This window comes from Nonomuraea sp. AD125B (assembly GCF_041402765.1).
In the GTDB taxonomy this organism is placed as follows: Bacteria; Actinomycetota; Actinomycetes; order Streptosporangiales; family Streptosporangiaceae; genus Nonomuraea; species Nonomuraea bangladeshensis.
This window is the reverse complement of record NZ_JBGLOU010000010.1, coordinates 54686-110082: the sequence shown is the minus strand read 5'-3', so window position 1 is coordinate 110082 and position 55397 is coordinate 54686. Positions and strand designations below refer to the sequence as shown.

53 protein-coding genes (2 of these 53 running past the window's edge) are annotated in these 55397 nt (G+C 73.5%); 19 read left to right on the top strand and 34 right to left on the bottom strand.

Translation table 11 applies throughout. The features are described from left to right. A protein-coding gene (locus tag ACBR40_RS26140; RefSeq protein WP_344206407.1) for an MFS transporter crosses the window boundary here: on the top strand, window positions 1-708 show its 3' end. 735 nt of this gene lie to the left of the window's left edge; the window shows 708 of its 1443 coding nt (coding positions 736-1443); its start codon lies off the left edge, out of view; its stop codon occupies window positions 706-708. Between the two features lie 151 nt (window positions 709-859). After that, window positions 860-1477, top strand: coding sequence for a TetR/AcrR family transcriptional regulator (locus tag ACBR40_RS26135; RefSeq protein ID WP_344206406.1), 618 nt, complete (start codon window positions 860-862; stop codon window positions 1475-1477). Between the two features lie 7 nt (window positions 1478-1484). Here ACBR40_RS26135 and ACBR40_RS26130 read toward each other — a convergent pair whose 3' ends face one another. From ACBR40_RS26130 to ACBR40_RS26105, 6 genes are all read right to left on the bottom strand, one after another. After that, window positions 1485-3128 (bottom strand): potassium/proton antiporter, encoded by a 1644-nt coding sequence (locus ACBR40_RS26130; protein ID WP_371250441.1) that lies wholly within the window; start codon window positions 3126-3128, stop codon window positions 1485-1487. Window positions 3129-3224: 96 nt separating this feature from the next. Then, complete coding sequence (locus tag ACBR40_RS26125; RefSeq protein ID WP_371250440.1) at window positions 3225-4601, bottom strand: sensor histidine kinase; 1377 nt, start codon at window positions 4599-4601, stop codon at window positions 3225-3227. 98 nt (window positions 4602-4699) lie between these two features. Further along, the gene (locus ACBR40_RS26120; RefSeq protein ID WP_371250439.1) at window positions 4700-6289 is read right to left on the bottom strand and encodes a sigma-70 family RNA polymerase sigma factor; all 1590 of its coding nucleotides are present in this window, start codon (window positions 6287-6289) and stop codon (window positions 4700-4702) included. Further along, the gene (locus tag ACBR40_RS26115) at window positions 6286-7986 is read right to left on the bottom strand and encodes a ricin-type beta-trefoil lectin domain protein (RefSeq protein WP_371250622.1); all 1701 of its coding nucleotides are present in this window, start codon (window positions 7984-7986) and stop codon (window positions 6286-6288) included. Before ACBR40_RS26115 ends, ACBR40_RS26120 begins: the two co-directional genes overlap by 4 nt. Before the next feature lie 98 nt (window positions 7987-8084). Then, window positions 8085-8960: a MurR/RpiR family transcriptional regulator gene (locus ACBR40_RS26110; protein ID WP_344206402.1), complete on the bottom strand. Its 876-nt coding sequence runs from the start codon at window positions 8958-8960 to the stop codon at window positions 8085-8087. A gap of 27 nt (window positions 8961-8987) precedes the next feature. Continuing rightward, window positions 8988-9740 (bottom strand): sugar isomerase domain-containing protein, encoded by a 753-nt coding sequence (locus tag ACBR40_RS26105; RefSeq protein ID WP_371250438.1) that lies wholly within the window; start codon window positions 9738-9740, stop codon window positions 8988-8990. A 108-nt stretch (window positions 9741-9848) separates the two neighbouring features. Between ACBR40_RS26105 and ACBR40_RS26100 the strand changes: the two genes are divergently transcribed. Further along, on the top strand, window positions 9849-10793 hold the full coding sequence (locus tag ACBR40_RS26100; RefSeq protein WP_371250437.1) for an N-acetylglucosamine kinase: 945 nt from the start codon (window positions 9849-9851) through the stop codon (window positions 10791-10793). 45 nt (window positions 10794-10838) lie between these two features. On the opposite strand, the gene ACBR40_RS26095 is transcribed toward ACBR40_RS26100, so the two are convergent. Next, window positions 10839-11366: a hypothetical protein gene (locus ACBR40_RS26095; RefSeq protein ID WP_371250436.1), complete on the bottom strand. Its 528-nt coding sequence runs from the start codon at window positions 11364-11366 to the stop codon at window positions 10839-10841. Window positions 11367-11532: 166 nt separating this feature from the next. Between ACBR40_RS26095 and ACBR40_RS26090 the strand changes: the two genes are divergently transcribed. The 3 genes from ACBR40_RS26090 (at window position 11533) to ACBR40_RS26080 (ending at window position 15536) form a co-directional block, all read left to right on the top strand. After that, window positions 11533-12042: a SigE family RNA polymerase sigma factor gene (locus ACBR40_RS26090; protein ID WP_344206397.1), complete on the top strand. Its 510-nt coding sequence runs from the start codon at window positions 11533-11535 to the stop codon at window positions 12040-12042. Continuing rightward, on the top strand, window positions 12039-13142 hold the full coding sequence (locus tag ACBR40_RS26085) for a hypothetical protein (protein ID WP_371250435.1): 1104 nt from the start codon (window positions 12039-12041) through the stop codon (window positions 13140-13142). Before ACBR40_RS26090 ends, ACBR40_RS26085 begins: the two co-directional genes overlap by 4 nt. 180 nt (window positions 13143-13322) lie before the next feature. After that, on the top strand, window positions 13323-15536 hold the full coding sequence (locus tag ACBR40_RS26080) for a polysaccharide lyase 8 family protein (RefSeq protein ID WP_371250434.1): 2214 nt from the start codon (window positions 13323-13325) through the stop codon (window positions 15534-15536). Window positions 15537-15547: 11 nt separating this feature from the next. Here ACBR40_RS26080 and ACBR40_RS26075 read toward each other — a convergent pair whose 3' ends face one another. From ACBR40_RS26075 to ACBR40_RS26055, 5 genes are all read right to left on the bottom strand, one after another. Continuing rightward, window positions 15548-16579 carry an ABC transporter ATP-binding protein gene (locus ACBR40_RS26075; RefSeq protein ID WP_344206394.1) on the bottom strand — a complete coding sequence of 344 codons (1032 nt, stop codon included), beginning with the start codon at window positions 16577-16579 and terminating at the stop codon, window positions 15548-15550. Next, complete coding sequence (locus tag ACBR40_RS26070; RefSeq protein ID WP_344206448.1) at window positions 16576-17337, bottom strand: ABC transporter permease; 762 nt, start codon at window positions 17335-17337, stop codon at window positions 16576-16578. Before ACBR40_RS26070 ends, ACBR40_RS26075 begins: the two co-directional genes overlap by 4 nt. 96 nt (window positions 17338-17433) lie before the next feature. After that, the gene (gene modA / locus ACBR40_RS26065) at window positions 17434-18237 is read right to left on the bottom strand and encodes a molybdate ABC transporter substrate-binding protein (RefSeq protein ID WP_371250433.1); all 804 of its coding nucleotides are present in this window, start codon (window positions 18235-18237) and stop codon (window positions 17434-17436) included. Window positions 18238-18250: 13 nt separating this feature from the next. Then, window positions 18251-18661: a helix-turn-helix transcriptional regulator gene (locus ACBR40_RS26060; protein ID WP_344206392.1), complete on the bottom strand. Its 411-nt coding sequence runs from the start codon at window positions 18659-18661 to the stop codon at window positions 18251-18253. 153 nt (window positions 18662-18814) lie between these two features. Next, window positions 18815-19384 (bottom strand): TetR/AcrR family transcriptional regulator, encoded by a 570-nt coding sequence (locus tag ACBR40_RS26055; protein ID WP_344206391.1) that lies wholly within the window; start codon window positions 19382-19384, stop codon window positions 18815-18817. A gap of 79 nt (window positions 19385-19463) precedes the next feature. Between ACBR40_RS26055 and ACBR40_RS26050 the strand changes: the two genes are divergently transcribed. Further along, complete coding sequence (locus tag ACBR40_RS26050; protein WP_371250432.1) at window positions 19464-20879, top strand: MFS transporter; 1416 nt, start codon at window positions 19464-19466, stop codon at window positions 20877-20879. A gap of 12 nt (window positions 20880-20891) precedes the next feature. Here the strand turns inward: ACBR40_RS26050 and ACBR40_RS26045 are convergent, their stop codons facing one another. From ACBR40_RS26045 to ACBR40_RS26015, 7 genes are all read right to left on the bottom strand, one after another. Continuing rightward, entirely contained in the window at window positions 20892-21596 is a 705-nt protein-coding gene (locus ACBR40_RS26045; RefSeq protein ID WP_371250431.1) for an N-acetylmannosamine-6-phosphate 2-epimerase, read from the bottom strand. 327 nt (window positions 21597-21923) lie between these two features. Next, a complete protein-coding gene (locus tag ACBR40_RS26040) occupies window positions 21924-22850 on the bottom strand; it encodes an ROK family protein (protein WP_371250430.1) in 927 nt (308 codons plus the stop codon). Then, entirely contained in the window at window positions 22847-23776 is a 930-nt protein-coding gene (locus ACBR40_RS26035; protein ID WP_371250429.1) for a dihydrodipicolinate synthase family protein, read from the bottom strand. The genes ACBR40_RS26040 and ACBR40_RS26035 overlap by 4 nt, the downstream gene beginning before the upstream one ends. Then, window positions 23773-24762 carry an ABC transporter ATP-binding protein gene (locus tag ACBR40_RS26030; protein WP_344206386.1) on the bottom strand — a complete coding sequence of 330 codons (990 nt, stop codon included), beginning with the start codon at window positions 24760-24762 and terminating at the stop codon, window positions 23773-23775. The genes ACBR40_RS26035 and ACBR40_RS26030 overlap by 4 nt, the downstream gene beginning before the upstream one ends. Then, entirely contained in the window at window positions 24759-26702 is a 1944-nt protein-coding gene (locus ACBR40_RS26025) for a dipeptide/oligopeptide/nickel ABC transporter permease/ATP-binding protein (protein ID WP_371250428.1), read from the bottom strand. Before ACBR40_RS26025 ends, ACBR40_RS26030 begins: the two co-directional genes overlap by 4 nt. Before the next feature lie 3 nt (window positions 26703-26705). Continuing rightward, window positions 26706-27656, bottom strand: coding sequence for an ABC transporter permease (locus tag ACBR40_RS26020; protein ID WP_364455867.1), 951 nt, complete (start codon window positions 27654-27656; stop codon window positions 26706-26708). A 24-nt stretch (window positions 27657-27680) separates the two neighbouring features. After that, window positions 27681-29270: an ABC transporter substrate-binding protein gene (locus ACBR40_RS26015; protein WP_371250427.1), complete on the bottom strand. Its 1590-nt coding sequence runs from the start codon at window positions 29268-29270 to the stop codon at window positions 27681-27683. 131 nt (window positions 29271-29401) lie between these two features. On the opposite strand from ACBR40_RS26015, the gene ACBR40_RS26010 reads away from it, so the two are divergent. Both ACBR40_RS26010 and ACBR40_RS26005 read left to right on the top strand, forming a co-directional pair. After that, complete coding sequence (locus ACBR40_RS26010; RefSeq protein WP_344206382.1) at window positions 29402-30124, top strand: FadR/GntR family transcriptional regulator; 723 nt, start codon at window positions 29402-29404, stop codon at window positions 30122-30124. Between the two features lie 110 nt (window positions 30125-30234). Further along, complete coding sequence (locus ACBR40_RS26005) at window positions 30235-31710, top strand: exo-alpha-sialidase (protein ID WP_371250426.1); 1476 nt, start codon at window positions 30235-30237, stop codon at window positions 31708-31710. Between the two features lie 5 nt (window positions 31711-31715). Here the strand turns inward: ACBR40_RS26005 and ACBR40_RS26000 are convergent, their stop codons facing one another. Beyond that, window positions 31716-33557 carry a SpoIIE family protein phosphatase gene (locus ACBR40_RS26000; protein WP_371250425.1) on the bottom strand — a complete coding sequence of 614 codons (1842 nt, stop codon included), beginning with the start codon at window positions 33555-33557 and terminating at the stop codon, window positions 31716-31718. A 282-nt stretch (window positions 33558-33839) separates the two neighbouring features. Between ACBR40_RS26000 and ACBR40_RS25995 the strand changes: the two genes are divergently transcribed. From ACBR40_RS25995 to ACBR40_RS25980, 4 genes are all read left to right on the top strand, one after another. Further along, window positions 33840-34976: an SRPBCC family protein gene (locus ACBR40_RS25995; RefSeq protein WP_371250424.1), complete on the top strand. Its 1137-nt coding sequence runs from the start codon at window positions 33840-33842 to the stop codon at window positions 34974-34976. Between the two features lie 188 nt (window positions 34977-35164). Next, a complete protein-coding gene (locus ACBR40_RS25990; protein ID WP_091085183.1) occupies window positions 35165-35371 on the top strand; it encodes a cold-shock protein in 207 nt (68 codons plus the stop codon). Window positions 35372-35521: 150 nt separating this feature from the next. Beyond that, a complete protein-coding gene (locus ACBR40_RS25985; protein WP_344206378.1) occupies window positions 35522-35752 on the top strand; it encodes a hypothetical protein in 231 nt (76 codons plus the stop codon). Window positions 35753-35924: 172 nt separating this feature from the next. Further along, window positions 35925-36218 carry a hypothetical protein gene (locus tag ACBR40_RS25980; RefSeq protein ID WP_344206377.1) on the top strand — a complete coding sequence of 98 codons (294 nt, stop codon included), beginning with the start codon at window positions 35925-35927 and terminating at the stop codon, window positions 36216-36218. Window positions 36219-36229: 11 nt separating this feature from the next. Here the strand turns inward: ACBR40_RS25980 and ACBR40_RS25975 are convergent, their stop codons facing one another. Beyond that, a complete protein-coding gene (locus ACBR40_RS25975; RefSeq protein WP_344206376.1) occupies window positions 36230-37162 on the bottom strand; it encodes an alpha/beta hydrolase in 933 nt (310 codons plus the stop codon). A 72-nt stretch (window positions 37163-37234) separates the two neighbouring features. On the opposite strand from ACBR40_RS25975, the gene ACBR40_RS25970 reads away from it, so the two are divergent. Next, window positions 37235-37798 carry a TetR/AcrR family transcriptional regulator gene (locus ACBR40_RS25970; RefSeq protein WP_371250423.1) on the top strand — a complete coding sequence of 188 codons (564 nt, stop codon included), beginning with the start codon at window positions 37235-37237 and terminating at the stop codon, window positions 37796-37798. Window positions 37799-37923: 125 nt separating this feature from the next. Next, window positions 37924-38448: a hypothetical protein gene (locus ACBR40_RS25965; RefSeq protein WP_371250422.1), complete on the top strand. Its 525-nt coding sequence runs from the start codon at window positions 37924-37926 to the stop codon at window positions 38446-38448. A 12-nt stretch (window positions 38449-38460) separates the two neighbouring features. Here the strand turns inward: ACBR40_RS25965 and ACBR40_RS25960 are convergent, their stop codons facing one another. Beyond that, window positions 38461-38664, bottom strand: a complete 204-nt coding sequence (locus ACBR40_RS25960) for a hypothetical protein (RefSeq protein WP_344206373.1) — start codon at window positions 38662-38664, stop codon at window positions 38461-38463. A 69-nt stretch (window positions 38665-38733) separates the two neighbouring features. Beyond that, entirely contained in the window at window positions 38734-39168 is a 435-nt protein-coding gene (locus ACBR40_RS25955; protein ID WP_371250421.1) for a MarR family winged helix-turn-helix transcriptional regulator, read from the bottom strand. A 97-nt stretch (window positions 39169-39265) separates the two neighbouring features. Between ACBR40_RS25955 and ACBR40_RS25950 the strand changes: the two genes are divergently transcribed. Further along, window positions 39266-40150, top strand: coding sequence for an alpha/beta hydrolase (locus ACBR40_RS25950; protein ID WP_344206371.1), 885 nt, complete (start codon window positions 39266-39268; stop codon window positions 40148-40150). Between the two features lie 7 nt (window positions 40151-40157). Here the strand turns inward: ACBR40_RS25950 and ACBR40_RS25945 are convergent, their stop codons facing one another. After that, on the bottom strand, window positions 40158-41015 hold the full coding sequence (locus ACBR40_RS25945; RefSeq protein WP_371250420.1) for a helix-turn-helix transcriptional regulator: 858 nt from the start codon (window positions 41013-41015) through the stop codon (window positions 40158-40160). A gap of 141 nt (window positions 41016-41156) precedes the next feature. On the opposite strand from ACBR40_RS25945, the gene ACBR40_RS25940 reads away from it, so the two are divergent. Further along, window positions 41157-41984, top strand: a complete 828-nt coding sequence (locus tag ACBR40_RS25940) for an NAD(P)H-dependent oxidoreductase (RefSeq protein WP_371250419.1) — start codon at window positions 41157-41159, stop codon at window positions 41982-41984. Between the two features lie 32 nt (window positions 41985-42016). On the opposite strand, the gene ACBR40_RS25935 is transcribed toward ACBR40_RS25940, so the two are convergent. The 10 genes from ACBR40_RS25935 to ACBR40_RS25890 form a co-directional block, all read right to left on the bottom strand. Next, window positions 42017-43603, bottom strand: coding sequence for a dipeptide ABC transporter ATP-binding protein (locus ACBR40_RS25935; protein WP_371250418.1), 1587 nt, complete (start codon window positions 43601-43603; stop codon window positions 42017-42019). After that, window positions 43600-44442 carry an ABC transporter permease gene (locus ACBR40_RS25930; RefSeq protein WP_371250417.1) on the bottom strand — a complete coding sequence of 281 codons (843 nt, stop codon included), beginning with the start codon at window positions 44440-44442 and terminating at the stop codon, window positions 43600-43602. Before ACBR40_RS25930 ends, ACBR40_RS25935 begins: the two co-directional genes overlap by 4 nt. A 64-nt stretch (window positions 44443-44506) precedes the next feature. After that, on the bottom strand, window positions 44507-45412 hold the full coding sequence (locus ACBR40_RS25925; RefSeq protein WP_371250416.1) for an ABC transporter permease: 906 nt from the start codon (window positions 45410-45412) through the stop codon (window positions 44507-44509). Continuing rightward, complete coding sequence (locus ACBR40_RS25920) at window positions 45409-47019, bottom strand: ABC transporter substrate-binding protein (RefSeq protein WP_371250415.1); 1611 nt, start codon at window positions 47017-47019, stop codon at window positions 45409-45411. Before ACBR40_RS25920 ends, ACBR40_RS25925 begins: the two co-directional genes overlap by 4 nt. Further along, window positions 47016-48227, bottom strand: coding sequence for an MsnO8 family LLM class oxidoreductase (locus ACBR40_RS25915; RefSeq protein ID WP_371250414.1), 1212 nt, complete (start codon window positions 48225-48227; stop codon window positions 47016-47018). Before ACBR40_RS25915 ends, ACBR40_RS25920 begins: the two co-directional genes overlap by 4 nt. Next, on the bottom strand, window positions 48224-49351 hold the full coding sequence (locus tag ACBR40_RS25910) for an LLM class flavin-dependent oxidoreductase (RefSeq protein ID WP_371250413.1): 1128 nt from the start codon (window positions 49349-49351) through the stop codon (window positions 48224-48226). The genes ACBR40_RS25915 and ACBR40_RS25910 overlap by 4 nt, the downstream gene beginning before the upstream one ends. Continuing rightward, window positions 49348-50529, bottom strand: coding sequence for an LLM class flavin-dependent oxidoreductase (locus tag ACBR40_RS25905; RefSeq protein WP_371250412.1), 1182 nt, complete (start codon window positions 50527-50529; stop codon window positions 49348-49350). The genes ACBR40_RS25910 and ACBR40_RS25905 overlap by 4 nt, the downstream gene beginning before the upstream one ends. Next, window positions 50526-51848 (bottom strand): NtaA/DmoA family FMN-dependent monooxygenase, encoded by a 1323-nt coding sequence (locus tag ACBR40_RS25900; RefSeq protein WP_371250411.1) that lies wholly within the window; start codon window positions 51846-51848, stop codon window positions 50526-50528. Before ACBR40_RS25900 ends, ACBR40_RS25905 begins: the two co-directional genes overlap by 4 nt. Continuing rightward, window positions 51845-52759 (bottom strand): glutathione S-transferase C-terminal domain-containing protein, encoded by a 915-nt coding sequence (locus tag ACBR40_RS25895; RefSeq protein WP_371250410.1) that lies wholly within the window; start codon window positions 52757-52759, stop codon window positions 51845-51847. The genes ACBR40_RS25900 and ACBR40_RS25895 overlap by 4 nt, the downstream gene beginning before the upstream one ends. Window positions 52760-52773: 14 nt before the next feature. Continuing rightward, window positions 52774-53286, bottom strand: coding sequence for a flavin reductase family protein (locus ACBR40_RS25890; RefSeq protein WP_344206356.1), 513 nt, complete (start codon window positions 53284-53286; stop codon window positions 52774-52776). A 411-nt stretch (window positions 53287-53697) separates the two neighbouring features. On the opposite strand from ACBR40_RS25890, the gene ACBR40_RS25885 reads away from it, so the two are divergent. Next, the gene (locus ACBR40_RS25885) at window positions 53698-54705 is read left to right on the top strand and encodes an ABC transporter permease (protein ID WP_344206355.1); all 1008 of its coding nucleotides are present in this window, start codon (window positions 53698-53700) and stop codon (window positions 54703-54705) included. Between the two features lie 463 nt (window positions 54706-55168). Continuing rightward, window positions 55169-55397, top strand: the 5' portion of a protein-coding gene (locus ACBR40_RS25880) for an Lsr2 family protein (protein ID WP_344206354.1). The gene runs 110 nt beyond the window's last position; 229 of the gene's 339 nt are visible here — the first part of the coding sequence; its start codon is at window positions 55169-55171; its stop codon lies off the right edge, out of view.

Below are 55397 nucleotides of genomic sequence, written 5' to 3'. Positions count from 1 at the left end.
TCGCCCGAAGACCCGACGGCGGGCACCAAGGCCCCGCTCCGCTCGATCCTGCTGACCGGCACCTTCCTCGGCTACCTCGCGCTGTTCTCCTCGGTCGGCATGCTCGTGATGATCGTCCTCACCTGGCTGCCGTCGTACTTCGAGGCGGGCCTCGGCTTCTCGGCCGTGACCGCGGGGTCGCTGTTCGGGGTGCCGAGCATCACCTCGGTGATCTTCCTGTTCGCCTACGGCGCGTGGGGCGACCGGGCGCTCAAGCGGGGCGTCCCCGCCCGCCTGGTGCGCACCCTCATCGGCGGCGGGCTGGCGATGGGCGGCGGCCTGTCCCTGATGGCCCTCCCCCTCGTGGACGGCGTGGCGCTGCCCATGGCGCTGCTGATGCTCGGCTACGGCCTGAGCACCAGCATCTACGCGATCGCCAACCCGACGCTCGCCCAGATCACCCCGCCCGCGCAGCGCACCGGCGTCCTGTCGCTCGGCTTGGCGCTGAGCGGATTGATCGGCGTGCCCGGCCCGGTGCTCGCGGGCATGGTCCTCGACGCCGCCAAGGCCTCCAGCGACTCCCCTGCCGACGGCTACACCGGGGTGTTCCTGCTGGCCGGCGTCATCGTGCTGATCGGCGGCGCGCTGTTCGCCCTGCTGGCCAACCCCGAGCGCGACGCGCTCAAGGTGGAGGCGGCCCGCGCCGCCCGCGCGGCCCGTACCTCCTGAGCCGGAGGACGACGACCGTGCGCGCCTCCCGCCGGGCCCCGACCGGCGGGAGGCGTCCGCCCGGGCGGCCCCCCATAAAAGGGACGATCATTGTCCGCAACCTTGACGAAGATCGCTGACGCTGATGCCCTCTCCTGGCAAACTGGTCCTCATGACGAGCGCTGCCGCGCCACGGCCGGGACGGCCGCCGGACCCCGACATCGAGCCGCGCGTGCTCGACGCGACGCTGCACATCTACGCCGAGGTGGGCTGGGCCGGTTTCACCATGGACGCCGTGGCGCGCCGGGCCCGCGTGGGCAAGGCCGCGCTCTACCGCCGCTGGCAGAGCAAGGAGAAGCTGATCGTGGCGGCGCTCGCCTCGCTCACCACCCCGGTGATGGCCGAGTCCACCGGCTCGCTGCGCGAGGACCTGCTGGCCATGGCCATCCGGACCCTGCGGGCGCAGCAGAGCCGCGACGGGCTGGTCGGCATCCGGGCGCAGATCGAGGCCAAGTTCTATCCCGAGCTGTTCGGCCAGGCCATGGAGGACCTGGGCAGGCAGTGGCGGACCATCTTCCGCAGCCTCGTCCTGCTCGCCATCGAGCGCGGCGAGATCCCCAAGGGCACCTCACCCGCCCTGGTCCTCGACGCGGTCAACGGCATCCTCGTCAACCACGTCCTGTCCACGCCGCTGGACAAGATGCCCGCCCTGGTGGAGGACGCCCCGCGCTACGCCGAGACCGTCGTGGACTTCGTCCTGTCCTCCATCGGCTACCGCGAGCCCGCCTGACCCCGGGCTACGGCTCGTCGCGCTGCAGGCCCTTGGGGGTGACCCCGGCCCACCAGGAGGCGACGGCCTCACGCGCCCGTACGAGGGCCGGGACGGCGGCGCGGCTCGCGTCGGACAGCGGCAGCGGCTCCCGCCCGACCCGCCTGGGCGCCGGTCCGGCCTCGCCGCGCCCGTCGTGCCACTGGGCCAGCCGCCCGCCGCGGCCCACGGCGCGCAGCCGGTTCTCGACCTCGGCGCGGGTGGCGGGCGTGGTGACGATGAGCACCTCGTCGCCCTCGCGGAGCGGGGTGTCGGGCTCGGGGACGAGGGTGTCGCCGTCCCGGATGATCAGCGTGACGATGGACGGCTTCGGCAGCCGCAGCTCGAAGATCTCCACGCCGTTCATCCGCGAGCCGGACGGGATGGTGAGCGTGAGCAGGTCGGCGGCCAGCACGTTCAGCGGCGCCGCCTCGATCTCCACCTCCCGGGCCTGGTGCGGCTGGGTGATGCGCAGCAGCCGGGCGATCAGCGGCAGGGTCGGACCCTGGATCAGGGTGAAAATGACGACCAGGACGAAGACGATGTTCAGCAGCTGATGGCTGCCGGGGACCGCGGCGACGATGGGATAGGTGGCCAGCACGATCGGGACCGCGCCGCGCAGCCCCGCCCACGCGATGAAGGCCTGGTGCCGCCACCCCATGCGGAACGGGGTGAGGCAGGCGGCCACCGAGACGGGCCGCGCCACGAGCAGCAGCACCAGGCCGATGATGACCGCGGGCAGCAGCGCGGCGGGCAGCTCGCTCGGCGTGACCAGCAGGCCGAGCATGACGAACAGACCGATCTGCGCCAGCCAGCCGATCCCCTCGGCGAAGGACCGGGTCGCGGCGCGGTGCGGCAGCACGGCGTTGCCCAGCAGGAGCCCGGTCAGGTAGGCGGCCAGGAACCCGGAGGCGTGCACGGCCCCGGCGGCGGCGAAGGCGATGACGCCCAGGCCGACGGTGGCCAGCGGGTACAGGCCGCTGGCGGGCAGCGCCACGAACCGCAGCGCCGCCGTGCCCGCCCAGCCGATCGCCAGCCCGATCGCGGCTCCCGCCACCAGCTCGAAGCCGATCTGGCCGGCGATGGACAGCGGGTCAGGCAGGTCGGTGACGCCGGTGGAGAACACGATCACCAGGATGACGGTGGGCGCGTCGTTGAAGCCGGACTCGGCCTCCACCAGCCCCGCGACGCGGCGCGGCAGGGGCAGCGCGCGCAGGACCGAGAAGACGGCCGCGGCGTCGGTCGAGGAGACGATCGCGCCCAGCAGCAGCGAGAGCTGCCAGTCCAGGCCGAGCAGCAGGTGCGCCCCCGACGCGGTGATCGCCACGCTGACCGCGACGCCGAGCACCGACAGCAGCGCCGAGGGCAGCATCAGCCGCCTGATGTCGCTCCAGCGGGTGCTCAGGCCGCCCTCGACCAGGATGATCGCCAGCGCCGTGGTCCCGAGGAGCTGGGCCAGCTGGGCGTCGTCGAAGTCGATGCCGAGCACGTCCTCGCCGAGCAGCACGCCGAGCGCCAGGAACAGCAGCAGGCCGGGCAGGCCGAGCTTGGTGGCCGTGCGGGCGGCGGCGATGCTGGCGAGTAACACCAGGCCGCCGGCCAGCAGGACTGCGTACAACTGGTGCAAACTCATCCTGAATCCTCACATCACATCGACGCTCAACCCGGGCCCGGCATTCGGTTGCTACGGGTCCGATTCCTACCAGTTAGCTCCCTATCGGGGCGATCTCTAACGGTCCGGACCCCCCACATCCGGATCATCCCCGGGCGGGTCCCCCGCGCCGGGGTCGCTCTGGTCGCGCAGCAGGCGCAGGATCAGCCGGCCGCCCGGCCCCTCGCCCACCAGCAGTGTCCCTCCGTGCGCGTGCGCGATGTCGCGGGCGATCGGCAGGCCCAGACCGCTGCCTCCGGTGTCGCGCGAGCGGGTCGCGTCCAGGCGGGTGAACCGCTCGAAGACCTGCTCGCGCTTGTCCGGCGGGATGCCGGGCCCGTCGTCCAGCACCTCGACCTCGGCCAGCTCGCCGGCCGCCCGTACGGTGACGTGCACGCGGGTGTCGCCGTAGCGGTCGGCGTTCGACAGCAGGTTGGTCAGCACCCGGGCCAGCCGCAGCCGGTGCCCCCGGACGATCACGCCGGGCTGGATCGAGGTCGTCACCGGCAGCCGGGTCTCGCCGCGGCGGCTGATCTCCTCACTGACCAGCGCCCCGAGGTCGATGCGCTCGTTGCGCACCGGGGGCGCGGCGTCCAGGCGGGCCAGCATCAGCAGGTCCTGCACGATGGCAGACAGCCGGTACGCGTCCGCCAGCGCCGCCGCCCAGTCCTCGTCCCGCCGCTCGGCCATCCCCGCCTCCAGCCGCAGCGTCATGGCCGTGATCGGGCTGCGCAGCTCGTGCGAGGCGTCGGAGACGAACCTGCGGTGCCGGTCCACCGCGTTCCGCAGCCGCTCCAGCGTGTCGTTGACGGTGACGGCCAGCTCGGCGACCTCGTCGTCGGTGGCGGGCACCTCGATGCGCCGGCTCAGGTCCTCGGCGCTGATCCGCTCCAGGCCGCGGCGGATGCGCTCGACGGGGGCGAGGACGCGGCCGACGCCGTACCAGGTGCCCCAGGCCATCAGGGCCAGCAGCAGCGCCGCGGACCCGTACAGCAGGACGAACAGGAACGGCGAGCGCAGCTCGTACGGCTCCCGGACCGCGGCGTAGGCCATGACCGGGCCGTACGCGCTGACCCCGTCGTACAGCCCCGCGACGACCAGGCAGGTGCCGGGCGGTACGGCGTCCGTGGGCGTGTCCTCGCCGCACACCCGGTCGTTCACGAGCGACTCCCCCGGTCGGGGGCGGGCACGGGTGAGCGGCGGCGCGCCGGCGAGCTCGGCGTCGGACGCCACCACCCGGCCCGCGCTGTCCACGACCTGCAGGAACCTCACGTCGTCCAGCTTCGGGATCGGGCCCGTGAAGCGGGACCGGTCGATGAGCACGGTCAGGCGGCGGGCCGCGGCCCCTGCCCGCTCCTGCAGGTCGTCACGCGCCCGCGCAAGGAAGAGCGACGAGATCACGAAGACGCCCGCGAACAGGATCACCCCGAACAGCGTCACCGTCGCGACCGTCATCCGCGCTCTGATGGACCGGCCCCACATCATGAATCGACTGTTTCACCCGCGATGACAACGATCGGCAAAAGACCTGCCATGACGGCTCGCCGGGCGCGTCAGCCGTTCGCGAAGGTGATGCTCTGGTCGGCCGAGCCGGTGTAGGGGCCGTACAGGATGAACGCCGTCGGCGGGCGTTTGCCGACGAACTCCTTGCCGATGGACAGGGCCTTGCCGGAGGGGACGCTCACCAGGCGGCGCACGCCGTCGCTGAAGGTGGGGCGGTGCCAGCGCTGGGCCGGGACGGAGGCGCAGGGCCGCAGGCGGACGGCGAGCATGCCGCCGCCGTTGAAGGCGGTGGTGTCGTACTGCTCGCCGGCGGCCAGGCAGCGGCCGGTGACCACGTTGACGAGCTGGAACTGCTGGGCGGAGCCCCTGGTGCGCCAGGCCGTGCGGGGGTCGGCGCACGCCAGCGCCGCCACCTCCGCGCCCGCCGCGCCGACGCACCGGCCCGCGTGCACGAGCCGGGCACCCGCCTGCGGGGTGGCGGACGGGGCGGGGGTGCCGGTGCTTTTTCGGGCTGCCGGGGTCCGCGTCCGGCCGGTCGTCGGCGAGCCGGTCGCTCCGGGGGTGGCGGTGGCCGTCGGCCCCGCCGTGGATCTGGCCGTGGAGCTGGCCGGCCGCGTCGGCCTCCGCGTCCGCGCCGGTTCCGTGGCCCGGGCGGACGGCGGGTCCGCGGTCGGCGACGGGCTCGCCGCGGGCGCGGCGACCGGCGGCGCCGGGTCAGGGGCGGGCCCCAGCGTCACGCCGACCACGGCCGCCACGACGACCACCGCCGCCCCCACCACCGGAACCGCCCACCCCGGCACCCCTGGGAAAAGAGCACCCCCCTTCCCGGCGACGGCGCCTTCTCCGGCGATGGACGCGTTTCCGGTCGCGGCGAAAGGTGCCGTGGCGGTCCACTCGCCCGCCTTCAGCGCGAGAGGGAGCAGCGCGACGGGGACCGCCGCGCGGAGCGTGGCGTTGAGGTCGAGCAGCTCCGCGTGCGCCCTCGCGCAGCTCGCGCAGTCGCTCAGGTGCGTACGCAGCCCGCGCGGCAGCCGGTCGCTGCGCTTGCGTACGACCGCCGCCAGCGGCTCGGCGTACTGCAGGCAGCGCGGCGACGCGCCCGCCACGTGCGCCGCCAGGTACGCCTTGCGCAGCCCCTCCCGGGCCCGGAAGGCGAGCACCCCCACGTTGCCCGGCGTGACGCCGAGGATCTGCGCGACCCGCTCCGGCTCCTCCCCCTCGATGAGCGTGTGCCACAGCACGGTCTGCCAGCGCGGCGGCAGCGACCGGTAGGCCCGCGTCACGAGATCGTCGGGCGGCTCGGGCGGCGCCGTGGTCAGCTCGTCCTCGCGGAACTCCTCCGTCAGCACGATCCGCTGCTGGGAGCGGGCCCACTCGATCGCCGTGTTGCGGGCCACCGCGTACAGGTAGGGCCGCCACGCGCCGCTCGGGCCGCCCGAGCCGTGGCGCACGGTGCGCAGGGTCCGGGCGAAGGACTCGCTGGCGAGGTCCTCGGCGGTGTGCGGGTCCTGGCACAGGCGGCGGGCGAAGGCGAGGACGGCGGGATAGTGCCGCTCGTACAGCTCGGAGACGGCACGCTCGTCCCCGGCCCTGACCAGTCGGGTCAGGGCCGAGTCCTCGCCTTTCTGGTCGTCGGTCACTTGAGCAGGAATTTGACCGAGTTCTTGGGGTAAGCGGCCTTGGCGTAGACGGCGGCGGACCTGCCCGCGCCGGCGACGATCCGGGTGGCCCTGGTGGTCGCGCTCTTCAGCGTGACCGAGCCGCGGGTCCGCTCCAGCAGCCAGCGCTGCCCCTTGGCGGCGCCGCTGCACTCGGTCATGACGACCGCGCGCTTGCCGCCGCTGACCCTGCCGAGCGCCAGGCAGCGGTTCTGCCGGCGCAGCTGCACGTGCTTGCCGACGTTGACGACGTCCCACGTGGCCCCGCAGGAGCCGAGGCGCACCCTGGTGCCGGACACGGTCAGGCAGGTGCCGTACGAGCTCCTGAACCGGACCTTGCCCGGCGCGGCGACGTCCGGCTCAGAGGTAGGCCCAGCGGTCGGATCGGTGGTCGGCCCAGCGGTCGGAGCTGCGGTCGGCCGGGACGTCGAGCTCGACGTGGGTGTGGGCTTGGGCGTGGCCGTGGGGGCCGGAGTGCCCGGCCGGGCGGGCGCGGGGTCGAGGCCGTCGAGCAGCTCGGCCACGAACTCGCCCTTGCCGTCGGCCACCACCGCGCCGCCGTCCCGATTGTCCTTAATGGAGAGCTTCTTACCGCCCGCCCGGTTGGCGAAGTTGGTCTTGTCCTGGCCGGCCTGCGGCAGCCACTGCTGGGACTTGTCCTTCTTCACGCACGCGGCGGTCACCACCGTGTCGGCCATGGCGAGGCAGCGGCCGGTGGCCGCGTTGCGGATCGTGAGGTAGCCGTCGCCGTCGATGGCGCGCTGCCAGGTCTGCGCGGCGCCGTTCGTACAGGTGCGCTGCACGACCTGGGCCGCGCTCCCGTCGAGGCACCTGCCGCCGTCCACCGCCTTGACGCGGAACTGCCACACCGGGCTCGGCTGGTCCTGGACGAGGTACGGGCTGAACGCCACATTCCTGATCTTCTCCAGGGCCGGCTGCTTGACCGGGGTCGGCTCGAAGTAGCGGAACTCGTCGATCCGGCAGGAGTCGAGGTGGTAGTTGGCCGCGAGGTCGCTCGTGCACTCCTTGCGGGTGCCCATGTCGCGGCAGACCGGGTCGTTGCCGTTCACCCCGCCGCCGTCGCAGTGGGAGAGCCCGAAGCTGTGGATCAGCTCGTGGGTGAGCCCGGCCTCGCTCCAGCACCAGCGCGGCAGGATGACGTTGCCGCCGCTCATCCCGGCGTTCGCGCCGCCGCCCGTGCAGGAGTCGGTGATGTCGTTGTCCCTGACGAAGTACAGCGGCTTGACCCGGCCGGCCTTCCAGAGGGTGCGCACCTGGGCGGGCTGCGCGTCGAGGTTCTCCTCCATCGCCTTGCCCATCTCGGCCCGGTTGCGGCCCTTGGTGAACGGCAGCTTCGCCACCACCGGGCGGCAGCCGGCGTCCTGCACAACCCGCAGCCGCCGGGAGATCCCGAACCGCTCGGCGCTGGAGTCCACCGTCTGGTCGGTCTCCCAGAGGGTGTTGAGCAGCGCGGCGCTGTCGGCCGCCCAGGCGTCCTGCCCCGGCTGGTGGACATAGATCGGCAGCACCCAGCCCTTGTCGGCGGCGTCCGCGCCGTCACAGGCGAACGGCGACTTCGACGCCGGCGCCTCGGCCGTCTCGGCGACGGCGGGCGGGGGAACCACCAGAGCCGCCGCCGCCATCGAGGGCAGCAGCAGCGTCATGAAGATCGATCTCATCGTGCTCAAGCAGAGCTCCTTTCCTTTCACCAGGGAGGAGTCCGGCTGCTCGCCTTGATTACGCGACTTCGCGAGATTTTTCGGAAGTCCGCGCGGGGTCAGAGTTTGTGCGGCTCGACGGCCTGCACCGTGAGGTCGAACGCCTCGGTGGTGCGGCCGAAGGTGCGCTGCGCGATCAGCACGTACACCAGGTCGAGCACCACGAGCTGGGAGTGCTTGGCCGCCAGCGACTCCGGCCTGAACGTCGTCTCGCGGGCCGAGGTGGTCAGCACCAGGTCGGCGGCGTCGGCCAGCGGCGAGCGGGGGAAGCTGGTGAGCGCGACCGCCACCGCGCCGGCCGCCCGCGCCCGGGCCAGCACCTCGACCGTCTGCCGGGTGGTGCCCGAGTGGGAGACGCCGATCGCGACGTCGTCGCCGGTGAGCAGGGCGGCGCTGGTCAGCCCGCTGTGCACCTCGCAGCGGGCCCAGGAGGCGATGCCGATGCGCTCCAGGCGATACTGCATCTCCAGCGCCGACAGCCAGCTGCCGCCCACGCCGAACATGTCGACCCGGCGGGCGCCCGCCACGAGGTCGGCGACCCGCTCGGCGACGCGCAGGTCGATCTGGGCGGCGGTCTCCTGGATGGTGCGCGCGTCGGCGCCGGCGATCACTTCGAGCACCCGCTCGGGCGGGTCCTGCGGGCCGATCTCGCGGCCGAGGTCGATCTCCCAGCGGGCCTGCTCGGCCCGGCCGGTCTCGGCGGCGATCGCGATACGCAGCGCCCGGTAGTGCTCGTAGCCGATGGTCCGGCAGAACCGGGTGACGGTGGCCGGGGCCACGCGGGCCCGGTCGGCCAGCTCGACCAGGGCGAGCGTGGTCATCTCGGCGGGGTCCGCGAGCACCTGCTCGGCGACCCGTACGAGGGCGTCGGGCAGCGTCGGGAGGAGGGTGTGGATGCGGTTGAGCACCGGGGTCACGTCAGACAGCTGCGCCACGTGCGCCATCCTTCCACGGTGACCGCCTCAGGCGCCGCGCCGGATGCGGCCGGCGTAGCGGGCCTCCAGCGCCTGGTTGTGCGCGTCGCCCTCGGGGATGTTGGCCGACAGGTAGACCGGCGGGGCCTGGCCGGCCGCCAGCAGCCGGGACACCGTCTCGGCCACCATGAGCTGCGCGAGCAGCGCCGAGGTGATCGTCGAGACCGCGCCGAACGAGCCGCCGCCGGGCAGCTCCAGCACCGAGTCGCCGCGCGGCGCGCCGTTGTCGAGCACGACGTCGGCCAGCTCGAACAGCTTGCGTCCCGACGGGTGCCGGGCCGGCACCGCCCGGCTGTGCCGCAGCGAGGTCAGCGCGATCAGGCCGTGGCCGCGCTCCTTGACCAGGCCGGCCAGCTCGACCACGCAGCCGTTCACGCCGGAGCTGGAGATGATCACGAAGACGTCCTGGGGCGCGACCGGGGCCAGCTCGTAGACGCGCCGCGCGATGCGCGGGTCGCGCTCCAGCTCGGGGTCCTGCAGCACGCTCGGCGGCTCACCGCCGAAGATGACCAGGTCGCGCAGGGTCAGGCGGTTCGTGGGGACCAGCCCGCCCGCGCGACCGGCGATCTCCATCGCGATCGCCTCGGAATGCCCGGAGCCGAAGGCGTTCACCACGCCGCCGGCGTTCAGCGCGGCGGCCAGCAGGTCGGCCGCCGCGGCGATCTCCTTCTCCTGCTGGGCGGGCAGTTGCGCGAGCAGCTCCGTGACGACGGCCACGTAGTCGGCGCCTGTCGATGACATGGACACTTCCCCCGGATCGTAGGTTTTTTTATGATTCGCCAGACAAGGCGAAACTTGTATCACAGCCGTTCCGGCGCCCGCCATCCCGCCCCTCGGAGGAAGTGATCCATGGAACTGTTCCTCGGCATCGACGCCGGCGGCACCTCCACCCGCGCCCTGCTCGCCACGCCCACCGGCGAACGCGCCGGTCAGGGCCTCGCCGGCGGCGGGAACCCGGCCGCGCACGGCGTCGAGGCCGCGCTCGCCGAGATCACCGCCGCCGTACGGCAGGCGCTCGGCGACGAGGACCCGCGCCGGGTCGCGGACGGGGTCATCGGGCTGGCCGGGCTCGGGGCGCTGGAGGACCCGGCCGTCCACGTCGCGTTCGGGCGCGCGTGGGCCGCGTGCGGCTTACGTTTTCCGGTGCGCGCGGTCGAGGACCCCCTGCTCGCCTTCGTCGCGGGCACCCCGGAGCCGTCCGGGCACGTCCTGCTCGCCGGCACGGGCGCGGGCGCGCTGCGCGTCGAGGTCCGGCGGGTGACCCGCGTCGGCGACGCGCTCGGCTGGCTGCTCGGCGACGAGGGCTCCGGGTTCTGGCTCGGCCGGGCGGCGGCGCGGGTCGCGGTCCGCCAGCTCACGGCGGGAACCCCGGGCGAGCTGGCCCGGCTGGTCGCCGAGGCGGTCGCCGGGCCGGGCGCGGCCCTGACCCCGCGAACCGCGGAGACCGTCATCATCCGGGCGCAGGCCGCGCCCGTGCCCACGCTCGCCCCGCTCGCCCCGCTCGTCGCGCGGGCCGCCCAGGCGGGCGACCCGGCCGCCGCCGGGATCGTGGAAGCCGCCGCCGACCGGCTGCTCGCCACGCTGGCCGGGGTGCGCGGGCCCGGTGAGACGACGCCGATCGTCCTCGCCGGCGGCGTCCTGTCGGCGGACGGCCCGGTCCGGGAGCACGTCCTGCGGCGGTGCGCGGCCCGCTGGGCCGCGCCGATCTCCGTCGCCGGCGACACCGCCGCAGCGGCCGCCTGGCTGGCCGCCGGAGCGGAGGCGCCGCACACCGCCTGGTTCCCACGGCCCTGACCAGGATCGGACTCAGCGCCTCCACCTGGCCGGGTGACGACCGGCTCAGCGCGGCGGGCCGGCCGGCCCCCGGCACCGGCATCCGGAAATGGTCCGGCCGGAGCGGCCGGCGGGCGGGCGCGCCACCGGCCCGCTGGGACACCAGCCCACCGGCGCGTAGCGGCGGGGAGGGACGCGCCGCAGCGCCGGCCGGGCCGGCGGTGGCTGGGGGGCGTCGCGCCGCCGGGCCTCGCGCTTCCCGCCGGGGCGGGCGTGGCGGCGCATGATGCCGTAGAGGCCGCCGGACAGGCACATGGCCACGACCGCGACGAACCGGAGCACGTCGGGGACGCCGGTCACGATGAGCTCACCGGCCGGCTGGATGAGGAAACCGGTGGCGAGGGTCCAGACGACGAGGCCCATGACGGCGGCGGCCCGCAGGTCGGCCGCGAACGCCGCGTAGCAGCACCCGGCCAGCCCCATGACGGCGAAGCGCACCTCGAGCTGGCCGATGGGCACCAGCAGAGCGGTGATCGCGCAGGCCGCCACCGCCGCGAAGAACCCCACCCCGATGCTGAGCTCGATGGAGGGCACGCGGCGGACCCTGGCGCTGCAAGAGATCACAGCTCCCATTCAACGGCCAGGAACGACGGCCGGGCAACATGATTGACCGCGTGATGGCTTTTCTCGCACCGCCCACCCCACGACTGCAACCTTTCGCCCGCCCGGCCGCGTTGGCAACGGGCGAGAGGAGATCACATTGGATCGTCACGAGGGCTTCCGCGAGTTCGTGCTCGCCCGGCAACAGGCGTTGATGCGGACCGCGTACCTGCTCGTGGGCGACCGTCACCTCGCTGAGGACCTGTTGCAGAGCACGTTGACGAACGTCGCCGGGCACTGGCACAAGCTGGCGGCGGGCGGGAACGCGGAGGCGTACACCCGCAGGGCGCTGGTGAACCAGTACATCTCGTGGCGGCGCAGACCGCGCTTCGAGGTGCCGAGCGCGGAGCCGCCCGAGCAGGGCGTCTCCTACGACGACGCGGCGCTCGACCGCGTCGTGCTGCGCCGGGCGCTGGCCAAGCTGACGCGCAAGCAGCGCGCGGTGATCGTGCTGCGGTTCTGGGAGGACCTGACGGAGGCCCAGACCGCGGAGGCGCTGGGCTGCTCGCTCGGCAACGTCAAGAGCCAGACCCATCACGCGCTGGCGCGGTTACGCGCGCTGGCGCCGGAGCTGAGCGAGGACTTCACGGCCGAGGAGGTGTCCAGATGAGCAGGCTGCGCGCGGCACTCGGCGAGCTGGCCCAGGAGGCGCCGGACGTGGCGCCCACGACGGACCTGGCGGCGCTCGCGGTGGCGAACCACCAACGACACAGGAGAAACATCACCATGGCAACGGCCTTTTTCGCGACAGTGGCGCTGGTGGGGGCGGTGACGGCGGGCGTGACGCTGAACGGGTCCGGCCAGGCCGCCCCCGCCACGTCGTCGGTGCCCGCCGACCTGCCCGCGGGCAAGGTGGGCGCCCTCAGCCACGCTTACCTCACGCAGTGCGAGATCGACGAGTCGCAGGCGCCGCCGTCTTTCGACTGTTCGCAGGTCGAGTGGCGGGTCGTCACCCGCACGGGCAGGACGTACCGGGTGCCGCAGGCGCTCGCCACCAGCGTCACCGATTCGCGGTCGCCGGTCGCGCTCAGCAGGGACGGGCGGATGTTCGCCTACTACAGCAGGAAGGAGGGGACGTACGTGGTCCGCGACCTGGTGGCCGGCACCCAGGTCGTCTCGCGGGCGAAGGTCAAGGAGTCGAAGATCGACCGCGGCGCGATGCTGGTCGTCTCCGAGGACGGGCGCCACCTCGCCTTCGACCCGCGCGAGGGGAGCAAGTATCCAGGGCTGCTGATCGACGTGCGCACCGGCGAAACGACCACGCTGAACGGCAAGTACGAGGCGATCGGCATCAAGGACGGGCTGGTCGAGCTGATCCGCTACCTCAAGACCGACCTGTGGCTGATGCCGGTCACCGGCGGCGGCAAGCCGGTGCGCTTCCCCGGCACGTACATCATGTTCAGCGAGCTCGCCCCGGACGGCCGCACGGTGGCCGCGATCGAGTTCGACGAGATGCGGAAGAGGAAGGTGACGCTGCTCGACACCAAGACCGGCCGGGTGGTGCGGAAGGTGACGGTCAAGGGCGCGCCGGGCGTGAAGTCGCCTGGCTCCGTGCGGATCTGGGCGAGCGCGTCCGAGGTGATGGTCGACTACCAGGTGGGCAAGGAACTGCGCAGCTACGCGGTGAACGTCGACACCGGGAAGGCCCGGCTGGTGCAGAAGGTGTCCCTCACCACCGCACAGGAGGTCATACTGCCGGCGGATTGGTGACGGCGATGGCGCGATGAGTGGTCCTTCTGCCGACATAGGATCTTCTTATCTGCCATCAGACCGCATGCCCGAAAGGCCGCCATGATTCACCCCCTCAGCCGGCGGTCCGCCTTGCTGGGCGCCTCGGCCGTGGCCGGTGCCGCCCTGTGGGAAAGGCCGGCTGAGGCGGTGAGCACCGCCGTGAGCACCGCCGTGAGCACCGCCGCGTTCGACGCCGCTCGGGAGCGCTGGGTGAGCCTGCTGGCCGGCGGCGCCTACGACCCCGGCCACACCGACAAGATCCAGGCCATCGAGGGCTCGGCGAACGCGGTGCTGCGCAAGCTGAAGCCGGACCCGCGCCGCCCGAGCCTGTGGCCCGACCTGCCGCTGGCCAACCCGCGTACGGGCGACTTCAACCGCTCCTACAACCGCATGCGCACGCTCGCCCTCGGCTGGGCCACGCCGGGCACCGCCATGCACGGCAACCCGCAGGTCGCGGAGACCGCGGTCAGGGCGCTCGACTTCCTGTACGAGCACGCCTACCACGAGCACCTCGACCGGCGGGGCAGCAACTGGTACTGGTGGGAGATCGGCGTGCCGCGCGCGCTGACAGACACCTGCGCGCTGCTCTACGACGGCCTGCCGAAGGACCACCTCGGCCGCTGGCTGCGCCCGCTGCGCCGCTGGTGCCCCGACCCGGAGCGGCGGATCAGCCATCCCGGCGTGATCGAGACCGGCGCGAACCGGGCGGGCAAGGCCATGGCCGTGGCGATGCGCGGGCTGCTCACCCACGACGCGCGCCTGGTCAAGCGGGCCAGGGACGCCGTCTCCGACCTGTTACGGCGCACGAAGGGGCCCGGCGACGGCTTCTACCGCGACGGGTCGTTCATCCAGCACGACGTCTACCCCTACACCGGCAGCTACGGCGTGGACTACCTGGAGAGCGTCGCCAAGCTGATCGCCATGCTCGCGCGCTCGCCGTGGGAGATCCCCCGGATCGGCAACGTGTACGAGATCGTGGACCGCTCGTTCGTGCCGTTCGTCTTCGACGGGCTGATGATGGACTGCGTCCGCGGCCGGCAGATCTCGGTGCAGGGCCACCGCGACCACCATTCGGGGCAGAAGACCGTCGAGGCCGTCCTCACCCTGCTGGACAGCGCACCCGAACGGCACGCCCGGCGCTGGCGGCCGCTGGTGAAGGGCTGGCTCACCCGCAACCAGGCGATCCCCTTCGGCACGCACGCGCCGCTGGCGAGCCTCGCGCGGGCCGAGGCGCTGCTGGCCGACGACTCGGTGCCGGTCGGGCCGCGGACGACGGGCACGTACATCTTCGCCGACATGGACCGGGTCGTGCACCGCCGCCCCGGCTGGGCCTTCGCCATCGCGATGAGCTCGCAGCGCATCGGCGCGGCCGAGGCCATGAACCAGGAGAACCTGCACGGCTGGTACACCGGCGACGGCATGACGTACCTCTACACCGACGACCTCACCCACTGGAACGACGACCTCTGGCCGACGATCGACCCGTACCGGCTGCCGGGCACGACGGTCGACACCCGCAGGCGCGCCGACCTCACGCACGGCACGCGCCGCCTGCCCCCCACCCCGTGGGCGGGCGGGGTGGCGCTGGACGGCGAGTACGGCGTCGCCGCCATGAAGCTGGTCGCGGGCGGCTCGTCGCTGCGCGCCAAGAAGGCGTGGTTTCTCCTCGACGACGCGGTGATCGCGCTCGGCGCCGGCATCTCCGCCTCCGACGGCCGCCGGATCGAGACGATCGTGGAGAACCGCAACACCCACGCCGAGCACCCGCCGCTGACCAGGGGCGAGCGGTGGCTCCACCTGTCCGGCGTGGCCGGGTACGCGCTGCTGGACGGCGCCGAGGTCAAGGTCATCCGCGAGCAGCGCACCGGCCGCTGGCGCGACATCGACAAGGGCGCCACGACCGGCGGCGACACGACCCCCGTCACCAGGCACTACACGACGATCGTGATCGACCACGGCGCCGACCCGCGTAAGGCCCGCTACGCCTACGCGGTGCTGCCCGGGGCCTGCGCCGAGCGGACCGCCGCCTACCGGCGGGGGGTCGAGGTCCTGGCCAACAACTCCACGGCCCAGGCCGTCGCCCGCGGCGACCTGATCGCCGCGGTGTTCTGGCGGGCGGGCAGCGTCGAGACCCCGCACGGGAAGCTCTCCGCCGACGGCCCGTGCACGCTGGTGCTGCGCCGCGACCGCGGTCGGGTGCGGGTCGCCGTCTCGGACCCGTCCAGGACCGCCGACGAGGTGCGGATCAGGCTGCCGTGGGCAGTGCGCTCGGTCGTGAAGCGCGGCCGCAGCGTGCACAGGTCCAAGAAGTCGATCAGGGTGGAGGTCGGCGGCAGCCGCGGCGCCACCCACACCGCCGTCGTACGCGTCTGAGCCGCGCTCGCTCACGCCGGGTAGGCGTGGGTCTCGGTCGCTTTGACCGACGCCCAGATGCGCTGGCCCGGGGTCAGGTCGAGGTCGGCGACGGCGGCCGGGGTGATGTCGGCGAAGGCGGTGACGGGGCCGTCGAGGTGCACCCGTACGTTGTCGCCGTGCCGTTCGATGCCGCCGATCGTGGCCTGCCACAGGTTGCGCGGGCTGCCGTCGGGGCGGCTGCGGTAGAGCGCGACGGCGGCCGGCGGGAAGGCGACGAACGCCGGCCCGTCCAGGTGCTCGGAGGTGTGCAGCGGCAGCTCCCCCACCTTGACCAGGGCCCCTTCGGCCACGCCCCGATAGAGGTTGAGCCCGACCAGGCGGGCCACGTAGTCGGTGCGCGGGCGGCGGGCGACCTCGGCCGGCGGGCCCTGCTGGACGATCGCGCCGTCTTCGATGACGATCAGCCGATCGGCCAGCACCATCGCGTCGAGAGGGTCGTGGGTGACCAGCACGGTGGCCCCGTCGAAGTCCGCCAGGTGGCGGCGGAGCTGGGAGCGGATCTCCAGCCGGGTGTGGGCGTCCAGCGCGGCGAGCGGCTCGTCCAGCAGCAGCAGCTCCGGGCGTACGGCCAGCGCGCGGGCGAGCGCGACCCGCTGGGCCTGCCCGCCGGACAGCTGCCGGGGCCTGGCGGCGGCCCGGTCGGCCAGCCCGACCCGCTCCAGCAGGGCGGCGGCGGCGCGGCGGGCCTCGGCCTTCGGCACGCCCTGGCAGCGCGGCCCGAAGGCGACGTTGTCCAGGGCCGACAGGTGGGGGAAGAGCAGGTAGTCCTGGAACACCATGCCGATCGGGCGCTGCTCCGCGGGCAGGGTGTGCAGCGGGCGGCCGTCGAGGACGATCTCGCCCTCCGACAGCCCGGTCAGCCCGGCCAGGGCGCGCAGCGCGGTGGTCTTGCCCGCGCCGTTGGGCCCGAGCAGCGCGACCACCTCGCCGGCGGCGACGCGCAGGTCGAGATCGAGGGTGAAGGCGGCCCGGGTGACCACCAGGCGGGCGTCGAGGGTCATGCGGCGCTCACCCACCGGTCGCGCAGGCTGGCCAGGATGATCACCGAGACGGCCAGCAGCACGAGGCTGAGCACGATGGCGGCCTCCGGCTCGGTCTCCAGCGCGAGGTAGACGGCCAGCGGCATGGTGCGGGTGGTGCCGGGGAAGTTGCCGGCGAAGGTGATGGTCGCGCCGAACTCGCCGAGCGCCCGCGCCCAGCACAGCACCGCCCCCGCCACCACGCCCGGCATGACCATCGGCAGCGTCACCCGGCGGAAGACGGTCCAGCGGGAGGCGCCGAGCGTCGCGGCGGCCTCCTCGAAGCGCTGGTCGGCGCCGCGCAGCGCGCCCTCCACACTGATCACCAGGAACGGCATCGCCACGAACGCCTCGGCCACGATCACCCCGGCGGTGGTGAACGGCAGCGTGACGCCGAAGCTCGACTCCAGCCACTGCCCCACGAGCCCGCGCCGGCCGAGCACCAGCAGCAGCGCGACGCCGCCCACGACCGGCGGCAGCACCAGCGGCACGGTGACCAGCGCCCGCACCAGCCGCCGCCCGGGGAACTCCACCCGGGCCAGCAGCCAGGCGAGCGGCACTCCGAGCAGCAGGCAGAAGGCGGTGGCGACGGTGGCGCACACCAGCGACAGCCGCAGCGCCTCCAGCACGTGCGGCTCGGCCAGCCGCTCCAGCAGCGTCGGCCAGGGGGCCCGGATCAGCAGCCCGGCCAGCGGCAGCACCAGGAAGACCAGGCCCGCGACGGCGGGCAGCACCAGCATCCACGGCAGCCGCCCGGCGATCTCACGGCCCGCGGCCCGCCGGCCGCCGGACCCTGGCAGGTCGGCATGCTCCTGTGGGGAGAGGTTCATGGGCGGTCAGGGAGCCTCGAAGCCGGCCTTGGTCAGCACGTCCTTGCCCTGCTGCGACAGCACGAGGTCCACGAACTGCCCGGCCAGGTCACCGGCGGGGGCCTTGGCCAGCGTGGCGATCGGGTAGTCGTTGATCGCCTGGTCCGCCTCGGGGAACTCGATGCCGGTCACCTTGCCCGCCGAGGCGATCACGTCCGTCCTGTAGACCAGCGCCGCGTCCACCTCGCCCAGCTCGACCTTGGTGAGGGTGGCCTTGACGTCCTGTTCCAGGGTGACGGGGGTGACCTTCAGCCCGGCCGCGTCCAGCGCCTTGACCGCCGCCGCGCCGCACGGCACCTGCTCGGCGCAGAGCGCCACCTTCACCTTGGCGTCGGTGAGGTCCTTCAGCTCGTCCACCTTGGCCGGGTTGTCCTTCGGCACGGCGATCTGCAGCTTGTTGCGGACGAACGTGACCGGCGAGGCCGCCAGGGACGCGTCGGTGACGGTCTTCATCGTGGCCGGGCTCGCCGCGGCGAACACGTCGGCGGGCGCCCCCTGGACGATCTGCTGGGCCAGCGTCGCGCTGGAGCCGAAGTTGAACTTCACCGTCGTGCCCGGATGCGCGGCCTCGAAGGTCTTGCCGAGCTCGGTGAACGTCCCGGTCAGCGACGCCGCCGCGAACACCGTCACCTCCTTCGCCCCGCCACCTGCGGCCGGGGCCGAGCTCGAAGCGGAGGTCGCGGCCGGCTCGCCCGAGCCGCAACCGGACAGGCCCGCGAGCGTGAGCGCGACGGGCAGGGCGATCGCCCATCGGGAAAGACGCCTGGACACCAAGGGGGGCTCCTCACACGTGACCGGCCACGCGCTCGTGACCGGGGATCTCCACGACGACGTTGGTGGACTTGATCACGGCGACCGCCACCACCCCCGGCTCCAGACCCAGCTCGTCGGCGGCCTGACGGCTCATCAGCGACACCACGCGGAACGGGCCCGCGGCGATCTCCACCTGCGCCATCACCGCGTCGCGGATCACGTCGGTGACGATCCCGCGAAAACGGTTGCGCGCCGACGAACGGCCGCCGTCCACCTCCTCGACCTGGGCGCGGGCGAAGGCGGCCAGGTCGACGCCGTTCACCTGCCGGTGGCCGTGCTCGTCCCGCTCGGCGGTCAGCCGGCCCGCGTCCACCCACCGGCGTACGGTGTCGGAGCTGACCCCGAGCAGCGCCGCGGCCTCGCTGATCCGGAACGTCGTCACAAGCCCTCACCCTACCTTCCGCACATACAAGCCTGAATACCCGCTTTCCACCGCAGCAGCGGCCGGATCATCCAGCCAGCCCTGGCATCCACGAGGCGGCGGATCCGCCGCCGCGGCGGCCGCCGATCCATCCTCCACCCGCCGGACACCGGATCAGGCGAGCAACCGGTCGACCAGCCGGTCGAGGTAGTCGGGGGTGAGCGGGCCCGCGCCGAACAGGACGCGTATGTAGATCGGCGCCAGGAGATGGTCCAGCACCTCCAGCGCGTCGGGCGGGTCCTCGCCGCGGTCGCGGGCGCGGTCGAGCAGGACCTGCATCTGCCTGGCTCGGTCGGCCAGGAGCTCGTCGCGCGCCTGAAGACCCTGCTGCCCCTCCCCCGACAGCGCGACGGCGAGCCGCACCAGCGCCAGCCCGTCGGGCCCGGTGACCTCGCGGACCACTTGGGCGGCGTAGGTGCGCAGGTCGTCGGCCAGGTTGCCGGTGTCGGGCATCGGCGCCTGCGTGTTGAGCCGGGCCAGCAGCACATCGCCGAGCAGGGCTTGGAGGTTGCCCCACCGGCGGTAGAGGCTGGTGTCGGCCACACCCGCGCGGGCCGCGATGTCGCCGATGGTGAAGTTTCCGTAGCCGCGCTCGCTGACCAGCTCGGTCACGGCCTGGTGCACCGCCGCGCGGACCCGCGCGCTGCGCCCGCCGGGCCGTCTGGCCCGCTTCTGCTCGTCCATACCCCACCTTAACGCAGTCGAGAACTGTGTTAAGGTCCCTTCTAAACGCAGTCACTGACTGCTTTTAGAAGGGATGTGCGTGAAAGCGTTGCTCACGCTGACCTGCGCAGGTCAGTTCATGGTGCTGCTCGACAACACGATCGTCGGCGCCGCCCTGCCCGACATGGAGCAGCGGCTCCACACCGGGCTGACCGGCCTGCAGTGGATCGTCGACGCCTACGTGCTGCTGGTGGCCATGCTGCTGCTGCCGGGCGGCGTCTTCGCCGACCGGTTCGGCCGCAGGCGGGTGTTCCTGGCCGGGCTGGTGGTGTTCACGGCCGCGTCGGTGGTGTGCTCGCTCGCGCCCTCGATCGGCTGGCTCATCGCCGGGCGGGTGCTGCAGGGGGTCGGCGCCGCGGCGCTGAGCCCCGCCTCGCTGGCGCTGCTCGTCGCCGCGTACCCCGCCCCGAAGGAGCGCGTCAGGGCGATCGGGTTGTGGGCCGGGTTCAGCGGCATCGGCCTGGCCGCCGGGCCGCTGGCGGGCGGGATCCTGGTGGAGTCCTTCGGCTGGCCCGCCATCTTCCTGGTCAACGTGCCCATCGGAGCGGTCCTGCTGGTGGCCGGGCTGCGCGTGCTGAGCGAGTCCCGTAACCCGAGCGCGCCGCCGATCGACGTCCCCGGCACGGTCCTGTCCGTCGCCGGCGTGGGCGCCGTGACCTACGGCCTGATCGAGGGCGGTTCCCGAGGGTGGACCTCGCCGGTGATCCTCGGCAGCTTCGCCGCCGGGCTGGCGCTCCTGGCCGCGTTCGTCGTGGTCGAGGGCCGGGTGCCGACGCCGATGCTGCCGCTGCGGCTGTTTCGTGAGCGGCTGTTCACGGCGTCCAACACGGCGATGGTCGTGGTCGGGTTCGCGCTGATGGGCTCGTCGTTCTTCTTCTCCCAGTTCTTCGTCCACGTCCAGGGCACGTCGATCCTGGTCGCCGGGCTGCGGACCCTGCCCGCCACGCTGGCCATGGTGATCGTCAGCCCGTTCGCGGGCCGGTTCGCGGCCAGGTACGGCTTCCGCGTCGTCGTCAGCATCGGCCTGGCGCTGGCCGGGCTGGGGCTGCTGGCGCTGGGCCTCGTCCACGCCGGCACCGGCTACGGGAACGTGTGGTGGCGGCTGGCGGTCGTCGGCATCGGGTTCGCACTCGCCATGTCGCCGCTGACCGGGGCCGCCGTCCAGGCGGTCAGCCCGCAGGAGGGCGGCCTCGCCTCGGGCGTCAGCAGCACCACCCGGCAGATCGGCGCGGTGCTCGGCGTGGCGGTGCTCGGGGCGATCGTCCACACGCGGGAGTCCGGCGGCGCCTCCTTCGAGTCGGCACTCAACAGCGCCTTCCTCGCGGCGGGCGCCGTGACCCTGGCCTGCGCCGTGTTCACCGGTTTGTGGCTGACCGCGGCACGGACGCCGAGGGGCGGCGTCCGTGCGGTGAGTGAGCCGCCGCCGACGGCCTCTCCCAGCCGGCTCACGTCCTGAGCCGCACGGCGTTCAAGGGCGGGGCGTGGTGCTCGTGACGCGCTCGGCGAACCAGCGGGTGATCGTCGTGGGGTGGGTGATGGCGGTGCCGACGACGACGGCGTACGCGCCCGCCTCCATCGCCGCCCCGGCATGCTCCACCGTGTGGATGCGGCCCTCGGCGACCACCGGGACGGGCAGGTCGGCGGCGAGCCTGGCGAGCAGGTCGAGATCGGGGCCGTCGGTCTTGCGGGAGTAGGGCGTGTAGCCGGCCAGGGTGGTCCCGACGACGTCCGCGCCGGCCTCGGCGGCGGCGACGCCCTCCTCGTACGTGGACACGTCGGCCATGACGAGCCGGCCGGTCCGCTCGTGGACGGCCGTCACGGTGTCGGCGAGGCTGCGGCCGTCGGGCCGCTGGCGGCCGGTGCCGTCCACGGCCACGACGTCGGCGCCCGCCTCGGCGACGGCCAGGGCGTGCTCCAGGGTCGGGGTGATGTAGACGTCGCCGTCGCCGTCCTTCCACAGGCCGATGAGCGGCAGGTCCAGGGCGGCCCGGATGCGCCGGAGGTCCTCGACGCCCTGAGCGCGGATCCCGGCGGCGCCGCCCGCCGCGACGGCCTCGGCGACGCGGCGCATGGTGTCGGGATCGCGCATCGGCTCCCCCGGGTAGGCCTGGCACGAGACCACGAGCCGGCCCCGGATCGCCTCCAGCACGGGATGAGCGGCAGTGGGAGTCATCGGTCCTTCCTGATAGGTCATTCGGCCCCCGACCCGCCACCGCCCGCAGGCAGGCCCAGACGGGCAGCCCCGCGGAGGGCGGCGATGGGGGTCATCGGTCTCTCCTGAGAGGTCATTCTGGCCCTCCCGCCACCGCCCGTGGTCAGGGCCAGGTGGGCAGCCCCGTAGGGCGGCGGTAGGGGTCATTCTGGCCCTGGCCCCCCACCGCCCGTGGTCAGGGCCAGGCGGGCAGCCCCGGGAGGGCGGCGGTGGGGGTCATTCTGGCCCTGGCCCGCCACCGCCCGTGATCAGGCTCAGGCGGGCAGCCCCGGGAGGGAGGCGGTGGGGTCATTCTGGCGCCGGCCCGCCGAAGTCCGTGGTCAGGGCCAGGCGGGCGGCGCCGAGGAGGGCGGCGGTTGCGGAGAGGGCGGCGGGCCGGACCGGGACGTCCCGGAGGGCGGGCAGCGTCTCGGCGGCGACTGCCGCACGCAACGGCCCCCACCAGGGTTCGCCGCATCCGGCGACGCCCCCGCCGACGATCACGATCTCGGGGTCGAGGACGTTCATCAGCCCGCCGATCGCCTGGCCGAGCGCGGTCGCGCCGGTGGCCAGGACCTCGGCCGCCACCGGATCGCCCGCAGCGGCCAGCCGGGCGACCTCGGCGAGGCCGCCGGGGGTCTCCGTCCCGGCCCGGCGGCGGTACGCGCCGAGCAGCGCGGGCCCGGACGCGACCGCCTCCACGTGCCCCTGGCCGCCGCACGGGCACGGCAGCCCGGCCGCCGCCGCCACGGGGACGTGCCCCGCGTGGCCGGCCACCGCGTGCGCCCCGTGCCGGACCCGCCCGCCGAGGACGAGCGAGGCCCCGACGCCGGTGCCGACGGCGACGAGCAGGACGTCGGCGTGGCCGGCGGCGGCGCCGCGCCACAGCTCGCCGAGGGCGTGCGCGTGCACGTCGTTGTCCACGGCCACCGGCAGGCCGAGCCTTCGCGACAGCTCGCCGCGCAGGTCGGTGCCGGCCCAGCCGGCGAGCGCGCTGGTGGCGGAGACGACCACCCCGCGTACGGGGTCGATGACGCCCGCGCTGCCGACGCCGACGGCGGTCACGCCCTCCCGAAGGAGGGAGCGGACGAGGCCGGCGGCCGTGGCGAGGATCGCCTCGCGGCCCTCCGCGCCGGGGGTGGGCCTGGTCGCGGTCTCCAGCAGCTCGCCGGAGGGATCGACCAGGCCGGCGGCGGTCTTCGTCCCGCCGATGTCGAGGCCGACGACGAGACTCACAGCAGCCCGGCCTCCTCCAGCCGGGCGGCCACGGTCCGGGTCTCCTCGGCGGTCAGCTCGCGCATCGGCGCGGCGACGGCGGCCCGGTCGATGACCTTCCGCAGGGCGAGCGCGGTCTTGAACGCGCCGACGCCCCGCGTGCTGCCGCCCGCGCTGTCCGGGGAAGCGGCCTCGACGATGCGGAACAGCCGGGCCAGGCGGTCCTGCTCGGCCCTGGCGTCCGCCCAGCGGGCCTCGGCGCAGGCCCGCAGCAGCCGTACGTAGCCGTGCGGGTCGACGTTGGCGAGGCCGGGCACGGCGCCGTCGGCTCCGGCCAGCATCATCGCGTCGACCACGACCTCGTGCCCGGTCAGCGCCGAGAAGCCCGGCATCCCGGACGTGCCCAGGACGACCTGGCGGAAGCCGACGTCGTCGCCGCTGGAGTCCTTGAGGCCGTCGATGACGCCGTCGGCGGCCAGCGTCAGGGTCTGCTCGACGGTGAGCTTGGTGTGCACCGACACCGGCACGTCGTAGGCGAGGAGCGGCACCTCGACGGCCGCCTTGACGGCGCGGAAGTGCCGGTCGACCTCGACGGGGTGGACGCGGGCGTAGAACGGCGGGGTCACCACGACGGCGTCCGCGCCGAGCTTGGCGGCGATCTCGGCCCGTTCGATCACGCGGGGGGTGGTGGTCTCGATGCAGCCGGCGAGCACGGGCACCCGGCCCGCCGCCGTCCGGATCACGACCTCCAGCGCCCTGTCCCGGCGGGAGTCGGTGAGGAAGGCGCTCTCGCCGGAGCTGCCGAGCGCGAACAGCGCGTCGACACCCGCCTCGATCAGGAACTCGACCAGCCGCTCCAGCGATGCCGCGTCGACCTCGCCCTCCGTCGTCAGTGGCGTGACGATCGGGGGGACGACGCCGCGGAAGCGGGGTGTGCGGGGACTCAAAGGACGCTCCTTACGGGGGTTTCGGGGTGGAGGCAGTGCCAGGAGTGCGCCGGGTCGGCTTCGGCGTGCGTCGCGGAAGGGAACTCGGCGGCGCACGCGTCGCTGGCCTTCCAGCAGCGGGTGCGGAAGGGACATCCGGACGGCGGGTGGGTGGCCGACGGGACCGGGCCGGTGAGGACGATCCGCTCGCCGTCGTCGAGCAGGCTGGGCGTGGCGGAGAACAGGGCCCGGGTGTAGGGGTGGCGGGCGTGCCCGGCCACCTCGGCGGTCGGGCCTTCCTCGACGACCCGGCCGAGGTACATCACCGCGATCCGGTCGGCCAGGTAGCGCACCGTCTGGATGTCGTGGGAGATGAACACCAGCCCCAGCCCGAGCTCGGTCCGCAGATCGAGCAGCAGGTTGAGCACCTGGGCGCGGACGGAGACGTCGAGCGCGCTGGTGGGCTCGTCGGCGACGATCACGTCGGGTTCGAGGGTCAGCGCGCGCGCGACGGCGACCCGCTGGCGCTGCCCGCCGGACAGCTGGCCGGGGAGCGCCGCGGCGACGTGGCCGGGCAGCCCGACGAGGTCGAGCAGGTCGCGTACCCGCTCCTCGCGCCGGCGGGGCGTCCCCCTGCGGTGCACGTCGAGCGGGTCGCGCAGGATGCGGCGGACGGGCAGGCGGGGGTTCAGCGCGGTGGAGGCGTCCTGGAACACCATGGCGACCGCGGCGCCGGCCTCGCGGCGGCGGCGCCTGGCCGGCAGCGTCCACAGGTCCTCGCCGCGGAAGCGCACCGTTCCGGAGGTGGGGGCCTGGAGGCCGACCACCACCTTGGCCAGGGTGGACTTGCCGCACCCCGACTCGCCGACCACGCCGAGGATCTCGCCGCGGCGTACGGACACGGTGGCGTCGCTGAGCGCGTGCACCTTGTCGCGGTGGATCAGCCCGCCGCTGCGCGCGGTGTGCACGACGTGCACGTGTTCGAGGCTGACGACGGGTTCGGTCACGACTGTCCCCCTCCAGGGTGGAAGCAGGCCCGCGCGTGCTCGCGCGGATCGCCGGCCAGCGGCGGCGTCTCGGCGCGGCAGAGCGCGTCGGCCGCCGGGCACCGGTTGGCGAAGCGGCAGCCGGGCCCGAAGTCCTGCGGGGCGGGCACCATGCCGGCCACCTGGTGCAGCCGCTTCGCCCCCGCCTCCAGGGTGAGCACCGAGCCGAGCAGGCCGCGGGCGTAGTGGTGGCGGGCGTCGGACAGCAGCGAGCCGGTGGCGCCGACCTCGGCGAGCTGGCCCGCGTACATGACGGCGACGCGGTGCACGAGCTGCCCGACCAGGCCGAGGTCGTGGGAGACCAGCACCATGGCGAAGCCGAGCTCCTCGCGCAGCCGGATCAGCAGCTCGACCACCTGGGCCTGCACGGTCACGTCGAGCGCGGTGGTCGGCTCGTCGGCGACCAGCAGGCGCGGGCTGCGGGACAGCGCCATCGCGATGAGCACCCGCTGGCGCTGGCCGCCGGACAGCTCGTGGGGGTAGCTGCTCGGGGTGCGGCGCGGGTCGAGGCCGACGAGTTCGAGCAGCTCCTCCGGCGTACGGGTGCCGCCCCGTCTGGTGAGCTGGCGCAGCTGGGTGCCGACGAGGACGGACGGGTTCAGCGACGACATGGCGTCCTGGTAGACCATGGCGATCTCCGGGCCGGAGATGGCCCGCCGCTCGCGGGGCGGCAGGTCGAGGATGTCGCGGCCCTCGTACAGGATGCGGCCGCTGGTCTCGGCGCCGCGCGGCAGCAACCCCATGATCGCCAGGCTGGTCAGGCTCTTGCCGCAGCCGGACTCCCCCACCAGGCCCAGCGTCTCGCCGACGCGGACGTCGAAGGAGAGCCCCTGGACGACGGGGACGTCGCCGTAGCGCTGCGGGAAGCGGATCGTGAGGTCCTCGACCGACAGCAGGGGCGCGGCCCCGGCCGGCAGCGGCGGGACGCGCGGCGCCCGTTCGCGCACCCGGTCGGCGAGCCGGGCGAGCGCGTCGTCCACCTCGGCGGCCTGCGCGGGCACGGTCCGCGGCGCGGCCTCCTCCTCGGCGCGGGCGGCCGCCGTGCGGCGGGCCGAGCGCGGCGCGGCCCAGGCGTCGGTCAGCCCCTCGGCCAGCAGGTTGAGCGCGAGGACGGTGACGAGGATCGCCAGGCCGGGGAAGAACGTGGCCCACCAGCCGCCGGACAGCACGATCTGCCGGCCGTAGGCGAGGACGTTGCCCCAGCTCGGCGCCGGGTCCTGGATGCCCGCGCCGATGAAGGACAGGCTGGCCTCGAAGATGATCGCGTCGGCCACGAGGACGGTGGCGAAGACCATGATCGGCGCGGCGCAGTTGACGGCGACGTGCCTGATCAGGATGTGCCTGCGGGGCGCGCCGAGCACCTGCTCCGCGGCGACGTAGTCCTCGCCGTACTGGGCGAGGACGTTGGCGCGTACGACGCGGGTGAGCTGCGGCACGTACAGGAAGGCGATCGTCATGATGAGGACGGGCAGGTGGCGGCCGAACACCGCGACGAGCACCGCGGCGAGCGCGATGCCGGGGAAGGCCATGATCACGTCCAGGACGCGCATGATGCCCTCGTTGACGGCCTTGCGCGAGGTGGCCGCGAGGCTGCCCAGCACCGCGCCGGCCAGCACGGCGAGCGCGGTGGCGCCGAGGCCGATGAGCAGCGAGGAGCGGGCGCCGTGCGCGATCCTGGCGAACACGTCGCGCCCGGCCCGGTCGGTGCCGAGCCAGTGGTCGCCACCCGGCGGGGCGGCGGGCGTGCCGGTCGCGAGCGGGTCGCCGGCGAACAGCGGCGCGAGCACCGCGAACAGCGCGACGGCGACCAGCACGGCCAGGGAGACGGCGGCGACCGGCGAGAGGCGGCGGAAGCCGATCCCGGCCCGGGACAGCCGGGCGGTCAGTCCTGCTCTGAGCATGTCTCACACCACCCTGATCCGCGGGTTGACGACGAGGTAGAGCAGGTCCACCACCAGGTTGACGACGAGGAACGCCAGCGCGATCGTCAGCACCGCGCCCTGCACCAGCGCCACGTCGCCGTTGGTGACGCCTTCGAGGATGAGCTTGCCCATCCCGGGCAGGTCGAAGATCGTCTCGATGACGACGGCGCCGCTCAGCAGGTAGCCGACCCGCAGGCCGAGCACGGTCAGCGGGGTGATGAGGGCGTTGCGCAGCGCCCCGCGGACGACGACGGCGCGGGGCAGGCCGTTGCCGGTCGCCGTGCGTACGTAGTCCTTGTCGAGTTCCTCCACCATCGAGGTGCGCACCAGGCGCGACAGCGAGGCCGCGACGGGCACGGCGATCGCCACCGCGGGCAGCGTGAGCGACCGCAGCCAGCCCGCCGGGGAGTCGGCCGGGTTGACGTAGCCGCCGGTCGGGAAGACGTCGAGGCCGAGCGCGAACTCCTGGATGAGCAGGATGCCCAGCCAGAACGACGGCACCGCCACCCCGGCGACGGACAGCACGCGGGTGAGCTGGTCCGGCCACCGGTCCCGGTACAGCGCGCCGACGACGCCGAAGGCCAGGGCGCCGGCGACGGCGAGCACCAGGCCGAGGGCGGTGAGCTGCATGGTGAGGGGGAAGGCCGTGACGACCCGGTCCACCACAGGAGCGGCCGGCGGGGCGGTGTAGCCCAGATCGCCCTGGACGAGCTGCCCCAGGAAGCGCACGTAGCGCACCGGGAGCGGGTCGTCCAGGCCGTGCTCGGCCCGGTAGGCGGCACGCGCCTCTGGGCTCGCGCCTTCGCCCAGCGCGTTGTAGGCCGGGTCGTTGGGCGAGAACTGGAGGACCACGAAGACCAGCAGGGTGACGCCCAGCAGCATGGGCGGCAGCGTCACCAGCCGTCTCGCGGTCATCCGGAGGAATGCGAACATGGTGCTTTCTTGTCGGAGCGGGGGTCAGACGCGCGCGACGTCGAGGAAGGACAGGCCCGTCGTGGGGATGGGCTTGAAGCCGGACAGTACCTTGTCGTCCCAGGCGGTCGGCAGCTTGCGGTGCAGGATCGGGTAGAGCGGCGCCTCCTCGGCGGCCAGGTCCACCGCCTGGGCCCACAGCTTCTTCTGCTCGGCGGCGTCGTCGGTCTGGACCGCGGCGTCGAGCAGCTCCAGCATCTTCTTCGCCTCGGCGGTGCCGTCCCAGCGGTAGCGCTTGGCAGGCCAGATGCCGTCGTAGAACCAGCGCAGCAGCAGGTCCATGTCGTTGCCGAAGACCGAGGGGTCGCCGGGCGCGACCAGGACCTCGAACTCGCCGGGGTCGATCTTGTTGGTGTACTGGCCGCCGGACTGGCCGATGTCGAGGGTGGTGGAGACGCCGACGGCGTCCCAGGACTCCTTGATGATGGGGACGATGTCCTTCACCCAGCCGGCGTCCGTGGTGACCATGGTGACGTCGAGCTTGTCGACGCCGGCCTCCTTGAGCAGGGCCTTGGCCTTGTCGGGGTCGTAGCCGTAGACGGTGGCGGCGCGGGCGTAGGCGGGGTGCGTCTCCTGGACGTAGCCGGTGGCGGCGGCGCCGTTGCCGAGCATGCCGGTCCGGATGACCTTGTCCTTGTCGATGGCGTAGTGCAGCGCCTGGCGCACCCGCTTGTCGTCGAAGGGCTTGCGGGAGCAGTTGAACATGAGGAAGAGCAGGCCGAAGGACTGGACCGACTCCATCTTGTGCTTCTGGCCCACCTTCTCGGCGTCGAGGTAGGGGACGTCCTCGATGGCGGCGACGCGCCCCGACTCCAGCGCGGTCACCCGCGCCGACGGGTCGGACAGCAGCCGCCAGGTCATGCTCTTGACCTTCGCGGGCCGCGGGCCGTTGTACTTGTCCCACCGCTCGAAGACGATCTTGTCCTCCTTGGTGGCCTCAAGCACGCAGTACGGGCCGGAGCCCACCGGCTTGGCGTCGAAGCCGGCCTTGTCCTTCTCCACGATCGCCTTCGGCACGACCTTGACGACCGCGAGCCGCTCCTTCAGCAGCGGGAAGGCGTGCTTGAGCTTGATCTCCACGGTCTTGTCGTCCACGGCGGCGACCTGCGACACGAACGGGATGAACTGCACCATGAGGGAGGCGTTGGCCGGGTCCAGCACGCGGGCGAAGCTGAAGGCCACGTCGGCGGCCGTGACCGGCGAGCCGTCGTGGAAGGTGGCGCCGTCGCGCAGGCCGATCCTCACGGTGGTGTCGTCCACCTGCTGCGGCTCGCCGGCCGCGAGGGCCGCGTACGACTCGCGGGTGACCGGGTCGAGGTCGAACAGCGCCTCGAAGACGTGCATGTTGGCGGCGACGGGGGTGGCGCCGGAGGAGGTCATCGGGTCGAACCCGGTCGACAGCGCGTACGAGATGCCCGCCTCGATCGTGTCGGCGCCGGCGGCGGGGGCCGCGCTGCCGGTGGAGGCGGGGCCGGAGCAGGCGGCGAGCGAGCCCGTGAAAGCGGTGGCGGCGCTCACGGCCCCCACGAACCGCAGGAAGTCGCGGCGGTTGACGGACGCTTGGGGGTTGGGCATGGCGTCCCCTCTCAGGTGGTGGTGCGGGTTCTGGATGTCACGCCGAGGCGTATGGGCATACGATGTCTGACGTCTAACGTCGGTCTGCGCGAATGTAGACGACTTATGAACGAAAGGGCAAGATGTTGGCCGTGATCGACCCCATCTCGCGACCCGCTCGCAGTGCGCAACTACGCCCGCGCGAGGTGGCGGAGCGCATCAAGCAGTACATCCTGCAGAACCGCCTCGGCCCCGGCGACGCCCTGCCCACCGAGGCGGAGCTGTGCGCGGCGGTCGGCGCGAGCCGGTCCAGCGTGCGCGAGGCGATCCGGATCCTCACCGCGCTCGACATCGTCGAGGTCAGGCACGGTTACGGCACCTACGTCGGCACGCTGTCGCTGGCCGCCCTGGTCGAGAGCCTCACCTTCCGCGGCCTGCTCAGCCGCGACGACGACTTCCGGGTGCTGGCCGAGCTGGTCGAGGTGCGCCAGACGCTGGAGCAGGGGCTGGCCGCCGCCATCACCACCGCGCTCGACCAGGACCTGCACCTGGAGCTGGGGCGGCTCGCCGACCAGATGGACGAGCGGGCGCGGGCCGGCAAGACGTTCATCGAGCAGGACAGGGAGTTCCACCTGCTGCTCATGAAGCCGCTCGGCAACGAGCTGGTCACCCAGCTCACGGCCGCCTTCTGGGACGTGCACGCGATCGTGGCGCCGGCGCTGCACACCACGCCCGCGTCGGTGCGCGAGACGGTGGCGGCCCACCACGCGATCGTCGAGGCGCTGTTCGCCCGCGACCTCGACGGGTTCACCGACGCGGTCGCCGCCCACTACGCCCCCGTGCGGCGGCACCTCAAGGAGAACCGCGGGCTCTGACCCTCCGGCCGGAGGGGGGCGTTGACGGGTCGCCGCCGGCGATCTAGCGTACGGGACGTCTGACGTCTGACGCTCGGTTGCTCTTCCACCCCCTCGACCAAGGAGCGATCATGCTGCGCGGCCTCTTAGCCCTCGTCCTGTTCCTCGCGGCCACGGCCGCCCTCTCCCCCGCGCCCGCCGCCGCGGACGCCTCCGGCATCTCGGCGACCGCCGGGTTCGACTGCACCGACAGCCGCCTCCAGCTCGTCCTGGAGAACCGCACCGGCACGCAGCGGACATTCGCGGTCACCTGGCCGGGCCGCAGCGGCTCGCCGTGGACGCGCACGATCGCCGCGGGCGGCAACGCGCTGCTCTACTGGACGGTGCCCGCGGGGACGCCCTACTCGCTGCGGACCGTCACCGACGGATTCGACACCACCCGCTCCGGCACCGCCCGCTGCGGCCTGGCCGCCGGCACGCCGCAGCTCAACTCGACCACGCTGCTGCGCACCAGCACCACGATCAGCGGGCTCAACGGCCCGGACGGCACGTACGCCGGCACCGTGAAGTCGGTGCGCATCCCCGGCATGGCGGTCACCGGCGACGGCACGATCCTCGCCGTCGCCGACGCCCGCGTGGACGGCTCGTACGACCTCGGCGGCGGCACCAACAACATCCAGATCGTGCTGATGCGCAGCACCGACGGCGGCCTGACCTGGCAGGCGCCGCACGTCATCCACCACGCGGCCACCACGTCGGAGGGCGTCGGCGACCCCAGCGTGCTGGTCGACCGGGCGACCGGGACCGCCTACGTCTTCTTCACCTACTCGCCGCGGCCCGGCATCAGCTTCTGGTCCGCCGGGTCCGGCTCGAACGCCGCCGGCGACCGCGACAGCCTGCACGTTCAGTACGTCAAGAGCACCGACCACGGCGTGACGTGGAGCGCGCCCGTGGAGCTCAACCCGTCCGTCAAGGACCCGAGCTGGCAGCAGCTCTTCGCCTCCTCCGGGCACGGCGTCCAGACCAGCACCGGCCGGCTGGTGCAGCCCATCGTCTACCGCGACGCCGCGGGCACCAGCCACGCGGCGAACATCTACAGCGACGACCACGGCGTCACCTGGCGGCGCGGCTCCTCCGCGGCCGGCGGCGTGAACGAGAGCAAGGCCGTCGAGCGCTCCACCGGCGCGGTCACCCAGAACATGCGGCACAACTCCGTCCGCTCCCGCTATCTCGCCACCTCCACCGACGGCGGGGTGACGTTCGGCGCGGCCACGGCCAGCGCGGTGCTCAACGACCCGCTGTGCAACGCCGACGAGCTGTCCTACCTCACGCCCGCGCAGCGCGGCTCGAACGGCGCGCCCGTCCGCACCGCGACGGCCCTCTACAGCGGCAACGCGCACCCGAGCGCGCGCAGCGACCTGACCGTACGCCTGTCCACCGACGACGGCGCCACCTGGCCGACCAGGGCGCTGATCAGGACCGGCACGGCCGGCTACTCCACCATGGCCGTGCTCGCCAACGGCCAGGTCGGCGTGCTCTACGAGGTCGGCGACACCGGCGGCATCGTCTTCGCCCGCTTCACGCTCGACTGGCTGCGGACCGCCTGACCCGTCTACCGGTGCGGCACCCGGATGGCGAGCAGCGCGATGTCGTCGTCCGGGTGGTCCCCGGCCACCGCGGCCACGGCGTTCAGCAGGTCGGGCAGCGGCCGGTCCCTGCAGGCGCCCAGCACGGCGATGACCTCGGCCGTCGCCTCGTCGATGGTGGTGCCCGGCCGGTCCACGAGCCCGTCGGTGTAGAGCAGCAGGACGGCGCCCGGCTTGAGGAAGCGCTGATGGTCGTGGCGCGGGCCGGGGTCCAGGCCGGGGAACAGCAGGACGCCGTGCTCCTCCAGGCACTCGGCCGGCGCGCCGGGACGCGCCAGCAGCGGCGGCGGATGCCCCGCGTTGGTCCAGGTGAAGCACCAGCTCCCGGACCTGGCGGCCGGGGCCAGGTGACCGAGGAGGAGCGTTCCACTCAGGTGCAGGTCCAGCACCCCGCAGGCCTGCTGGAGCGCAGTGACGGCGGCCGCGGGCCCCAGCCCCGGATGGTCGAGCACGGCCTGGCGCAGCATGGCGCGGGTCTGCCCCATGACGGTGGCGGCCTGCATGTCGTGGCCGGTGATGTCCCCGACCGCGATGGTCAGGGCGGAGGCCGCCGGGGTCTGGCCGGGCAGCGGGAAGGCGTCGTACCAGTCGCCGCCCACGAGGTCGTCGGTCGCCGCGGCCAGGTAGAGCGCGGCGAGGTCCAGGCCGGGGGCGGCCGGCAGGTCGGTCAGCATCGCGCTCTGCAGCTGGCGGGCCACGCTGACCCGCTCGTCCAGCACGCTGGCCCGCTGCACCGCCTGGCTGACGTAGCCGGCGATCGCGGTGAGCACCGCCCGTTCCGAGGGGCCCGCGTGGTGCGGCTCGCCCCAGCCGATCAGCAGCACCCCGTGCACCTCGCCGGCGTGCGCCAGCGGCACGCACACCAGCGCGCGGACGTCCAGCAGGGCGAACGCGCCCGCGACGCCCTCGCCGTACGCGCGGGCCAGCTCGCCGGGGTCGCCGGCGGAGACCAGCCGCCGCTCCCGCGCCGCGTGGGCCAGCGGATGGTTCTCGTCCAGCGCGCAGGAGAGCGCGGGCCCGGCGCCGGGCGGCACCGGCTCCGTCCCCGTGTCCGGCATCGGGCGCAGCCGGCCGTCCTGGAGCAGACTGAGGCTCGTACGCACGGGCTTGAGCGGGTCGCTGACCAGGTTGCGCAGCAGGTGCTGCACGTCGTCCAGGGTGGCCGCGCCCGCCAGCTCCTGCGAGGCGCGCAGCAGCAGCTCGGCGGCGTCCCATCCGGCCTGGGCCCGCACGCCCGCCTGCTCGGCCGCCAGCCTGGCCTGCTCCGCGACGCGGTGGTCCCGCTCGGCGTCCTGCTGCGCCAGCAGCGCGCTCCTGGCGGCGGCCCGCGACCGCAGCTCCGCCGAGCAGGCCGCCGCCAGGTCGGTCAGGTCCGCCAGCTGCGCGTCGGTCCATGCCCGCGCGGCGGGGCCGGCCGCGCACAACACGCCCAGCACCTGGCCGGCGACGGTCAGCGGCATCCCGGCGTAGGCGGCCAGGCCCCATTGCCGCTCGGCGACCGGCGGCTGCCCGGCGAAGCGGGCGTCGGCCCGCACGTCGGTCACGACCAGCGGCTCGCCGGTCGCCGTCACCCGGCCGGACAGCGAACGCGACAGCGGCAGCCGGCGCAGGGCATCCCGCCGCTCCTTGAGCCCGACCAGGCCGGGCAGCGTCAGCCGGTCCGCCTCCGCCAGCGCCACCATCGCCACGGGCACGCCCATGACGCTGGCCGCGAGCCGGGCGAACCGCTCCATCCCCGCGTCGGGGGCCGGCGCCAGGCCGGCCTGCCGCGCGGCCGGGCGCCGGGTCGTCCCGGCCGGCCTCACCATCCGCGCCCGCCCGGCCCCGAGGCCCCAGGACGGGGCCCCCGCCTTTTCATGGCCGGCCGAGTGGCCGAATCGCGCATCTTCCCCCGCTCGGTTCTCATCTCGATCTCCATACCATCGGGACAACGCCGTCCTACCCCGAACCCCGCCGACCCGATCGAAATTCGCCCGAAACCGCAGGTCAGCGGGGTTATGTCGAGGTGCGGCGAAAGGCGGACATTGATCCGCGGCCGTCCCGATCATTAGTCTCGGTGCTCTGCGCACGTGCCCGCACTTGGAGGCCCGGTGAGCCCGGACACATCCCCCGACTTCGCGCGCATCGCCGCCGGATACGACCCCGATCCCGCGCTGTCGATGTCCCTGCACGCCGACGCCTACACCGATCCCGCCTGGTTCGCCGTCGACCAGCGGGAGATCTTCGCGCGCACCTGGCAGTGGCTGTGCCACGGGGAGAAGCTGCGCGAGCCGGGCGGTTACGTGACGGCCACGGTGGCCGGCATGCCGATCGTGGCCGTCCGCGACGAGGGCGGCACGCTGCGGGCGTTCTACAACGTGTGCAAGCACCGGGCGCACGAGCTGCTGTCGGGCTCGGGGGTGCGGCGCAGCATCGTGTGCCCGTACCACGCCTGGACCTTCGACCTGACCGGCCGGCTGCGGCGGGCGCGCAACACCGGCGGCATGCCGGGCTTCGACCCCTCCGGGGTGTGCCTGGACCGGGTCCAGGTGGCCGAGTTCGCCGGCATGATCTACGTCAACCTCGACCCGGCGGCGGCGCCGCTGGCGGAGCAGGCGCCCGGGCTGGAGGCGGACGTCCTGGCCCGCGCCCCCGACGTGGCCGGGCTGACCCTCGCCCGCCGGCTCACCTACGACATCGCCTCCAACTGGAAGAACGTCGTCGACAACTTCCTGGAGTGCTACCACTGCCACGTGGCGCACAAGGACTTCGTGTCCCTGGTGGACATGAGCACCTACAAGGTCACCACGTACGGGATCTACTCCAGCCACATGGCCAGCGCCGGCACGGCCGCGAACTCCGCCTACGACGTGTCGGGCGCGACGGTCACCGAGCACGCGGTCTGGTGGCTGTGGCCCAACACCTGCCTGCTGCGCTACCCCGGGCGCGGGAACTTCATGGTGCTGCAGATCATCCCCGACGGGCCCGAGCGCACCCGCGAGACCTGGGACTTCTACCTGGAGACCGCCGAACCGGACGAGGCGGAGCTGGACAGCATCCGCTACATCGACGAGGTCCTCCAGGTGGAGGACATCGCCCTGGTGGAGAGCGTCCAGCGCGGCATGCGCACCCCCGCCTTCACCCAGGGGAAGATCGTGTACGACCCGGACGGGTCCGGCCTGTCGGAGCACGCCGTGCACCACTTCCACGGCCTGGTGCTCGACGCGTACCGGCGTGCCGGTGCGTGAGCACACGGTGTGGGTGTGTTAGCCTGGACGGGTTGCAGTTATGGTACCCATAGGACTTATGCGCGCCTGACAGAGTGATCTTCGGGCGCGTTTTTTGTTGGCCGGTTTCCCCGGGGGGTTCATTGCGGCGGCACGAGATTCACGAGGTGTGAATTCTCAGTAAACGGCACTGTCAGAAGGAGATCGACATGGCCACCGGTACCGTCAAGTGGTTCAACTCGGAAAAGGGCTTCGGCTTCATCGCGCAGGACGGCGGCGGCGCCGACGTCTTCGCTCACTACTCCAGCATCGTCTCCAACGGCGGCTACCGTGAGCTGGTCGAGGGCCAGAAGGTTTCCTTCGACGTCGTCCAGGGCCAGAAGGGCCTGCAGGCGGAGAACATCGTCACCGCCTGACCCCGGCGCGTTCCGCCGCCGGCGTCCGCGCCTGACGCGGGCGCCGGCGGCTCGCCACGCCCGGATCGCCAGCCGGATCACCGCCGCGACATGCGGCGCATTTTCCCAGCTGGCTCGCTTTACCCGCAGGATGGGCGCATACTTGTTCAAATGAGACGTACTGCGCCCACAGTCCGGCGGCGGCCGCCCGGCAGCCCCTTCAACACCCCGGAAATCCCGGCTCCGCCGGTCGAGGAATACACGGTCGGCGACCGTGTCAGCCACGACAAGTACGGCCTCGGCCGGGTCCTCGCGGTCGAGCAGGACGTCGCCGTTCTCATTGACTTCGGCACCGCGACCTACCGCGTTCCCGCGCCGAACGCCAAGCTCGTGAAGCTGTGACGATCCTCGGCCGACCGTCCGACCATCCGGAGGACGCACCATCAGCGAGGCACCAGGTCACCCCACACGCCGTCGCATAGTCGAAAGCGCCGTCTTCGGCGCCCGCGACCGGTCCGGCCCCGAGGCCGCCCACTGGACCTGCCCCCACGGGCAGCACGTCGGCCAGGGCTGTGTGACCTGCTACCGCGCCGCGACCGAGGCCGACCCGGCGCTGCCGTTGTGGGACGCCGTGGCGTGGTTCACCTCGCCGAAACCGATCCCGATCAAGGTTCTGCACGACGTGCACCGTCACGGCCGCCACTTCCTGCTCGACCAGCCCTCGACGCCCCTGGTGTTCCTGCTGAGCGGGCAGGCCCGGGCGGCCCAGGCGGTGGAGGCGGTGGCGGGGCTGATCGGGTTCCTCATCGCGAACCGGAGCGTCGTCGACGACTTCACCGTGACGGAAGTGCGCGCCGTGCGGTTCTGACCGTCCCTTGATCAGAGGTGGGCGGCGAGGAAGTCCAGGATCTCCGCCCGCGCCGCCTCAGCCTGGGGCGCGAGGCCCGGCATGCTGAGGAACGCGTGCCCCGCCCCGGCGTACTCGGTGAGCCGCGCGGGCGTCCCGGCCGCCCGCAGCCGTTCGGCGTAGCGGCGGCCGTGGTCGGCCACCGGGTCCTCGGTCGGCACCACCACGAGCGCCGGGGCCAGCCCGCCCAGCTCGTCCGCGTGCAGCGGCGAGAGCGCGCGGGCGTCGGCCCCCGGCGGCACGGCGAGCCGCCGGAAGAGCCGCAACTGGGGCATGGAGAGCGCCGGGCTGCCGGCGTGCCGGGCGGTCGAGGGGTGGTCGAACATCGTCCCCGTCACGTCGGCCGCGGTGTTGACCAGCACCTGCGCCCGCAGGCCGAGGCCGGCCTCCCTGGCCCGGATCGCCGCCAGGGCGCTGATCAGCCCGCCGCAGCTCTCGCCGAAGACGGCGGCCCGCGCCGGGTCCACACCCCACTGCGCGGCGTGCTCCATCACGTGCCGCAGGACGTCCCAGCCGTCGTCTGCCGCCGCCGCCAGCGGGGTCCCCGGGGCGAGGAGGCGGTGCTCGACCGAGACGACGACCGCGGGCAACCGTACGGCGAGGTGGCTGTTCACCCAGTCGCTCTGCACCGCCGTGCCGACGAAGCCGCCGCCGTGCACGTGCAGCACGAGCGGCAGGTCCGCGCCGCCGCCTTCCGGCCGGTGGACGCGTACCGGGAGGTCGCGGCCGGGCAGGGGCACCTGGCACCAGTCGATCGAGGCGCCCGGTTCCGGGTCGCCGGTGATCGCGCGGGCCGCGGGGGACGCCCGCACGCGGTTCTCCGCGTCGCGGTAGGCGATCAGCTCCTCGTCGGTGACGGTGTCCCAGTCCGGCTCCGGCGGACGCTGCGCGGTGACCTCACTCATGACTTTCCTTTCACCAGTTTCGATACTTGAGGTTTCGATACTCAAGGTAGCGCAAACGGTAACGTATGGAGCATGGCCTCCACCACCCGGCCGCCAGGCCGGCCCCGCGCCGGACTCCACGACGCGGTCTTCGCCGCGACGCTGCGCACGGTCCACGAGCTCGGCTACGCCCGCGCCACCGTCGAGCGCATCGCCGCCGCGGCCGGCGTGGCCAAGACGACGATCTACCGCCGCTGGCCGTCCAAGGGCGAGCTGATCGTGGACTGCCTCCTGGACGCCTTCGGCCCGGTGCCGCCGTCGGGCGCCGACCGGGGCGAACTGATGTCCTCGGCCATCGGCTGGATCGCGGCGAAGATCGGCGAACCGGGGGTGGGCGACGCGTTCGCGGGCGTGTTCAGCGACGCCGTCAGCGACCCGGGCCTGCGCGAGGTCCTGGCCACGCGGCTGCAGGACCCCTACCGGCGGGCGCTCCAGGACGCGCTCGGCGAGCCCGAGAGCCGGGTCCTGTTCTTCATCGACGTCGTTGTCGGAGCCCTGCTGCACCGGATGGGCATGACCGGCGAGCCGATGGTGGAGGCCGATGTCGCCGCCCTGACCGAGATGGTCCTGGCGCACTTCGCCACCGGCCCGGCCTGACACGGGGTGAAAGTTTCAGGTGTGACGTGCCCGGACGAGGCCGTCCGGGGAGCGGCGCTGGTGCCGGGCCCGCGACCGGACCTATCGTGACGATCCCCGCTCCCCCGGCTCGCGAGAGGGACACCATGGCCTTCCTCCGACGTACCGTCCTGCCCGTGGCCCTCCTGCTGTCGGCCGCCGTGGCCGTCCCGGTGGCCGCGTACGCCGACACCTATCGCACCGCCACGTCCACCGGCTCGGGCGCCACCCGGGCCGCCGGAGCCGCCAACGCCGAGGCCAACGCCCGGGCCGAGCTGAACCGGCAGGCCGCCCAGGCGGGCGAGGTGTGCCCGAGCGTGTCCGTCTCGTCCAGCCTCGTCTACACGGCGCCGGACGGGTCGGCGTACGTCTACCAGGCCACCGCGTCCGGCACCTGCGTCACCCAGCCCTCGCAGCCGAGCCATCCGGTGCCGCGCAGCGCGACCCGCCAGGCGGGCGGATCCACCCCGTCGGCCGCCGTCCAGGCCGGCTCCCAGGCGGCCCGCGCCGCGATCCTCGCGGCGGGCGTGTCCTGCACGGGCTGGGCCACCACGTCGGCCCTGGTGTGGGCGGCGCCCGACAGCAGCTGGTACGTCTACGACGTCACGGTCTCCGCCTCCTGCACCAACTGACGGGGGCAGGGCTCAGCGGCCGCGGCCGGTGAGCCCCCGCACGCCGAGGAAGACGAGCACCAGGGCCACCACGAGGACGATCGGGCCGATGATCGCCCAGGTCGTGACGCCGCTCATCACGCTGCCGCCGACGATGCCCAGTCCTTGCAGGGTCCACACGAGCCCGGTCAGGGCCAGCAGGACGCCGAGGACGAGAAAGATCCGTGCCTTGACCATGTGAACGCTCCTCACGCGCTTTCGCTCGATCCTGCCGTACAGGCCGCGCCCCGCCCACCCCCGCCCGGATCAGGGCCCTTGTTCGGCTTCCAGTGCGGCCCGCATCGTGCGCAGGCCGTTCGCCAGCTCCTCCAGGGTCCCGGACGGCAGCAGGCCGGAGGTCCAGCGCGCGATCTCCTCCTCGTACGTCAGCCGCGCCCCGCTCAGGGCCCGCACCCCGGAGGGCGTGAGTTCGAGGAAGGACGAACGGCCGTCGGCCGGGTTCGCGACGCGGCGGCACAAGCCGGCCGCCACCAGCCGGTCCACCGCCTTGCTCGCCGCGCCGACCGTGATGGCGACCTCGTGCACGAGGTCGAGCACCCGGCAGCCCGGACGGCCGGCGATCACCGTCAGCAGGTCGTACTGGCCCAGCCGGATGCCGTGCTCGTCCCGCAGCCGGGCGTCCACGGCGTTCCAGAGCCGGGTCTCGACGCGGACGAGGTCCACGAACAACTCTCCGGCCATCAAAAACTTCCTCTCCGATCGCGGGAACAAGATTCCGCGGAATCTTGTTGCGAGGTGCATTCCAAGGAATCTATCCGACGTGACCTGGAGGTCGCTCATGAGCCGTCACCAGCGGCAAGCCCTGGACGCCCTGCTCCGCAACGCGCCCAAGAGCCCGGACGCCACGGTCGCGGAGGCGCGGGCCGGGTTCGACCAGCTGTTCCAGGCGCCGGCGCCAGAGGGCGTCGCCGTCCGCGACGTCACCCTCGGGGGGCGTCCCGCGCTGGAGTTCGAGCCCGGGGACGCGGCCGCCGGGACCGTGGTGCTCTACCTGCACGGCGGCGGGTACGTGGTCGGTTCCCCTCGCACGCATCTCGCCCTGGCGGGTGAGCTCGCGCGCCGGGCCCGTACCCGGCTGGTCTCGCCCGACTACCGGCTCGCCCCCGAGCACCCGTTCCCCGCGGCGGTCGAGGACGGGCTGGCGGCCTACCGCGAGCTGCTCGGGCAGGTCGAGAGCCCGGCGCACGTCGCCCTGGCCGGCGACTCCGCGGGCGGTGGGCTCGCGATCGCGACGCTGCTGGCGGCACGCGAGGAGGGGCTGCCGATGCCCGCGGCGGTCGTGACGTTCTCCCCCTGGACCGATCTGACGCTCAGCGGCGCGAGCATCGAGACCAAGCTCGGGATCGACCCGATCTTCGTCCGGTCGGACCTGGAGGGGTATCGCACGCACTACCTGGGAGAGCAGGACCCGTCCGCGCCGACGGCCAGCCCCGCGCTGGCGGACCTCACCGGCCTGCCGCCCCTGCTCATCCAGGCGGGCTCGAACGAGCTCCTGCTGGATGACGCGGTCCGCCTCGCCGCCCGCGCGGCCGCGGCCGACGTGGACGTGACGCTGCGGGTCTGGGGCGGGCTGCCGCACGTCTTCCAGCACCAGACGGCGCTCGTCGACGAGGCGGGCGAGGCGCTCGACGACGCGGCGCGGTTCCTCTTCCCCGGCGTCTGAGCCGCGTTCAGCTTCGCCCGGCCGGCAGGCCCTTCACTGGGGGATTTACTGGGGGATGGCCGGCCTCACCGAGCGCGCCCAGCAGGCGCAGCCCGTCCTCGGTGGGGCTTCCGGGCGCCGCGGACAGCACCAGCAGCTCCAGGCCCGATTCATCGGGCAGTGCGAAGTTCTCCTGGTGCAGTTCGAGAAGTCCGACCAGCGGGTGCAGGTACGCCTTGCGTCCATGGGTGCGGGCGCGTACGTCCGCCCGCGCCCAGAGGCGGCGGAAACGCCCGCTGCCCATCGCCAGCTCGCCGACGAGTGAGGCCAGGCGCGGGTCCCCGGGGTACTTCCCGGCCGCCAGGCGCAGGTGCCCGACCACGTCGAGGGTGCATTTCTCCCAGTCGGCGTACAGGCCGCGCTCGGCCTCCTTGAGGAAGATGTGCCGGGCGGTGTTCAGCCCCGGGATCTCCCGGCCGTAGAGGAGCCCGGCGAGGCGGTTCCCGGCGACCACGTCCATCCGGTGGTTCATGATCATGGCGGGCGCGTCGGTGACCAGGTCGAGCACCCGCAGCAGTTCCGGCCGCGGGCGCCCGCTGGGCGACTTCCCGTGGTGGCGGCGCTGCCGGGCCAGCCGGTACAGGTGCCCGCGTTCGGTCTCGTCGAGGCCGAGGACGCGGGCGAGCGCGTCGAGGACCTGTTCGGAGGGCTGGGTGGCGCGGCCCTGCTCCAGGCGTACGTAGTAGTCGACGCTGACTCCGGACAGGTGCGCGACCTCTTCGCGGCGCAGCCCTTGGACGCGGCGGCGGCTGTCGATGGGGATGCCGACGGCGGAAGGGTCCACTCGGGAGCGCCGGGTGCGCAGGAAGCCCGCGAGATCGTCCATGCCCCCAGTATGGCTCCGGTGACACACGTGAAGGTGGTCCTGCTGTTACCAGGAAGTCCCGACCGATGGAAGAGGCGCCCCTGAACGACGAGGTCCCGGCGGCCGAGCATCGATGGCGACACCTCGTTGAAGGAGACAGCCATGAGGACGCTCATCGTCTACGCCCACCCCGAGCCGCGTTCGCTGAACGGCTCTCTGAAGGACCTCGCCGTGTCCACCCTCGAAGCCGCCGGGCACGAGGTGCGGGTGAGCGACCTGTACGCGATGAACTGGAAGGCCGTGGTGGACGCGGCGGACTTCGGCGAACATGCCACGAGCCCGCTGCGGGTGATACCGAGCTCGGCCGGGGCGTACGACGCCGGCGCGCTCACGCCCGACGTGGCGGCCGAGCAGGAGAAGCTGCTGTGGGCCGACACGGTGATCCTCCAGTTCCCGATGTGGTGGTACACGATGCCGGCGATCCTCAAGGGCTGGGTGGACCGGGTGTTCTCCTTCCACTTCGCCTACGGCGTCGGAGTGCACGACGAGACCCGGTACGGCGAGCGTTTCGGTGAGGGGACGCTGCGGGGGCGGCGAGCGATGCTGTCGGTGACCGTCGGGGGCCCGGAGTCCCACTACACCGATCGCGGGATCAACGGCCCGATCGAGGACCTGCTGTTCCCGATCCATCACGGGATCCTCTACTACCCGGGCATGGAGGTGCTGCCTCCGTTCGTGCTGCACGGCGCCGACAAGATGACCCGCGGTGACTTCGAGGACGCCGCGAAGGCGTGGAAGGAGCGGCTGCTGTCGCTGGAGACGACCGAGCCGATCGCGTTCCGGCGCCAGAACTCCGGTGACTACGAGATCCCGTCACTGCGCCTGAAGGAGGGCCTGGAAGTGCCGGGTCGCCAGGGTTTCGGCCTGCACGTGCGGGACCCGCGGGCGGGCGACGGGACGAGCGGCCACCTTCGCCGGAACGGCCGGTGACGACAACCCCGCCCGCCCCGTGCGAGAGCCGCTCACGCCGCCGGCACCCCCAGCCGGGGCACCGCGGCGACCAGGGCCCGCGTGTACGGATGGCGCGGCCGGGTGAAGACGTCCTCGACGTCCCCCTCCTCCACCACCCGGCCGTCCTTCATGACCAGCACCCGGTCCGCGACGTGGTGCACCACGCCCAGGTCGTGCGAGATGAACACCATCGCGGTGCCGTACTCGGCCTGGAGGTCGGCGAGCAGGTCGAGGACCTGGGCCTGGACGGAGACGTCCAGCGCGGAGACCGGCTCGTCGCACACCAGCACGTCGGGGCGCGGCCCGAGGGCGCGGGCGATGGCGACGCGCTGGCGCTGGCCGCCGGACAGCTCGCGCGGATGGCGGTCGGCCGTCCCCGGCGGCAGGCCGACGCGCTCCAGGAGGTCGAGCACCCGTTCGCGGCGTTCCTTCGCGGGCAGGCGCAGCGGCTCGGCGACGAGCCTGCCGACGGTGTGGCGGGGGTCGAAGGAGTCGAGCGGGTTCTGGGAGATGAGCTGGACGCGGTGCCGGAGGGGGCGGCGGGCGCGTTCCGGCAGGTGGCTCCACTGCCGCTGGTGCAGGGCGACGCGGCCGTGCGCGGGTTCGAGGAGGGCGAGGGCGAGGCGGGCCAGGGTGCTCTTCCCCGAGCCCGACTCGCCGACGACGCCGAGCGTCTCCCCCTCGTGGAGGGTGAAGGAGACCTCGGCCACGGCGGGGCGCCGGTCGTAGGAGTGGCTGAGCGCGGTCGCGGCGAGGACCTGGGCGGACGGGTTCGGGGCCGGGCGGGTGCGCGGCGCGCCGGTGGTGAGCCGGGTGCCGCGGGAGGCGGCGGAGGGCACGGCGGCCAGCAGCGTCCTGGTGTAGTCGTGCGCGGGCGCGGCCAGCACCTGCCGGGCCGGGCCCTCCTCCACGACGAGGCCGTCCTTCATGACGAGGATGCGGTCGGCGACGGCGGCGACCACGGCCAGGTCGTGGCTGATCAGCAGCAGCGCCGTGCCGGCGGCCTTGCGTTCGGCGAGCAGGCGCAGGATCTGGGCCTGCACGGTGACGTCGAGCGCGGTGGTGGGCTCGTCGGCGATGATCAGGGCGGGGTCGGCGGCGATGGCGGAGGCGATGAGCACGCGCTGCCGCAGCCCGCCGGAGAGCTGGTGGGGGCGCTGCCCGGCGCGCAGCGCGGGCTCGGGCACACCCACGACGTCGAGCAGCTCCAGCACACGGGCGGCGCGGCGGGCGCGGGGCACGACGTCGTGGACGGCGAGCACCTCGGCGATCTCGGCCGCCGCGGTGCGCAGCGGGTCGAGGGAGGTCAGCGCGTCCTGGAGGACGAGCCCGGCGAACCCGCCGCGCAGCCGCCGCCAGTCGGCCGGGGTGAAGGCGAGCGCGTCGCGCCCGGCGACGCGGAACGACGCCGCGCGCACGGCGGAGCCCGGCCCGGCCAGGCCGAGCAGGGCGCGGGCGGTGACGCTCTTGCCGGAGCCGGACTCACCGACGATCGCCACGCACTCGCCCGGCTCCACGGACAGGGAGACGCCGCGGACGACCTCGGCCGGGCCGAAGCCCACCCGCAGATCCCGTACGTCCACCAGCGGTGACGTCATGGGGTTGTTCTCCCTTCGAAACGGCGCTGCAGGCGGCGCCCTACGACGGTCAGGCAGACGACGGTGAGCGTGATCGCGAGGCCGGGGAAGACCGCCTCCCACCAGGCGACCCGCAGGTAGTTGCGAGCTTCCGAGAGCATCGCGCCCCACTCGGCGGCGGGCGGCTGCGGCCCCATGCCGAGGAAGCTGAGCCCGGAGCCCGCGATGATCGCCGTGCCGAGCCCGATCGTGGCCAGCACGGGGATGGGGCCGAGCACGTTGGGCAGCACGTGCCCCGCGATGATCGCGGCACGGGGGCGGCCGAAGGTGACGGCCTGCTCGACGTAGCCGGAGCGGCGGACGACGAAGGTCTGGGCGCGGATCACGCGGGCGTAGGTGGGGACCTGGGCGACGGCGATGGCCAGGATGACGTTGCCCGTGCCGGGGCCGGTGATCGCCACGACGAGCAGCGCGAGCAGCAGCTCCGGCAGCGTGGACAGCACGTCGAACGCGCGGGTCAGCGTCTCCTCCAGCCATCGCGGCGACAGCCCGGCGGCCAGGCCGAGCAGCACGCCGCCGGTGACGGCGAGCCCGGTGGCGGCCACGCCGATGCTGATGGAGTGGCGGGCGCCGTGGACGACCCTGGCCAGCACGTCGCGGCCGAGGTGGTCGGTGCCGAGCCAGTGGGCGCCGCCGGGCGGGGCGAGCGCGGCCAGCGGGTCGGCGGCCAGCGGGTCGGCCGCGGTGAGCAGGCCGGGCGCGGCCACGGCCACGGCGAGCAGGGCCAGGAACGCCACCGGCAGGAGCACCGCGGCGGGCGGGATCCGCAGGGGCGGCGCGGTCCGGGTGATCGCGCTCATGGCCGGACCTCCAGGTGTCCGTCCCGGGCGAGGGCGCTCATGGCCGGACCTCCCGAGGGCGCGCTCATGCCCGGATCCTCGGGTCGATGACCCGGTAGGCCAGGTCGAGCAGGGTGCTGATGGTCACGTACACGACGGCCGACAGCAGCACCACGGCCATCACGACGGGCATGTCGCGGCCGGTCACCGCCTGCATGGCCACCTGGCCGAGCCCCGGCCGCCCGAACAGGATCTCGGTGATCACCGCGCCGCCCAGCAGCGTGCCGGTGAACCAGCCGGCCAGCGTCACGGCCGGGATGAGCGCGTGCCGCAGGGCGTGCCGGGCGACCAGGGCGCGCTCGGTGAGGCCGCGTGCCCTGGCCGTGACCGCGAAGGACTGCTCCAGCGCCTGCTCCAGCCCGCCGCGCAGCACCTGGCCGAGCACGCCGGCGATGGGCAGGCCGAGCGCGAGCGCCGGCAGCACCAGCGCCCGCGGCCCCTGCGCCCCCGAGACCGGGAACCAGCCGAGCGTGAAGGAGAACACCGCCAGCAGCACGATCCCGATGAGGAACGGCGGCACCGACACCGCGACCAGCTCGGCGGCCGAGGCCGCGCCGCGCGCCCACCTGCCCCGGCCCGCCGTGGCGAGCGCGATGACTCCGGCCAGCAGCACCCCGGTGCCCGCCGCGGCGAGGGTGAGCTGCGCGGTGGGCCCCACCTGGCCGGCCAGGATCTCGCCGACGCCGCGCTGCGCCTGGTAGGAGCGGCCGAGGTCGCCGTGGAGCAGCCGCCACAGGTAGGACAGGTACTGGACGATCTCGGGCCGGTCGAGCCCCCACTCGGCGACGATCCTGGCCCTGATCTCGGGCGTGTCGGGGCCGTCGCCGACCAGGATGTCCACGGTGTCGCCCGGCGCGAGCAGCAGGGCGACGTACGAGGCGGTGGCGGCGGCCCAGAGCACCGCGAGCCCCGCGCCGAGCCGTCTGATCATGTGCCGATCCGGACGTCGTACGCGCTCTCGGGCGTGCCGGAAGCGGGCTCGAAGCCGAGCCCCTGCACGTTGCGGCTGGCCGCGATCTGGTCGGCCGGGACGTAGATCGGGAACACCACGGCGTGCTCCTTCACGGCGGCCCGCTGCACCTGGGCGTACAGCTTCTTCCGCTCGGCCGGCTCGGACGTGGCCGAGGCGGCGGCCAGCCACTTGTCCACCCGGGGGTCGGAGAAGTGGGTGCGGTTGATGGCGGCCTTCGCCGGCAGGATGAGGTTGAGCGCGGCCCCGGCGTCGGCGTCGCCGCGGGAGTTGCCGAACAGCTCGTACGCGTCCTCCTCCAGGGCCTTCTGCGCGCTGCCCTGGTCGACGATCCGCACCTGGAAGTCGATGCCCGCGTTCTGCTTGACCTGGGCCTGGATCGCCTGGGCGAGGACGTCCCTGCGGTCGCGTACGTACGGGGCCGAGGCGATCTCGCGCACGGTGAGCCGCTTGCCGTCCTTGACGCGGTAGCCCTCGGCGTCGCGGGCGGTCCAGCCGGCGGCGTCGAGCAGGGCGTTGGCCTTGGCGACGTCACCGCCGAAGGAGTTCTCCAGCGAGGCGTCGTAGAAGGGGCTGCGCCGGCCGACGACGCTCCACGCCCTGGTGGCGGTGCCCCGGTAGACCGAGCGCAGCACGGCGTCCACGTCCACGGCCTCGCGGAAAGCCTCGCGCACCCTTTTGTCGTCGAAGGGCGGGTGTGAGGTGTTGAAGTAGTAGGAGTAGGCGGTGCCGGAGTTGAGCGACGTGTGCAGCGCCAGGGAGGGGTCCTTCTCGATCAGGGCGACCTCGGTGGCGGGCACCCCCTCGATGACCTGGACCTGGCCGGAGGTGAGCGCGCCGACCCGCACGGCGGCCTCGGGCAGGAACCGGTAGGTGATCTCGGCCAGGTGGGCGGGGCCCTGGTGGGCGGCTCCGGCGGGCGGCCAGCGGTAGGCGGGGTTGCGGCGGTAGTGGATCTCCTGGCCCTGGACGTACCTGTCGAGGATGAACGGCCCGGTCCCGACCAGGTCGGGGCCGCCGAACTTGAGGTCCTTGGCGCTCTTGAGCGACTTCGGCGAGATCTGCCCCGCGTACGGCGAGGCGAGGAAGTCCAGGAACAGCGCGTCCGGCTCCTTGAGGGTGATCCTGAGCCGGTGCGGCGCGACGACCTTGGCCTCCTTGAAGGACCTGAGCTGGATGGCGGCCACGGCCGCGTTGTAGCCGGGCACGAGGAACTGGTCGAGGTTGGCCTTGACGGAGGCGGCGTCGAACGCCGCGCCGTCGTGGAAGGTGACGTCCTCGCGCAGGTCCAGCGTGTACGTCAGCCCGTCGTCCGACACCGTCCACGACGTGGCCAGCCAGGGATGGTAGGAGCCGTCCTCGGCCTTGGCGAGGAGCGCGTCGAACTGGTTGAACACCAGCAGCCTCGCCTTGTTCTGCGACCACTGCTGGGGGTTGAGCGTGATGGGCTGCGTCTCGACGGCCCAGGTGAGCGTGGCGGGAGCGGCCTGCTCGGCGGCCGGCGCGCCGCAGCCGGCCAGGACCGCCAGCAGGACGGCGGACGCGGCGGCGGGGGCGAGGCGTCTCACGGGCGGTCCCAGGCGTCGGCGAGCAGCTCGTACGAGCGCACGCGGTCCTCGTGGTCGTGGGTGATGGTGGTGACGAGCAGCTCGTCGGCCCCGGTCACCCGGCGCAGCACGCGCAGCCCGTCGGCCACCTGGCCGGGTGTGCCGACGAACCGGGTGTCGAGCCGGTCCTGGACGAGCGCGCGGTCCTCGTCGGTCCAGACGTGGGCGTCGGCCTCGGCCGCGCTCGGGTACGGGATCGCGCCCGCGCCGGTCCTGATGCTGCGCACCCACAGGTCGTAGCCCTTGGCCAGCTCGCGCGCCCTGGCCTCGTCCTCGGCGACGACCGCGTCCGCGGAGACCATGACGTACGGCTCGGCCAGCGTGGCCGAGGGCTTGAACGCCTCCCGGTAGGCCGTGACGGCCTCCAGGACGCTGGACGGGCTGACGTGGTAGTTGGCCGCGAACGGCAGCCCCCGCTCCCCCGCGACCTGGGCGCTCTGCCCGCCGCTGCTGCCGAGGATCCACACCTCCAGGTCGGCACCCTCGCCCGGCACGGCCCGCACCTCGTGGGTGCCGGCCAGGAAGGCGAGCACGTCGTCGATCTGGTCGGCGAAGTCCGGCGTCCGCGCGCCCGGCTGCTGCAGCAGGGTGGCGGCGTGGGCGAGGTGGGGGTGCTGCGCCAGGCGGGAGTAGTCGAACGGCGGCGGGATGAGCAGCCCGTCCACGACCTCACCGGCGCGCGACTCCGTCGGCGGACCGGCGGCGGGCTCGGCGACGCGCGACTCCGGTGGTGGACCGGCGGCAGGCTCGCCGACGCGCGGCTTCGATGGCGGGCCGGCGGCGGGCTCAGGGGCGCGCGGGCCGGCGGCGGACGCCTCGGCGGCGAGTTCGGCGCGGCGCTGGCCGGAGCGGCCGATGCCGAGGTCGATCCGGCCGGGGTGCAGCGCGTCGATGAGGCCGAACTGCTCGACCACCGACAGCGGCGTCTGGTGCCCGAGCTGCACGGCCCCAGACCCGACGCGGATCGTGCTGGTGGCCGCGGCCACGAGGGCGATGAGCACGGCCGGGGCGGAGCTGGCCACGCCGGGCGCGAAGTGGTGCTCGGCCAGCCAGTAGCGGCGGTAGCCGAAGCCTTCGGCGCGCCTGGCCAGGTCGATGGTGTCGCGCAGCGCCCGCGCGACGGTGCCGCCCGACACGACGGGGGCGAGGTCGAGAATGGACAGCGTCATGCGGCACCCCCGGAGGAGACTGCGACCGGAGCCGCGGGAACGGCGGCGGGAGCGGCGGCTGGGACGGCGGCCGGGGAGGCGGACGGGGCGGCGGCCGGAGCGGTGGGGAACGGCCGGCTGGGGATCTCCGCGCGCAGCACGGGCGCGATCTCGGCCTGGAACAGCTCCAGCGCCCGCCGGTGCTGCGCCTGGGTGAGCCCGTCGGCGTCGGCGTGCAGGTGCATCACCTCGTGGCCGAAGCGCTTGTGGTAGCGCAGCACCTTGTCGACGATCTGCTGCGGGCTGCCGACCAGGATGGAGCTGCGTTCGATGGCGTCCTCCAGGGTGGGGAAGACCACCGGCAGGCCCAGCTTCCGCTGGAACTCGACGCGGGCGTCGAAGACCGGCCGGTAGGTGGCGATGGCCTCCTGCGAGGTGGGGGCCGCGTAGTAGCCGGCGCTGCCGGCCCCCACCAACGCGTCGGCGGGGTCGTGGCCGTAGAAGGCCCAGCGTTCGCGGTAGTGGTCGATCAGCTCGGCGTACGGGTCGATGGGGTGGGTGACGTTGGCCGAGAACAGCGGGTCGCCGTACCTGGCGGCCAGGTCGACCGACTCCTTGCTGGTGGCGCTGCCGTGCCAGACCCTGATCGGCCGCTGCAGGGGGCGGGGCCAGGTCTCGGCCTCGGTGAGCGAGGGGCGGAAGCGGCCCTGCCAGGTGACCTTGTCCTCCCGCCACAGGCGGCGGAACAGCTCGTAGCCCTCCCGGTTGCGCTCCCACTGGTCCTCGGCGGTGACGTGGAACAGCTCGGCCTGGGCGGCGCCGTTGCCCTTGCCGATGATCAGCTCCAGCCGGCCGCCGGACAGGTGGTCGAGCGTGGCGTAGTCCTCGTAGGCGCGTACCGGGTCGAGCAGGCTCAGCGTGGTGACCGCGGTGAACAGCCGGATCCTGGACGTCAGTGCCGCGATGTGGCTGAGCACGACGGGCGGCGAGGAGGAGATGAACGGCCGCTCGTGCCGCTCCCCCACCCCGAACCCGTCGAAGCCCAGCTCCTCGGCGAGGACCGCGTTGCCGACGACCTCGCGGAAGCGTTCGGTGGGTGAGCGGTCGTCGTTGTGCACGATCAGCGTGATGAGCAGAAATTTCATGACACCTCCGCGTAGCGGTTGGCGGGGCGCGGCAGGCCGAGCAGCCCGCGCAGCGTCGCGGCCTCGTAGGCGTGCCGGAAGGCCCCGCGCCCGCGCAGCTCGGCCGTGAGCCCCCGGGCGATCTGCTCCAGGTCGTACGGCAGCGCCCCCGGCCGCAGCCGGAACCCCTCGATGCCCGCGCGCCGCCACTCCAGCAGCACGTCCGCCAGCTCGGCCGGGGTGCCGGTGAAGATCGCGGCGTCGGAGACGAGCTCGGCCCCGTTCAGCTCGTCGAGGCGCGCCTTGCGCCGGGCCGCGTCCGCCCCCAGGAAGACGACCAGGTCGGCGAAGATCCTCAGGTCCGCCGACAGCCCTCTGACCTCCTCGACGACCTCGCGGGCGTGCTCGGCCGAGCGCGGGGTCACGTAGACCACGTCCGCCGAGGCGGCGGCGAACTCGTAGGGCAGCCGGGAGTGGGCGAGCGCGGTCACCACGGGCTGTCCCTGCGGCGGGCGCGGCGTGATCGACGGGCCCTTGACCGAGAAGAACGGCCCGGTGAAGTCGGCGTAGTGGAGCTTGTCGCGGTCGAGGAAGCGGCCGGTGGGGACGTCGCGGATCTCGGCGTCGTCCTCCCAGCTGTCCCAGAGCCGCCGCGCCACCTCCACGGCGTCGGCGGCCTCGGCGAACAGCTCGCGTACGTGCGGGTGGGCGGACAGGTCCGCGCCGCCCGGCCGGTTCAGCACCTCCTCCAGGGGCGGGAAGGCGCGGCGGCCGAAGTGCCGCGCCTCGAAGGACCGGGCGGAGATCTGCGGCCGCCAGCCGGCCCGTCCCCCGCTGACGTGGTCGAGCGTGGCGATGCCGATGGCGACGTGGAACGGCTCGGTGTGGGTGGTGGTGGCGGTCGGCACCAGCCCGATGCGGCTGGTGAGCGGGGCCAGCCGGGCGGCCAGCAGCACCGCGTCGAACCGGCCGCGCACCTGGTCGGTACGCTCGTCGGCGCCGTCCGTCAGGGTGGACTGGAGGCCGAGGGCGTCCTCGATGGTGACGAAGTCGAGCAGGCCGCGCTCGGCCTCGGCGACCAGGCCCGCCCAGTAGCGGGCGGAGAAGACGTCGGCCGCGGACTCGCGCCAGGCGGCGGGGTGCCAGCCGGCGCCGTCCAGGGCCACGGCGAGGTGCAGTGCGGCGAGGTGCGTGGTCACGTGAGCTCCAGGTGTTCGCGCAGGGTGGAGCCGGTGTAGTGGGTACGGAACGCGCCGCGTTCGCGCAGGATCGGCACCACCCGGTCCACGAAGTCGTCCAGGCCGCCGGGCGTCAGGTGCGGCACGAGGATGAACCCGTCGGCCGCCTCGGCCTGCACGTGCTCGTCGATCTGCCGGGCCACCGACTCCGGCGTGCCGACGAACGTCTGCCGCCCGGTGACCTCGATGACCAGCTCGCGGATCGACAGGTGCTTCTCCTCGGCGAGCGCCCGCCACTTGGCGGCCACGGCGGCGCGGTCCTTGATCGCCACCCGGCCCTGGGAGACGCCCCCGGACAGGTCGGGCTCGATGTCCGGCAGCGGGCCTTCCGGGTCGTACGCCGACATGTCCCGCCCCCACACCTGCTCCAGGAACGCGATCGCGGTCTGCGGCCCGACCTGGGCGCGGCGGATGGCGGCGGCGTTCGCGGCGGCCTCCTCCTCGGTGTCACCCAGGGCGAACGTCGCGCCCGGCATGATTTTGAGCTGGTCGGGCCGGCGGCCGTAGCGGGAGAGGCGGCGTTTGACGTCGGCGTAGAAGCGGCGGCCGTCCTCCAGCGAGCCGTGCGGGGTGAAGATCACGTCGGCGTGGCCGGCCGCGAACTCCCTGCCCTCGTCCGAGTCGCCCGCCTGGATGATCACCGGCCGGCCCTGCGGGGAGCGCGGCACGGTGGAGCGGCCCTCGACGTCGAAGTGCTCGCCGTGGAAGCGCACCTCGCCCACGGCGTCCGCGTCGCGCAGGAACCGGCCCGCCGCGCGGTCCGCCGTGACCGCGTCCGGCGCCCAGGAGTCCCACAGCTCGCCTGCGAGCCGGACGAACTCGGCGGCCCGCCGGTAGCGGTCGGCCCGGTCGAGGTAGCCGCCGCGGCGGAAGTTCTCGCCGGTGAAGGCGTCGGAGGTGGTGACCACGTTCCAGGCGGCCCGGCCGTCGCTGAGGTGGTCGAGCGTGGCCAGGCGGCGGGCCAGCTCGTACGGCTCGTTGAAGGTGGCGTTGACGGTGCCGGCGAGGCCGAGCCGCTCGGTCACCGCGGCCAGCGCGCTGAGCACGGTGAGCGACTCCGGCCGCCCGGCCACGTCGAGGTCGTGGATGCGGCCCTTCAGTTCGCGCAGCCGCAGCCCTTCGGCGAGGAAGAAGAAGTCGAACGTGCCGCGCTCGGCGGTCTTCGCCAGGTGGACGAAGGAGGCGAAGTCGATCTGGCTGCCGGAGCGGGGGTCGGCCCAGACGGTGGTGTTGTTGACGCCGGGGAAGTGCGCGGCCAGGTGCACGCGCCTGCGGCTCATCGCCGCCACCCCGGCGGCGTGTCCCAGGACGCGGGCAGGCCCTCGGTCGTCTCGCGGAAGGCGGGCAGCCGGTAGAGGTCGCGGGCGTACGGCCACAGGTGCTCGAAGTCGGGCAGTTCGCGCTCGCTGATCAGGTGGCCGCGGTTGTGCTCGGCGTCGAACCTGGCCAGCGTCACCCACAGCCGCACGTCGGCCTCGGTGATCGTGTCGCCGGTGAGGTAGCGGTGCTCGGCCAGGCGCTCGTCGAGGCGTTCGAGCGCGGCCACGACGCGGTGGCGCTCCCGCTCGCGCTCGTCCTCGGTGGCGGCGCGGGCCACGCGGGTGACGCCGGCGTTGACGTCGTGGTAGATCCAGGCGTTCAGCGTGTTGATCTCGGGGCGGAGGGCCTCCGGGTAGAGGTCGATCTCGGCCGTGGCCCACTGCCCGAACTGGGTGGCCAGGTCGAGGGTGATGTCGGGGAAGTGGTTGCTGACGATGCGGCCGCTCTCCCTGTCCCACAGGACGGGGACGGAGATGTGGCCGCCGTACCCCTTCTCGGTGGCGTCGTACGCCTGCTCCAGCAGGGTGAAGCCGTTGACCGGGTCGGGGCCGCGGCGCGCGCGGAAGGCCCAGCCGCGGCCGTCGCGCTCGTCGTCCACGTACGACAGGGAGACGACGTCCTCCAGGCCCTTGAGCTTGCGGACGATCGCGGCGCGGTGGGCGTACGGGCAGACCCAGGCGGCGTAGAGGTGGTAGCGGCCGGGCTCGGCGCGGAAGCCGCTGGAGCCGTCGGCGGTGACGCGGCCCTGGAAGGGGTAGAGGGGGCGGTTCCAGTCCGGGGACAGGTGCAGGCGGCCGGAGCCGTAGTGGCCGTAGGCGACGTGGTCGACGGGGCTCGCGTACACCGGCTGCCTGGTGCTGATGGTGGTCACGGTGAGGCTCCAGGTCAGGATTCGGGGTGGGCCAGGAACCGGCCGAAGCGGCCCTGGTGGTAGAGCAGCGGGCGGCCGGGGCCCCGCAGGTCGGCCTCGACGACCAGCCCGACGACGAGGATGTGGTCGCCGACCTCGGCGGTCTCGTACGGCAGGCACACCAGGTGCGCCGAGACGTCCTGGAGCAGCGGCGCGCCCAGGGGGCCCGGCCGCCAGCGGGTGGGCTCGGCGAAGCGGTCCACGCCCCTGCTGGCGAAGCGGGAGGCCAGCTCGGCCTGGTCGTGGGCCAGCACGTTGACGGCGAAGTGGTCGGCGGCGCGCAGCGACGGCCACGTGGTGGAGGAACGGTCCACGTAGAAGGAGACGAGGGGCGGTTCGAGGCTGACGGAGGAGAAGGAGGTGGCGGTCAGTCCGGAGGGCCGGCCTTCGTGCTGGGCGGTGATGACGACGACGCCGCTGGCGTGCACGGCGAGCGCGCGGCGGAACAGGTCCGGGGTGACGGCGAGCTCGGACGGGGCCGCGGTCATGCCGCCACCCCCGTACGTACGCGGGGCTTGGGGAAGCTGACTGAAGAGATGATCACGAGAGATCCTCACGACGAACGGCATGCTCGCGCCTCTCCCGGGCTCGTCCGGGAGGCGCGGCGTTGACCTGGATCGGCGGCGTGGGCTGCGGCGGCCACGCCGGGAACATGAAGACGGGGCGGGCTCGTACCGGCCCGCCGACGACCGTGATCAGCGACACTGGGCGCTGGCGACGTGGCAGAAGTCCACGTGGGAGCGCCTGGTCAGGAGAAGACCCTGCCTCATACGTCAGACGCTAGGCCGACGTCCCCGATAAGTCAATATTCCCTACTGGTTTTGCCGGGAAATCTGAAAGGCGCAGGGTGCGGCGTGTCGGCGGGCGGTCGGCGGCCGTCGCGCGCTTAGCGTGAGCGCATGCGTGACCGGACGGGCCGGCGGTGGGCGGACTTCAGGGAATCACCGTTCCTCCCCGCGACCGTGCTCGTGCTGATCGTCGCCGCCGCGGCGGGGCTGTTCGCCGGGTCCTACACCTACGCCATGGCCGCCCCGGCCCCGCACCGCGTGCCGGTCGCGGTGGTGGGGATCAGTCACCAGACCGTACGCGGCAAGGCCTTCGCCGCCGGCCTGGAGCAGCGGCTGAACGCCTCGCTCGCGCTGTCCTTCGAGCCCGACTTCGAGCGGGCCCTGCGGGCGGTCGAGGAGCAGCAGGTCTTCGGCGTCGTCGTGGTGCGCGGGGACGACGCCACCTTCTACGTGTCGAGCGCCTCCGGCGCGTCGGTGGCGCAACTGCTCACCGAGGCCGCACCCAAGGTCGCCCGGGAGGTCGGCCTGCGGCTGACCGTGCGGGACCTGAAACCGCTGCAGCGGGGCGACCCGCGCGGGCTGGCGCTGTTCTACATCACGCTCGCGGCCGTGGTCATCGGGTTCGTCGGGGCCGTCCAGCTCAACGCGAACGCGGGCGAGCTCGCCCCGTGGGAGCGCATCGCGTTCACGGGGGCGTACGCGGCGCTGGGGGCCCTCGCCATCGTGGCCGCCGTCGACTGGGTGCTCGGCGCGCTCCGGCTGCCGCTGCCGGAGTCCTGGTTCATCCTGGCGCTGACCATGTTCGCGTCGGGGATGGTGTTCTCGATGTTCCGCACGCTCGTGGGGCGCTGGGCGATGGTGCCCACGTGGGGGCTGATGGTGCTGCTCGGCAACCCCTCGTCGGGCGGGGCGGTGTCCTGGCCGCTGCTGCCGTCGCCGCTGGGCGTGATCGGACGCTGGCTGCCGCCCGGCGCCTCGGTCAACGCCCAGCACACCGCCGTCTACTTCGGCGGGCATCAGCGGCCGGCGCCGTTCCTCGTGCTGGGCGCCTGGGCGCTGGTGTCGTCCGCGGTCTTCCTGATCCGGGAGAACAAGAAGGGACGACAAGGAGGGTCTTGAAGTCGGATTCAATTCCGGATTCGGCGGAAACAGGACGGGATTGCCGCCCGCGCGCCTCGACGCCCGAAACAGCCGGCCTTCCTGGATCCGTACGGGCGGGCGGCCCGCGACATGCCCGTATTCCCTGATACCCCGGACAGGTGTTGCCCGGGCGCCGGGCCCGCGCGCGCGGAGACGCCCGGCCGATCCCGCCTTTCGCCTGGTCACGACCGTTCTCCTGGACCCGGGCGGACCGCGGCTCCGGCCGTACGTGAACGCCGGGGAAAGGCGGATCAACACGGCGGACGGACCGCGACTCGCGCGACACGGAAGATCACGGGACAAGCACGGCCCGCGCTTTGACGCGGTCCCGCGGGGCCGCGCGAGCCCGGCCTGCTATTCGCGACATGGCATTTGTGAGGATGCGTGTGTCTCTGAAGGGGACTACAGTATCCGCAAGCAACATCGGGGTTTGGAGCACCTTATGGCGAAGCGCATCGTGGAATCTTTTCTCGACGACCTCGACGGCAGTGAAGCGGAGGGCACCACGCGGTTCGCTCTCGACGGCACCGCCTACGAGATCGACCTGTCCGGCGAGAACAGGGAGAAATTGGAGAAGGCTCTGGCGCCCTTCATCACCAAGGCGCGCGCCGTCCGCGCGGGCAAGGAGCGCGGCCGTCGCGGAGGCGCCGGTTCGGCCCGTGAGATGGGCA

What these genes read in the sequence shown, in the direction of transcription:
- ACBR40_RS26135 (WP_344206406.1), top strand. Translation starts at nt 860, where the DNA reads ATGACGAGCGCTGCCGCGCCACGGCCGGGACGGCCGCCGGACCCCGAC.
- ACBR40_RS26130 (WP_371250441.1), bottom strand. Translation starts at nt 3,128, where the DNA reads ATGAGTTTGCACCAGTTGTACGCAGTCCTGCTGGCCGGCGGCCTGGTG.
- ACBR40_RS26125 (WP_371250440.1), bottom strand. Translation starts at nt 4,601, where the DNA reads ATGACGGTCGCGACGGTGACGCTGTTCGGGGTGATCCTGTTCGCGGGC.
- ACBR40_RS26115 (WP_371250622.1), bottom strand. Translation starts at nt 7,986, where the DNA reads ATGAGATCGATCTTCATGACGCTGCTGCTGCCCTCGATGGCGGCGGCG.
- ACBR40_RS26105 (WP_371250438.1), bottom strand. Translation starts at nt 9,740, where the DNA reads ATGTCATCGACAGGCGCCGACTACGTGGCCGTCGTCACGGAGCTGCTC.
- ACBR40_RS26100 (WP_371250437.1), top strand. Translation starts at nt 9,849, where the DNA reads ATGGAACTGTTCCTCGGCATCGACGCCGGCGGCACCTCCACCCGCGCC.
- ACBR40_RS26085 (WP_371250435.1), top strand. Translation starts at nt 12,039, where the DNA reads ATGAGCAGGCTGCGCGCGGCACTCGGCGAGCTGGCCCAGGAGGCGCCG.
- ACBR40_RS26075 (WP_344206394.1), bottom strand. Translation starts at nt 16,579, where the DNA reads ATGACCCTCGACGCCCGCCTGGTGGTCACCCGGGCCGCCTTCACCCTC.
- ACBR40_RS26070 (WP_344206448.1), bottom strand. Translation starts at nt 17,337, where the DNA reads ATGCTGGTGCTGCCCGCCGTCGCGGGCCTGGTCTTCCTGGTGCTGCCG.
- ACBR40_RS26055 (WP_344206391.1), bottom strand. Translation starts at nt 19,384, where the DNA reads ATGGACGAGCAGAAGCGGGCCAGACGGCCCGGCGGGCGCAGCGCGCGG.
- ACBR40_RS26045 (WP_371250431.1), bottom strand. Translation starts at nt 21,596, where the DNA reads ATGACTCCCACTGCCGCTCATCCCGTGCTGGAGGCGATCCGGGGCCGG.
- ACBR40_RS26025 (WP_371250428.1), bottom strand. Translation starts at nt 26,702, where the DNA reads ATGCTCAGAGCAGGACTGACCGCCCGGCTGTCCCGGGCCGGGATCGGC.
- ACBR40_RS26020 (WP_364455867.1), bottom strand. Translation starts at nt 27,656, where the DNA reads ATGTTCGCATTCCTCCGGATGACCGCGAGACGGCTGGTGACGCTGCCG.
- ACBR40_RS26015 (WP_371250427.1), bottom strand. Translation starts at nt 29,270, where the DNA reads ATGCCCAACCCCCAAGCGTCCGTCAACCGCCGCGACTTCCTGCGGTTC.
- ACBR40_RS26005 (WP_371250426.1), top strand. Translation starts at nt 30,235, where the DNA reads ATGCTGCGCGGCCTCTTAGCCCTCGTCCTGTTCCTCGCGGCCACGGCC.
- ACBR40_RS26000 (WP_371250425.1), bottom strand. Translation starts at nt 33,557, where the DNA reads ATGGTGAGGCCGGCCGGGACGACCCGGCGCCCGGCCGCGCGGCAGGCC.
- ACBR40_RS25990 (WP_091085183.1), top strand. Translation starts at nt 35,165, where the DNA reads ATGGCCACCGGTACCGTCAAGTGGTTCAACTCGGAAAAGGGCTTCGGC.
- ACBR40_RS25985 (WP_344206378.1), top strand. Translation starts at nt 35,522, where the DNA reads ATGAGACGTACTGCGCCCACAGTCCGGCGGCGGCCGCCCGGCAGCCCC.
- ACBR40_RS25975 (WP_344206376.1), bottom strand. Translation starts at nt 37,162, where the DNA reads ATGAGTGAGGTCACCGCGCAGCGTCCGCCGGAGCCGGACTGGGACACC.
- ACBR40_RS25970 (WP_371250423.1), top strand. Translation starts at nt 37,235, where the DNA reads ATGGCCTCCACCACCCGGCCGCCAGGCCGGCCCCGCGCCGGACTCCAC.
- ACBR40_RS25965 (WP_371250422.1), top strand. Translation starts at nt 37,924, where the DNA reads ATGGCCTTCCTCCGACGTACCGTCCTGCCCGTGGCCCTCCTGCTGTCG.
- ACBR40_RS25960 (WP_344206373.1), bottom strand. Translation starts at nt 38,664, where the DNA reads ATGGTCAAGGCACGGATCTTTCTCGTCCTCGGCGTCCTGCTGGCCCTG.
- ACBR40_RS25955 (WP_371250421.1), bottom strand. Translation starts at nt 39,168, where the DNA reads ATGGCCGGAGAGTTGTTCGTGGACCTCGTCCGCGTCGAGACCCGGCTC.
- ACBR40_RS25950 (WP_344206371.1), top strand. Translation starts at nt 39,266, where the DNA reads ATGAGCCGTCACCAGCGGCAAGCCCTGGACGCCCTGCTCCGCAACGCG.
- ACBR40_RS25945 (WP_371250420.1), bottom strand. Translation starts at nt 41,015, where the DNA reads ATGGACGATCTCGCGGGCTTCCTGCGCACCCGGCGCTCCCGAGTGGAC.
- ACBR40_RS25940 (WP_371250419.1), top strand. Translation starts at nt 41,157, where the DNA reads ATGAGGACGCTCATCGTCTACGCCCACCCCGAGCCGCGTTCGCTGAAC.
- ACBR40_RS25935 (WP_371250418.1), bottom strand. Translation starts at nt 43,603, where the DNA reads ATGACGTCACCGCTGGTGGACGTACGGGATCTGCGGGTGGGCTTCGGC.
- ACBR40_RS25930 (WP_371250417.1), bottom strand. Translation starts at nt 44,442, where the DNA reads ATGAGCGCGATCACCCGGACCGCGCCGCCCCTGCGGATCCCGCCCGCC.
- ACBR40_RS25925 (WP_371250416.1), bottom strand. Translation starts at nt 45,412, where the DNA reads ATGATCAGACGGCTCGGCGCGGGGCTCGCGGTGCTCTGGGCCGCCGCC.
- ACBR40_RS25915 (WP_371250414.1), bottom strand. Translation starts at nt 48,227, where the DNA reads ATGACGCTGTCCATTCTCGACCTCGCCCCCGTCGTGTCGGGCGGCACC.
- ACBR40_RS25910 (WP_371250413.1), bottom strand. Translation starts at nt 49,351, where the DNA reads ATGAAATTTCTGCTCATCACGCTGATCGTGCACAACGACGACCGCTCA.
- ACBR40_RS25900 (WP_371250411.1), bottom strand. Translation starts at nt 51,848, where the DNA reads ATGAGCCGCAGGCGCGTGCACCTGGCCGCGCACTTCCCCGGCGTCAAC.
- ACBR40_RS25890 (WP_344206356.1), bottom strand. Translation starts at nt 53,286, where the DNA reads ATGACCGCGGCCCCGTCCGAGCTCGCCGTCACCCCGGACCTGTTCCGC.
- ACBR40_RS25885 (WP_344206355.1), top strand. Translation starts at nt 53,698, where the DNA reads ATGCGTGACCGGACGGGCCGGCGGTGGGCGGACTTCAGGGAATCACCG.